The 57,671-nt window shown below is 66.8% G+C and carries 50 protein-coding genes and 4 pseudogenes (1 of these 54 running past the window's edge); 34 read left to right on the top strand and 20 right to left on the bottom strand.

Features of this window, described 5'->3' with window-relative positions; all coding sequences use genetic code 11:
- Positions 1–764: the 3' portion of a phosphate ABC transporter substrate-binding protein PstS gene (pstS, locus tag BST40_RS06050; protein WP_089025024.1), read on the top strand. 337 nt of this gene lie to the left of the window's left edge; 764 of the gene's 1,101 nt are visible here — the last part of the coding sequence; its start codon lies off the left edge, out of view; its stop codon occupies positions 762–764.
- A 21-nt stretch (positions 765–785) separates the two neighbouring features.
- Positions 786–2,774, top strand: a complete 1,989-nt coding sequence (locus tag BST40_RS06045; protein WP_083153778.1) for a serine/threonine-protein kinase PknD — start codon at positions 786–788, stop codon at positions 2,772–2,774.
- Positions 2,775–2,779: 5 nt separating this feature from the next.
- On the opposite strand, the gene BST40_RS06040 is transcribed toward BST40_RS06045, so the two are convergent.
- From BST40_RS06040 to BST40_RS06030, 3 genes and pseudogenes are all read right to left on the bottom strand, one after another.
- Positions 2,780–5,020: a SulP family inorganic anion transporter gene (locus BST40_RS06040; RefSeq protein ID WP_083153776.1), complete on the bottom strand. Its 2,241-nt coding sequence runs from the start codon at positions 5,018–5,020 to the stop codon at positions 2,780–2,782.
- 233 nt (positions 5,021–5,253) lie between these two features.
- Positions 5,254–6,438: a CoA transferase gene (locus tag BST40_RS06035; protein WP_089025023.1), complete on the bottom strand. Its 1,185-nt coding sequence runs from the start codon at positions 6,436–6,438 to the stop codon at positions 5,254–5,256.
- A 70-nt stretch (positions 6,439–6,508) separates the two neighbouring features.
- Positions 6,509–6,949: pseudogene (locus BST40_RS06030) on the bottom strand (class I SAM-dependent methyltransferase); the annotation flags it as partial.
- 111 nt (positions 6,950–7,060) lie between these two features.
- On the opposite strand from BST40_RS06030, the gene BST40_RS06025 reads away from it, so the two are divergent.
- Complete coding sequence (locus BST40_RS06025) at positions 7,061–7,735, top strand: cation efflux transmembrane domain-containing protein (protein ID WP_075547771.1); 675 nt, start codon at positions 7,061–7,063, stop codon at positions 7,733–7,735.
- Between the two features lie 86 nt (positions 7,736–7,821).
- On the opposite strand, the gene ctpC is transcribed toward BST40_RS06025, so the two are convergent.
- The gene (ctpC, locus tag BST40_RS06020; protein ID WP_075547772.1) at positions 7,822–9,978 is read right to left on the bottom strand and encodes a manganese-exporting P-type ATPase CtpC; all 2,157 of its coding nucleotides are present in this window, start codon (positions 9,976–9,978) and stop codon (positions 7,822–7,824) included.
- Positions 9,979–9,988: 10 nt separating this feature from the next.
- A complete protein-coding gene (locus BST40_RS06015; protein ID WP_075547773.1) occupies positions 9,989–10,270 on the bottom strand; it encodes a DUF1490 family protein in 282 nt (93 codons plus the stop codon).
- A 293-nt stretch (positions 10,271–10,563) separates the two neighbouring features.
- On the opposite strand from BST40_RS06015, the gene BST40_RS06010 reads away from it, so the two are divergent.
- Positions 10,564–10,851 (top strand): hypothetical protein, encoded by a 288-nt coding sequence (locus tag BST40_RS06010; protein WP_241780270.1) that lies wholly within the window; start codon positions 10,564–10,566, stop codon positions 10,849–10,851.
- A gap of 92 nt (positions 10,852–10,943) precedes the next feature.
- Here the strand turns inward: BST40_RS06010 and BST40_RS06005 are convergent, their stop codons facing one another.
- Both BST40_RS06005 and BST40_RS06000 read right to left on the bottom strand, forming a co-directional pair.
- The gene (locus BST40_RS06005) at positions 10,944–11,660 is read right to left on the bottom strand and encodes a TIGR03089 family protein (protein WP_198929534.1); all 717 of its coding nucleotides are present in this window, start codon (positions 11,658–11,660) and stop codon (positions 10,944–10,946) included.
- Positions 11,648–13,129: an LCP family protein gene (locus BST40_RS06000; protein ID WP_425270692.1), complete on the bottom strand. Its 1,482-nt coding sequence runs from the start codon at positions 13,127–13,129 to the stop codon at positions 11,648–11,650. The genes BST40_RS06005 and BST40_RS06000 overlap by 13 nt, the downstream gene beginning before the upstream one ends.
- Before the next feature lie 64 nt (positions 13,130–13,193).
- Here BST40_RS06000 and rfbD point away from each other — a divergent pair, with 64 nt between their 5' ends.
- The 3 genes from rfbD to manB are packed head-to-tail and all read left to right on the top strand — an operon-like array spanning position 13,194 to position 16,072.
- Complete coding sequence (gene rfbD, locus BST40_RS05995) at positions 13,194–14,084, top strand: dTDP-4-dehydrorhamnose reductase (protein WP_083153770.1); 891 nt, start codon at positions 13,194–13,196, stop codon at positions 14,082–14,084.
- 16 nt (positions 14,085–14,100) lie between these two features.
- The gene (locus BST40_RS05990; protein ID WP_075547776.1) at positions 14,101–14,991 is read left to right on the top strand and encodes a glycosyltransferase family 2 protein; all 891 of its coding nucleotides are present in this window, start codon (positions 14,101–14,103) and stop codon (positions 14,989–14,991) included.
- A gap of 1 nt (position 14,992) precedes the next feature.
- Positions 14,993–16,072 (top strand): mannose-1-phosphate guanylyltransferase, encoded by a 1,080-nt coding sequence (gene manB / locus BST40_RS05985; protein WP_075547777.1) that lies wholly within the window; start codon positions 14,993–14,995, stop codon positions 16,070–16,072.
- Between the two features lie 60 nt (positions 16,073–16,132).
- Here manB and BST40_RS05980 read toward each other — a convergent pair whose 3' ends face one another.
- The 4 genes from BST40_RS05980 to cofD are packed head-to-tail and all read right to left on the bottom strand — an operon-like array spanning position 16,133 to position 20,578.
- Positions 16,133–16,681 carry an NUDIX hydrolase gene (locus BST40_RS05980; RefSeq protein ID WP_075547778.1) on the bottom strand — a complete coding sequence of 183 codons (549 nt, stop codon included), beginning with the start codon at positions 16,679–16,681 and terminating at the stop codon, positions 16,133–16,135.
- On the bottom strand, positions 16,678–18,249 hold the full coding sequence (locus tag BST40_RS05975) for an Eco57I restriction-modification methylase domain-containing protein (RefSeq protein ID WP_075547779.1): 1,572 nt from the start codon (positions 18,247–18,249) through the stop codon (positions 16,678–16,680). Before BST40_RS05975 ends, BST40_RS05980 begins: the two co-directional genes overlap by 4 nt.
- 2 nt (positions 18,250–18,251) lie before the next feature.
- On the bottom strand, positions 18,252–19,592 hold the full coding sequence (locus BST40_RS05970; protein WP_083153768.1) for a coenzyme F420-0:L-glutamate ligase: 1,341 nt from the start codon (positions 19,590–19,592) through the stop codon (positions 18,252–18,254).
- Positions 19,589–20,578 carry a 2-phospho-L-lactate transferase gene (gene cofD, locus BST40_RS05965; RefSeq protein ID WP_075547781.1) on the bottom strand — a complete coding sequence of 330 codons (990 nt, stop codon included), beginning with the start codon at positions 20,576–20,578 and terminating at the stop codon, positions 19,589–19,591. Before cofD ends, BST40_RS05970 begins: the two co-directional genes overlap by 4 nt.
- 409 nt (positions 20,579–20,987) lie before the next feature.
- Here cofD and BST40_RS05955 point away from each other — a divergent pair, with 409 nt between their 5' ends.
- Positions 20,988–21,335 (top strand): WhiB family transcriptional regulator, encoded by a 348-nt coding sequence (locus BST40_RS05955; RefSeq protein ID WP_036391130.1) that lies wholly within the window; start codon positions 20,988–20,990, stop codon positions 21,333–21,335.
- Between the two features lie 36 nt (positions 21,336–21,371).
- Here BST40_RS05955 and BST40_RS05950 read toward each other — a convergent pair whose 3' ends face one another.
- Entirely contained in the window at positions 21,372–21,905 is a 534-nt protein-coding gene (locus BST40_RS05950; RefSeq protein ID WP_371686920.1) for a metallopeptidase family protein, read from the bottom strand.
- 65 nt (positions 21,906–21,970) lie between these two features.
- Here BST40_RS05950 and BST40_RS05945 point away from each other — a divergent pair, with 65 nt between their 5' ends.
- The 4 genes from BST40_RS05945 (at position 21,971) to manA (ending at position 26,297) form a co-directional block, all read left to right on the top strand.
- Positions 21,971–22,441: a DUF3499 domain-containing protein gene (locus tag BST40_RS05945; RefSeq protein WP_205411747.1), complete on the top strand. Its 471-nt coding sequence runs from the start codon at positions 21,971–21,973 to the stop codon at positions 22,439–22,441.
- A 130-nt stretch (positions 22,442–22,571) separates the two neighbouring features.
- Positions 22,572–23,966, top strand: a complete 1,395-nt coding sequence (locus tag BST40_RS05940; protein ID WP_075547783.1) for a phosphomannomutase/phosphoglucomutase — start codon at positions 22,572–22,574, stop codon at positions 23,964–23,966.
- The gene (locus tag BST40_RS05935; RefSeq protein WP_083153764.1) at positions 23,963–25,063 is read left to right on the top strand and encodes a TobH protein; all 1,101 of its coding nucleotides are present in this window, start codon (positions 23,963–23,965) and stop codon (positions 25,061–25,063) included. Before BST40_RS05940 ends, BST40_RS05935 begins: the two co-directional genes overlap by 4 nt.
- A 7-nt stretch (positions 25,064–25,070) precedes the next feature.
- Positions 25,071–26,297: a mannose-6-phosphate isomerase, class I gene (gene manA, locus BST40_RS05930; protein WP_083153762.1), complete on the top strand. Its 1,227-nt coding sequence runs from the start codon at positions 25,071–25,073 to the stop codon at positions 26,295–26,297.
- Here manA and BST40_RS05925 read toward each other — a convergent pair.
- Positions 26,281–27,651 (bottom strand): FAD-dependent oxidoreductase, encoded by a 1,371-nt coding sequence (locus tag BST40_RS05925; RefSeq protein ID WP_089025026.1) that lies wholly within the window; start codon positions 27,649–27,651, stop codon positions 26,281–26,283. The genes manA and BST40_RS05925 overlap by 17 nt on opposite strands.
- Before the next feature lie 61 nt (positions 27,652–27,712).
- Positions 27,713–29,095: an FAD-dependent monooxygenase family protein gene (locus BST40_RS05920; protein ID WP_083153758.1), complete on the bottom strand. Its 1,383-nt coding sequence runs from the start codon at positions 29,093–29,095 to the stop codon at positions 27,713–27,715.
- 54 nt (positions 29,096–29,149) lie between these two features.
- Here BST40_RS05920 and BST40_RS05915 point away from each other — a divergent pair, with 54 nt between their 5' ends.
- The 12 genes from BST40_RS05915 to BST40_RS29995 all read left to right on the top strand — a co-directional run bounded on the left by BST40_RS05915 (position 29,150) and on the right by BST40_RS29995 (position 41,438).
- Positions 29,150–30,634 carry an amino acid permease gene (locus tag BST40_RS05915; RefSeq protein WP_083153756.1) on the top strand — a complete coding sequence of 495 codons (1,485 nt, stop codon included), beginning with the start codon at positions 29,150–29,152 and terminating at the stop codon, positions 30,632–30,634.
- 112 nt (positions 30,635–30,746) lie between these two features.
- Positions 30,747–32,021, top strand: a complete 1,275-nt coding sequence (locus BST40_RS05910) for an alkane 1-monooxygenase (RefSeq protein ID WP_075547789.1) — start codon at positions 30,747–30,749, stop codon at positions 32,019–32,021.
- Positions 32,021–32,182, top strand: a complete 162-nt coding sequence (locus BST40_RS05905) for a rubredoxin (protein WP_075547790.1) — start codon at positions 32,021–32,023, stop codon at positions 32,180–32,182. Before BST40_RS05910 ends, BST40_RS05905 begins: the two co-directional genes overlap by 1 nt.
- 22 nt (positions 32,183–32,204) lie before the next feature.
- Positions 32,205–32,387, top strand: coding sequence for a rubredoxin (locus BST40_RS05900; RefSeq protein WP_023371557.1), 183 nt, complete (start codon positions 32,205–32,207; stop codon positions 32,385–32,387).
- Positions 32,387–33,034: a TetR family transcriptional regulator AlkX gene (gene alkX / locus BST40_RS05895; RefSeq protein ID WP_075547791.1), complete on the top strand. Its 648-nt coding sequence runs from the start codon at positions 32,387–32,389 to the stop codon at positions 33,032–33,034. The genes BST40_RS05900 and alkX overlap by 1 nt, the downstream gene beginning before the upstream one ends.
- Positions 33,035–33,137: 103 nt before the next feature.
- Positions 33,138–34,616, top strand: coding sequence for an adenosylhomocysteinase (ahcY, locus tag BST40_RS05890; RefSeq protein ID WP_075547792.1), 1,479 nt, complete (start codon positions 33,138–33,140; stop codon positions 34,614–34,616).
- Positions 34,617–34,710: 94 nt separating this feature from the next.
- A complete protein-coding gene (locus tag BST40_RS05885) occupies positions 34,711–35,355 on the top strand; it encodes a dTMP kinase (RefSeq protein WP_083153754.1) in 645 nt (214 codons plus the stop codon).
- 69 nt (positions 35,356–35,424) lie between these two features.
- On the top strand, positions 35,425–36,111 hold the full coding sequence (gene mtrA / locus BST40_RS05880; RefSeq protein ID WP_036417860.1) for a two-component system response regulator MtrA: 687 nt from the start codon (positions 35,425–35,427) through the stop codon (positions 36,109–36,111).
- Positions 36,112–36,175: 64 nt separating this feature from the next.
- Complete coding sequence (gene mtrB, locus BST40_RS05875; protein ID WP_075547794.1) at positions 36,176–37,855, top strand: MtrAB system histidine kinase MtrB; 1,680 nt, start codon at positions 36,176–36,178, stop codon at positions 37,853–37,855.
- Positions 37,855–39,630 carry an MtrAB system accessory lipoprotein LpqB gene (gene lpqB, locus BST40_RS05870; protein ID WP_075547874.1) on the top strand — a complete coding sequence of 592 codons (1,776 nt, stop codon included), beginning with the start codon at positions 37,855–37,857 and terminating at the stop codon, positions 39,628–39,630. Before mtrB ends, lpqB begins: the two co-directional genes overlap by 1 nt.
- A 55-nt stretch (positions 39,631–39,685) precedes the next feature.
- A complete protein-coding gene (locus tag BST40_RS05865) occupies positions 39,686–40,516 on the top strand; it encodes a hypothetical protein (RefSeq protein WP_075547795.1) in 831 nt (276 codons plus the stop codon).
- Positions 40,517–41,048: 532 nt separating this feature from the next.
- On the top strand, positions 41,049–41,438 hold the full coding sequence (locus tag BST40_RS29995) for a hypothetical protein (protein WP_158083993.1): 390 nt from the start codon (positions 41,049–41,051) through the stop codon (positions 41,436–41,438).
- Positions 41,439–41,467: 29 nt separating this feature from the next.
- Here the strand turns inward: BST40_RS29995 and BST40_RS05855 are convergent, their stop codons facing one another.
- Positions 41,468–42,343 (bottom strand): L,D-transpeptidase, encoded by an 876-nt coding sequence (locus BST40_RS05855; RefSeq protein ID WP_075547797.1) that lies wholly within the window; start codon positions 42,341–42,343, stop codon positions 41,468–41,470.
- A 171-nt stretch (positions 42,344–42,514) separates the two neighbouring features.
- Here BST40_RS05855 and BST40_RS05850 point away from each other — a divergent pair, with 171 nt between their 5' ends.
- From BST40_RS05850 to secA, 3 genes are all read left to right on the top strand, one after another.
- The gene (locus BST40_RS05850; RefSeq protein WP_075547798.1) at positions 42,515–43,147 is read left to right on the top strand and encodes a ComF family protein; all 633 of its coding nucleotides are present in this window, start codon (positions 42,515–42,517) and stop codon (positions 43,145–43,147) included.
- 336 nt (positions 43,148–43,483) lie between these two features.
- Positions 43,484–44,173, top strand: coding sequence for a ribosome hibernation-promoting factor, HPF/YfiA family (hpf, locus tag BST40_RS05845; RefSeq protein WP_075547799.1), 690 nt, complete (start codon positions 43,484–43,486; stop codon positions 44,171–44,173).
- Between the two features lie 96 nt (positions 44,174–44,269).
- Positions 44,270–47,122 (top strand): preprotein translocase subunit SecA, encoded by a 2,853-nt coding sequence (gene secA / locus BST40_RS05840; RefSeq protein ID WP_075547800.1) that lies wholly within the window; start codon positions 44,270–44,272, stop codon positions 47,120–47,122.
- Here the strand turns inward: secA and BST40_RS05835 are convergent.
- Together BST40_RS05835 and BST40_RS05830 are read right to left on the bottom strand one after the other, a co-directional pair.
- On the bottom strand, positions 47,119–48,021 hold the full coding sequence (locus tag BST40_RS05835; protein WP_075547875.1) for an alpha/beta hydrolase: 903 nt from the start codon (positions 48,019–48,021) through the stop codon (positions 47,119–47,121). The genes secA and BST40_RS05835 overlap by 4 nt on opposite strands.
- 14 nt (positions 48,022–48,035) lie before the next feature.
- Positions 48,036–48,704 (bottom strand): annotated as a pseudogene (locus tag BST40_RS05830) (NAD(P)/FAD-dependent oxidoreductase); the annotation flags it as partial.
- Here BST40_RS05830 and BST40_RS05825 point away from each other — a divergent pair.
- The 7 genes and pseudogenes from BST40_RS05825 to BST40_RS29290 all read left to right on the top strand — a co-directional run.
- Positions 48,695–49,135: pseudogene (locus BST40_RS05825) on the top strand (PucR family transcriptional regulator); the annotation flags it as partial. The pseudogenes BST40_RS05830 and BST40_RS05825 sit on opposite strands and share 10 nt — an antisense overlap.
- A gap of 379 nt (positions 49,136–49,514) precedes the next feature.
- Positions 49,515–50,126, top strand: coding sequence for a hypothetical protein (locus tag BST40_RS05820; protein WP_131808316.1), 612 nt, complete (start codon positions 49,515–49,517; stop codon positions 50,124–50,126).
- 101 nt (positions 50,127–50,227) lie between these two features.
- Entirely contained in the window at positions 50,228–50,974 is a 747-nt protein-coding gene (locus tag BST40_RS05815; protein ID WP_075547876.1) for a hypothetical protein, read from the top strand.
- 18 nt (positions 50,975–50,992) lie between these two features.
- Positions 50,993–52,579, top strand: coding sequence for an HD domain-containing phosphohydrolase (locus BST40_RS05810; protein ID WP_075547802.1), 1,587 nt, complete (start codon positions 50,993–50,995; stop codon positions 52,577–52,579).
- Between the two features lie 68 nt (positions 52,580–52,647).
- Complete coding sequence (mddA, locus tag BST40_RS05805) at positions 52,648–53,403, top strand: methanethiol S-methyltransferase (RefSeq protein WP_075547803.1); 756 nt, start codon at positions 52,648–52,650, stop codon at positions 53,401–53,403.
- Positions 53,404–54,274: 871 nt separating this feature from the next.
- Positions 54,275–55,267 carry a tryptophan 2,3-dioxygenase gene (locus BST40_RS05800; protein WP_083153805.1) on the top strand — a complete coding sequence of 331 codons (993 nt, stop codon included), beginning with the start codon at positions 54,275–54,277 and terminating at the stop codon, positions 55,265–55,267.
- 236 nt (positions 55,268–55,503) lie between these two features.
- Positions 55,504–56,127, top strand: a complete 624-nt coding sequence (locus BST40_RS29290) for an alpha/beta hydrolase (RefSeq protein ID WP_158006356.1) — start codon at positions 55,504–55,506, stop codon at positions 56,125–56,127.
- Between the two features lie 189 nt (positions 56,128–56,316).
- Here BST40_RS29290 and BST40_RS05790 read toward each other — a convergent pair whose 3' ends face one another.
- The 3 genes and pseudogenes from BST40_RS05790 to BST40_RS05780 all read right to left on the bottom strand — a co-directional run.
- Positions 56,317–56,757 carry a hypothetical protein gene (locus BST40_RS05790; protein WP_240316592.1) on the bottom strand — a complete coding sequence of 147 codons (441 nt, stop codon included), beginning with the start codon at positions 56,755–56,757 and terminating at the stop codon, positions 56,317–56,319.
- Between the two features lie 145 nt (positions 56,758–56,902).
- Positions 56,903–57,400, bottom strand: a complete 498-nt coding sequence (locus BST40_RS05785) for a barstar family protein (protein WP_075547806.1) — start codon at positions 57,398–57,400, stop codon at positions 56,903–56,905.
- A 15-nt stretch (positions 57,401–57,415) separates the two neighbouring features.
- Positions 57,416–57,529, bottom strand: a pseudogene (locus BST40_RS05780) (ribonuclease domain-containing protein); the annotation flags it as partial.
- Positions 57,530–57,671: the final 142 nt, after the last annotated feature.

Here is a 57,671-nt window from a genome sequence, read left to right as displayed (position 1 = left end):
CCCGGTGCGGTTCGCCGGCGTGGGATCTGCCGACGGTTTTCGGCCCGATCGCGGTGACCTACAACGTCAACGGAGTGAGCAGGCTGAATCTGGACGGGCCCACGACCGCAAAGATCTTCAACGGCACCATCACCCGATGGGACGACCCCGCGATCAAGGCCCTCAACGCCGACACCGGCCTGCCGCCGACGCCCATCCACGTGATCTTCCGCAGCGACAAATCGGGGACCACGGCCAACTTCCAGAAGTACCTCGACGGCGCGTCCGACGGCGCCTGGGGCAAAGGCGTCGGCGAGACGTTCCACGGAGGTGTCGGTGACGGCGCCGCGGGCAACAACGGCACGTCGGCGCTGCTGGAGACGACCGACGGGTCGATCACCTACAACGAGTGGTCATTCGCCGTGGGCAAGCAGCTGCACATGGCCGGCATCATCACCTCGGCAGGCCCGGACCCGGTGTTGATCACCACCGATTCCGTTGGCAAGACGATCGCCGGCGCACGTTTCCAGGGGCAAGGCAACGACCTGGTGCTGGATACGTCGTCGTTCTACAAGCCGACACAGTCCGGCGCCTACCCGATTGTGCTGGCGACCTATGAGATCGTGTGCTCCAAATACCCGGACGCGGCAACGGGTAAGGCGGTAAAGGCGTTTATGCAGGCCGCGATCGGCCCCGGCCAGGAGGGTCTGGAGCAGTATGGATCCATTCCACTGCCGAGCTCGTTTCAGGCAAAGCTGGCGAAGGCGGTCAATGCTATCTCGTGATCGGGTGAAGGGAGCGCGGCCGTGACCGATGCGCAGGCGGGGGCGCGGTTCGGGCCCTATGAGTTGCGGCGATTGCTGGGCCGCGGCGGTATGGGCGAGGTCTATGAGGCCGAGGACACCCGTAAGCGCCGGGTGGTCGCGCTGAAGTTGATCTCGCCGGAGTTCTCCGGTGACCCGGTGTTTCGTGCCCGGATGCAACGTGAGGCCGACGCCGCCGGACGGCTAACCGAGCCACACGTGGTGCCCATCCACGACTACGGCGAGATCGACGGCAAGCTGTTCCTGGAGATGCGGCTGGTCAACGGCACCGACCTGGCCACGCTGTTGAAGCGGTCCGGGCCGTTCAGCCCGGCACGCGCGGTGGCCATCGTGCGCCAGATCGCCGCCGCGCTGGACGCCGCCCACACCACCGGCGTGACGCACCGCGACGTCAAACCGGAGAACATCCTGATCACCGACGACGACTTCGCCTATCTCGTGGACTTCGGTATCGCCCGCGCGGCCACCGATCCGGGGCTGACCCGGGCCGGGATCGCCATGGGCACCTACAGCTACATGGCTCCGGAGCGATTCACCGGCGACGAGGTCACCTATCGCGCCGACATCTATTCACTGGCCTGTGTGCTCAACGAATGCTTGACCGGGTCACCTCCGTATCCGACCGACAGCATCGAACGGGCCGTCGGCGCACATCTGACCCAGCCCGCCCCGCAACCCAGCCGGTTGCGACCCGGGCAGGTCCCGCAGGCGTTCGACGGGGTGATCGCCAAAGGCATGGCCAAGGATCCCGGGGAGCGCTACCGCAGCGCCGGTGAACTGGCCGCCGCCGCCCACCAGGCGCTGAGCGGACCCGAGCAGGATCAGGCCACCACAATTTTGCGGCGGTTGGACCCCGACGCGCCCACGCCGGTCGGACCGGGATCCGTATCGGGCTACCCCGCACCCGGCTCCGCGGATATCCCGCTGGGTCCGGCCCAGCCGTCGCCTCGCGCTGAGACGATGGCTGCGCCGGTGCCACCGCGCGCCGGCAGCTGGCGGGACCGGCCCGGACCCGAGCCGCCCGCGGGTCCGGCCGGGCCACCCGGGTTCGGCCAGCCACCGGGCGCGCCGGCGCCCGACTTCGCACCGGGTGCGCCGCGACCCCGTTCCAAGCGCAAGCTGTGGATCCTGCTGGGCGCCGCGGCACTGCTCGTCGTCGCCGCCGTCGGGTATGTGGTAACCCGGCCGTCGCACCCCTCGACACCGGTGTCCGGGCAGACGGTACTGCCGTTCAAGGGCATCGACTTCCGGCTCTCGCCCGGCGGGGTGGCCGTGGACAGCGCCGGCAACGTCTACGTCACCAGCGAGGGCATGTACGGCCGGGTGGTGAAGTTGGCCAACGGGTCGAGCACCGCGACGGTGCTGCCGTTCAACGGGCTTTACCAGCCTCAGGGCTTGGCGGTTGACGGCGCCGGCGCGATCTACGTCACCGATTTCAACAACCGGGTTGTGATGCTGCCTGCCGGCTCGAACAGCCAGACGGTGCTGCCGTTCGACGGCCTCGATTACCCCGAAGGGGTCGCCGTCGATGCGCAGGGAAGTGTGTATGTCGCCGACCGCGGCAACAGCAGGGTGGTGAAGCTGGCGGCGGGTGCCAAGACCCAGACCGTGCTGCCGTTCGACGGCCTCAAGAATCCCGATGGTGTGGCGGTGGACGGCGCCGGCAACATCTATGTCGCCGACACCGACAACAACCGGGTGGTCAAGCTGGACGCCGGATCCAACAACCAAACCGTGCTGCCCTTCCGCGAACTCTCCGTGCCGTGGGGTACCGCCGTGGACTCGGTCGGCAATGTCTATGTCACCGAGCACAACAAGAACGATGTGGTGAAGCTGGCGGCCGGCTCGAACACCGCGACCGTGCTCCCGTTCACCGGGCTCAACACCCCGTTGGCGGTGGCGGTCGACGGCTCGGGGAATGTGTACGTCGCCGACCGCGGCAACGACCGGGCGGTCAAGCTGACGCTCTGATGCCGCTACTGCGCGCCGGCCGGCTCTTCCAGGCACACGATGCCGCTGCGGTCCACCTCGTGCACCCGGCCCGTGGAGAGGTCGAAGAACATCCCGACGATTCGTACCGCGCCGGACGCCAATGCCGGGGCCAGGATCGGGTTTCGGGCAAGTCTTTCCACCTGCACTGCCACGTTGACGATGGCGAGCTGGTCAGCTTCGGTGAAGCCGTTGGACACCGCGCTCAGCCGCGCGGGATGGTTGTCGCGGAATGCGGCCAGGCTCTCGTGTGCATGTTGCAGCCAGTGACCCATGGGACCCGGCGGACTGGTCGGCTGCAGCAACACGTTCAACGCGTGGCATGACGAATGTCCGCACACCGCAACTGAACTCACGTCGAGTTCGTTGATCGCGAAGTCGAGGGCGGCGTCCACCGAGCACTCGGCGGGATCGGTCGGTACCAGGTTGCCGACGTTGCGGATGATGTAGAGGTCACCAGGACGGCTGGCGGTGATGACGTCCGGCATGATCCGGGAGTCGGCGCAGGTGAGAAACAACGTGTCCGGGTTCGGCGGATCCGTCAGGGCGTGCACCTGGTGGTGCAGTGCTCGGGCGCCGTTGCGGTGGTACTCCTCGACGCCGTGCAGGATGGAAGCACGCTCGGGATGCTTGTCGCGCCGCGACGGCCAGGCAACATCCCGCAATGACTTGGGCGCGAAGTGACGTTTCGGCGGACTGCTGTGCGCGCTGATCATATTCGCCGGCGACGTCTCGATGATGGCGACCGATCCGCCGGTCGCCTCGTGCGCGGTTTTCCAATCCGAAATCGCCTCGGACACCGCGTGATCGATGTAGTCCGCGTTCAGGTGTAGCGTCACGTCGGTTCCCCGCGGCAGCGTCGAGAGTACGTGGGTCAGCCGGGGCAGGAGCAAGAAGCTCAGCGTGCCGTCCATGTCGACCCGCCAGTGCTTGGCCTCTGCCCCCACCGGCTTGGCCTCGATGGGCGCACGCACCACCCGGACCAGCAAGAACAGGATCGCGACCGCAAGCCCGATAGCCACACCCTCGAGCAGGTTGAGAAATACGACACACACGATGGTGATCGTGTAGATGACGAAATTGCCGGTGCGCAAGGCCATTCGGATGTGAGCCAACTTGACCAGCTGGGCGCCGATCACGATCAGCAAACCGGCCAGCGCCGCTTTGGGGATGAGTTCCACCAGGTTGGTGAACAGCGACGCGAACAGCAGGATCCATACCCCGTGCAATATCCCCGACATCCGGGTTCGGGCGCCGGCGGCCACATTGGCCGAACTGCGCACGATGACCCCGGTGACGGGCAGCCCGCCGAGGAATCCGGACACCATATTCGCGCTGCCCTGCCCGATCATTTCCCGGTTGAAGTTGGTGCGCGGCCCCTTGTGCAGCTTGTCGACACCGACCGCGCACAGCAGCGATTCGACGCTGGCGATCAGGGCGATGGTGAGGATACCCACGGTGATCGCGCCGATCTCCTGGGTCCACGGTCGGCCGTCGGGTGACATGTCGGGGAGATTCGGCAAGCTGATAGCCTCGAAAAAGTTGCCGGACAAGGTAACTCGCTCGACGTCTAGTCCAGTGACCTGTGCGAGCGCGGTTGCCGCCACGATGGCCGCCAGGGCCCCCGGAACCATCCGCGCCTTGGCCGGAAGCTTCGACCACAACAGCAAGATGGCGATGACGGTGCCGCCGACGATCACCTCGTGCAGTTCGTGATGCAGGATGCCGTTGGGCAGTGCCACGATGTTCTGCCACGCCGAACTCCGGGACGACCCACCCACCAGCACGTGAATCTGCTGCAACGCGATGGTGATGCCGATGCCGGCCAGCATGGCGTGCACCACCACCGGAGCAATGGCAAGCGCGGCGCGGGCCATCCGGCTCACGCCGAAGGCGATCTGCAGCGCACCTGCGCCGATGGTCATCAGGCATAACATCGGCCAGCCGACCTGTTCGATCAGGCCGGCGACCACCACGGTCAGACCCGCAGCCGGTCCGCTCACCTGAACCGACGACCCGCCAATGGCCCCGGCGACAATGCCACCTACCACCGCGGCGATTAATCCGGCCGCCAGCGGAGCGCCCGAGGCGATCGCGATCCCCAGCGACAGCGGCAACGCGACCAGAAAGACGACGAGCGACGCCGGAACGTCGTGCCGCAGGTTGACCAAGATCGACCGTGATCGAGTTTCGGTACGTAAGGCGGAGTCCTGGACAGCGGCGCTCATATCGTGGCTCCTCGAAGCGATCAAAAGGTCGGCGGCGGCAGAACCGCTTTCCCTCGTGCCGACGCCCCTGCTGCCCACCGGCTTGAAAGAGAGTTCATATTGGGTAAATGGCGAATATGTGAAGTGACGGAATACGACCATGTAATCCTCTACGCGGCTCTCTACGAGGTCAGCGCGGGGCAGGTCAATTCATCGGTAACTCAAAGAAAGCTGTGGACCGTGACACCTGGACTTTAGGGTTCGGTCAGAAACATGTCGTTGTGCTCGCCGGGGGCCGGCGGGGGGTCGGTGACCACCGCGTTGAAGCTCGAATAGCGCGCCGGCGTTCGGATCACGGTGACGGCGTCGTCCCCGCGGCCGACTTCGACGGCTAGCTGGTTCTCGGCGAACAGCGGGGTGTCGACGACCTGTTTCCAGGTATAGGGCAGGCAGGCCATCAGACCGCCCTCTTGCAGCAGCTCAACCCATTCGGCGGCGGTCTTGGCGGCCAGTGCCGAGTGAAGTTCGTCGGTCAACTCGTGGTAGTGGATCGCCCGCGCGCGCTGGTCGATGAACCGCTCGTCGTCCAGGAGATCGGGCCGGCCGATGAGCTGGCACAGCTTGTTCCAATGCTTGGGCACATAGGCGCTGATCAACAGGTATCCGTCGGCGGCGCGGAACGCGTCGGACGGCTGGGTGGCAAAGCCGACCCCTTTACGCCGCTTGGCTTGCGGCGCGGAATCGGGCTTGGGCCGGTCGCCGCTGGTCTTGTTCAGATGCATGGTGAGCTGGTTGGCCTGCAGGCCCACCGCGACGTCGTACATGGCCACCCGGACGGTGTCGGCCACCCCGTGGCGCTCGCGGTTGAGCAGCGCGGCCAACACCGCCTGGGCCAGCACGTGGCCGCTGGCGTTGTCGACCAGTTGGAACGGGATGATCTGCGGTTTGCCGTCCGGTGTGGGCATCCCGGTGGTCATGCCGGCTTCGGCGGCGACCATCAGGTCGACACCGGGCCGGTTGCCATGCGGGCCGTTGCCGCCGAACGCCGACAGGCGCGCATAGATCAGTTTCGGGTTGCGGGCTCGCAAGTCCTCGGGCCCCAGGCCCATGCGTTCCATGACGCCCGGGCGAAAGCCTTCCAGCAGCACGTCGGCGGTGTCGGCGAGCCGCAGTATCTGCTGCCTGGCCGCGCCGGTGGTCAGGTCCACCGTCACCGATTTCTTGCCCCGGTTGTTGGGCAAGAAATACGTGGGCAGCGGCGGACGTCCGGGAAGGACCGCGGTGATGTGGCGAGCCGCCTCACCGCCGGGCGCCTCGATCTTGATCACCTCGGCGCCCAAATCGGCCAGCACCTGTCCGGCCAGCGGACCGGCGACGTTCTGGGTGAAATCGAGGACCCGAAACCCGTCGAGTGGCTTGGCAGGTATGTCGTTCCGCATCGGCGAACCCTTCCCTGTTTCCCTCACGTGTGGCCGCCTGCCGGCGCAGCGCCGCCGTGCAGTAGTAGTTCTCGGCAAGTGCGGTGGTCTTGAAAGCGAAGACTTGCGCCACGTCGATCTCGAAGACCGTCGTTCCCCTCGCCCAGGGCGGCCGGTATCCGCGGGTGTCCAGCCCGGAGGTCAGGATGACGACCTGGCGGATGCCCGCGGGCATCCCGTCGTGTTGGGCCGCGACGAAAAACGCGTCGATGTAGCGGGTGCGCGCCGCCTGCTGGTCGGTCATCCGCTGCATGCCCCACGGGGCATCGGGCAGGTCGACGTCCTCGGGCCGGAGTTCGTCGCTGGCCCACCGGATGAAGAAGTCGATGCCGACAGCGCGCACCAGCGGTTCGGCCAACGGGTCGTCGATCAGGGCGGCCCGGGTGGCGCGGGCGCGGCTGGCCGCCACCATGGTCGCCGTGGCACCCACGCTGGAAGCCAGGTCCCAGGTGTCGTTCTCGGTGCGCCCCATCTGCGATCTCCTCGACGGCCTATTGGTCAGTCAGACTAATTGCCATCACTTCGGTCACAGTGGGCCGGTCGAAGCGGGCGTCGGGCAAGGGTTGCCCCTAACATCGTCGGGATGGACACCGGGATCTCGCAGACCGACCACTGCCACGGGGTGACGCCCGCGACGCCGACGACCGGGCGGGACTCCGAATGGCAGCACAACGCGGTGTGGGCGCGCCGGCTGGCGTGGGTCAGCCTGGCCGTGCTGCTCGTCGAGGGCGGCATCGGGCTGTGGCAGGGCCTGGCGGTGCGATCCGTGGCCTTGACCGGGTGGGCTCTGGCCGGCGGCTCCGAGGGCCTGGCCAGCGCCATGGTGCTGTGGCGCTTCACCGGCGACCGCACCCTGTCCCAGACCGCCGAGCGGCGCGCGCAACGCGGAGTCGCGGTGTCGTTCTGGCTGACCGCCCCCTATATCGCCGCCGAGTCCCTGCACCACCTGGCCGGCCGCCAGCACGCCGAAACCTCGGTGCTGGGCATCGCGTTGACGGCCATCGCGCTGGTGCTGATGCCGATTCTCGGCTGGGCCAACCACAAATTGGGCGCCCGTCTGAAATCGGGGGCCACCGAAGGCGAAGGCACCCAGAACTATCTGTGCGCCGCGCAGGCCGCCGGGGTGCTGCTGGGCCTGGCGATTACGGCCGGCTGGCCCGGCGGCTGGTGGGTCGACCCGGTCATCGGGCTCGCCATTTCCGGTGTGGCGGTGTGGCAGGGTGTCCGGTCCTGGCGGGGTCACGACTGCGGCTGCTAACGCGCTCGGCGTGACGCGAGATTGCCGCCAGGGTTGTGGTAGGCGGCTCATCCACAGCCATGACGGCAATCTCGGCGTAACCGGTTTCAATCCAGGCGGTAGCGGATCAACCGAGAGCTGTTGGCCACCACCGCCACCGACGACGCGTTGTGCAGGATGGCGGCCAGCACCGGGGACAGCGCGCCGCCGGCCCCGATCAGCAGTCCGGCCGCATTGACGGCGATGGACATGCCGTAGTTCTGCCGGATCACTTCCACTGCCCGACCACCCAGGTCTCGCACGTCGAGCAGCCGATGCAGATCGTCGTTGGCCAGCGCCACATCAGCGGTCTCGACGGCGACGTCGGTTCCGGCCAGCCCCATGGCGATCCCGATGTCGGCGGCGGCCAGCGCAGGGGCGTCGTTGACGCCGTCGCCGACCATCCCGACGACGTAGCCGTCGTCCTGCAGTTCGCGCACCACCTCGAGCTTGTCCTCCGGCATCACCTCGGCGCGCCACTCGTCGATGCCCAACTCCTCGGCGACCACCTTGGCGATGTCGGGATGGTCACCGGTGAGCATGACGATGCGGCGAACACCGTTGTCCCGCAACTCCTTCAGCACCTCGGCCGCCTCGGGCCGTACCTCGTCGCGCAGGCTGATCAGCCCCACCAGCGTGCCGTCCACGGCCAGCAGCAGCGGAGTCTCGGCCTGGCGTCGCAGGGTGTCGACCCATTCCGATGCCTTCTTGGAGACCTTGACGTTCTCCGACCGCAACAGCGACGGGCTTCCCAGTAACAGGGTCCGACCGTCGGCCCAGGTTCGCATGCCCAGGCCGACCAGCACCTCACACTCCTCGTGCGGCGGGATGCTGATCCGGCGTTCCTCGGTCGAGCGGATCACCGCTTCGGCCAGCGGGTGCCGGGAGTGGATTTCCGAGCTGGCGGCATAGGCCAGCACCTGTTCGGGCTCCCAATCCTTATGCATGGCAATGATATTGGTGACCACCGGCCGTCCTACGGTCAGCGTCCCGGTCTTGTCGAACACGATCGCGTCGACCCGGCCGGCCTGTTCCAGGTGCGAGCCGCCCTTGATCAGGATGCCGCGGCGCGCCCCGTTGCCGATCGCCGCGCTGATCGCCGTCGGGGTGGACAGGCCCACCGCACAGGGGCAGGCGATCAGCAGCATGGTCATGGCCCGCCGGACGTCCCCGGTGATCAGCAAGGTGATCGCGGACACGATGAACGAGGTGGGCACGAAGCGGCGGGAGAAGTTCTCCCCGACGGTTTGGATCGGAGCGCGATCCTGTTGCGCCTCTTCGACTCTGCTGATAATGCGGCCGATCGTGGTTTGGTTGCCCACGGCCTGGGCGCGCACCACCAGGCGCCCGCGCACCACCACCGAACCCGCGTGCACGTGCGTCCCGACCACGACGCTGACCGGGAGGTTCTCCCCGGTGATCGCCGACTGGTTGACGATGGCCTCGCCGTTGACCACCTCACCGTCGACGGGGATGGCGACATGGTCGTGCACCACCACCTCGTCGCCGATCTGCACGGTGTCGATCGGCACCTGGACTTCAGCGCCGTCCTGCAACCGGATCCAGGCGGTGTCCTGGTTGCCGCGCAGCAGCTCAGAAATCGCCCGCCGGGTCCGTCGCAGCGTCAGATCCTGCAGGTACTCACCGATATTGAGCAGCCACAGCACGGTGAGCGCGACGACGTTTTCCCGCAGGATGAGGCTGGCGACGGTGGCCGCCGAGACCAGCGCGTCGGTACCCGCCTTGCCGGAGCGCAGCGAGCGCAGTGCGCCGCGTAGGAACGGGTAGCCGGTGAAAATGGTGACGCCGGTGGCGACCATCCGGCCGCTGGGGCCCAACAGCGGCGGCTGCTTGAACACATAGCGGCGCACCCCGAGCAGGGCCAGCGCCGCCCCGCCGATGACCATGCGCAGCACGTCGGCGTTGCGGATTTCCGAGGAATGCGGGGCCCGCGCCGGAATGAACTCGGCCGCGACCTGCTGCGCGTCGTTGATCGCCTGCAACACCGCCGAGCGGTCGCAACGCCGCGGCGAGTACCACACCACGACCGACCCGGTGCGCGGGTAGGCGTGCACCACCCGCACTCCGTTCTGCTTGGCGACGGCCTCTTCGACCGCAACCGCCCGGCGGGAATTACCGCGCACCCAGCCGACGTGGACCCGCATGCGCCCGGCCGCATCGGAAACCACTTGGTGAGGAACGGATTGAGGAATTGCCAGCGTCATCTCGAGTGGCTCAGTGGTCGTGGTCGTGGGCGTGAGCAACGGCAGGAGTGGGCGCCTCCTCGCCGATGCGCTCCCGGGCCTCGGCCATCACGTCGGAAATCTTGAGCCTGGCCGATTCCGCGGCCTCCTCGGCCTTACGAGTGCCACGCAGACCAAGCTCTGCGGCCGACACGGCGGTCTGGTGCAACGGGGCCTTGGCCGCCATCTTCTTCAACACCTCATAGGCGGTGACCCCGGCCAGACCGGTGATCACCGTAGTTGCTGCCTTCGCAAAGATCGCCTGCACTGCCATTGCTTGAACCTCTCTATTGGTCGTGTCGTCACCCTGTGGGCTAGGTTGCGGTGCCGAAATTAACATAGAAATATGGCAATATCAATATGTATTGCCGTTCGGGTGTCGAGTCTGCGAACGTCGGTGTCGGTCGCCGACACCTTCGCACGCGGCGCAGGAAATCGGCGTCTGTCGGTAACCGGTACGAGTCCGCGTTCCCTCCGGCATAGTTGGGATCGGTAGCAATCCGGCCGCACTGGAATGGCTTCAGGCAGGCGCGTCATCGGGTCGCGCCGGGCGCAAGGGAGACACCCATGAACGGACTGCGGGGACTAGCGGGCACAGTGGCCGCCAGTTTTGCCGTGGCGGTATTCGCATCGGGCACTGCCCAGGCGGACGGCCCTAGCTACCAGGGTGGGAACTGCCCGCCGGGAATGACCTGCACGCACTGGTTCCCCGGTGACCCCCCTCCCCCGGGAAGTCAGGTGCTCAGCTGGGACTGGAATGTTCCCCACGACTGGTACTGGAATTCCGAAGGCATTGTCGACGTGATGACCAAGACCATGTACCCGTGGAGGGGCAGCCCGCACCCGACGCCTTAGCTTTAGCCCTGCTTTCGCCGGGTGCAGCGTCCGGCGCTCCGCCCGGTTGGTTGCGGCAGATCTTGTCCGCCATGCCACCGGTTGGTGGGTGGTTACAGGACACGGGTGACCTTTTCGGTCTCAATCCGGCGTTGCAGCACCCCGGCGTCGGGATTGGTCACCTGTACCAACGAGGCGCCGACGACGAAAACCGCGAGCAAGCCGTCCACCAGCTCATCGGGTGTGGACCAGGACGCGCTGGAAAGCACCCGATCGTTTGCCGTCAAACCTCTTGCCGTCGCGGAGTTTTCGCAGTCGGCCAGCACCTGGGCCACCGATCGGCCGGCCAGCGCCGGCCCGGGGTGGCGCTCGGCAATGATCTGGTCGCCGTGGACCCGTACCGCCGTGGCGTAGTCGGTGACCCCGATCGGGAGGTCGGGCGCCGGCCGGCCGAACGGATCCATCGACAACACCGCCACCTCGCCGCCGGCAACCGCCGCATCGGCCTCGTCGAGCCGCGGCGCGGTGCACAGAGCCAGATCGGCCGGGCCGTCGAGCACTACCTCGGCGCCGATCCACCACACCCCGAACAGCACGGCCGCCGTTTGCCAATGTGCCGGCAGCAACACCGCGACCCGGCTGGCTGGCCCGGCGGCCAGCTCGTCGCGCAGCAGGTTCCCGGTCTTGGCTGCCCAATTCGCCAGGGTCGCCGCTGACAGCTCGATGCGCTCGCCGGTCATGTCGTCGTAGTAGGTGATACGGGGGCCGACCGGATCGGCTCGCAGCATCGGGTCGAGGATCGCTGCCGACAGCGTGGTCAGTTGATGCACTCCGGATTATCTGAGCCCGCGGTCAGGATCGGCGAGGGCGGGGGAGCGGTGTCCGAGGTGCCGGCATTCCCGGAATTCGAAGCGCGGGCAGGCGTCATGGTGCCGCTCGAGTTAGCCCCAAGGCCCGAGCCCGGTCCGGTGTAGTCGTTGGCCAGTACCACCCGGACCGTTCCCGGTGGTACGGACGAGTCGGCGACGATCGGTAGCCCGCCCAGTTCCTTGGCCACCTGCTGCGCGCCCAGGTCGTCGGTCTTGGGGGCCCGCACCTGGCTGCCCTTCACGTGGCCGCTGTCGTTGTTGCCCACCGAACCCGTGCCGAATCCCTTGGCGCTCAATACTTCCGAAACAGCTGCGGCCAGTCCGTTGATGTCGGTGTCGTTGGCCACGTCCGCGGTGGTCTTGGCCGGGGTGTAGGCCAGCTGCTCGGTCTTGCCCTCGTCCTGCTCGTGCAGCAGCCCACCCACCCAGTCGGCCACCTGGTGCGGGTCCACCCGCACCACGCTCTGCATCCCGTCGTCGCTCCAGCCGGCGCCGTCGAGCACCGGGATGGTGGCAAAGGCGACGTTGCCGCCGGACAGGCTCTGCATCTGCTTGACGAAATCCATGATGTCCCAGCCCGACGACAACACCACCGAGCGCTGCACGGCCTGCTCCAGCCGCTTGAGCGTGGCCGGGCTGGACAGCGTCTTGCCGGAGATGACCCGGTGGGCGAGCGAGGCCATCACCGCCTGCTGGCGCACCACCCGGTCTAGGTCGCCGCGCGGCAACTCGTGGCGCTGGCGGACGAAGCTCAGCGCCTGCGGACCGTTGAGCTTCTGCCGCCCGGCCGGGAAGTCGGCGCCCGAAAGCGGTTCGTAGACAGGTTCTTTGAGGCACACGTCGACGCCGCCGAGCGCGTCGGCGATCAACGCGAAACCGAGCAGGCCGATCTCGGCGTAGTGGTCGACCGTGACGCCGGTGAGTTCGGCCACCGTCTTGATCAGCGCCTCGCGACCGGCTTCGGTGCCCGCCGCCGCCGCCTCGGCTGCAGAAGCGCCGGCTTGGACCAGTCCGGCCCGCTTGGCCTCCCGGGTCTGGCCGTAGACGCCGTTGATCTTGGTCTTGCCCAGGCCGGGGGCCTGGACGTAGGAGTCGCGCGGGATGGATATCGCGGTGGCCGACTTCCCGTTGTTGGGGATGCGGATCAGGATGATCGTGTCGGTGTTGGTGGCTTCCTCGTCGCCGGCGCGCAATGTCGCCAGTTCCTCGGCGGACAGCGGGTTGCCGTGGGCATCGGTGCGGCTATCCAGGCCGACCAACAAGATGTCGATCGCCCCGTCGTCGCCGCCGTGGCCCAGCGAGGGCGCGGACATGTGGAAGATGCCGTCTTCGAACGACCGGACGTTGGTCCATGCCAATCCGGTGCCGAGGACGACCGCGACGGCCGATGCGGTGCACACCGCACGAACCACACGTTGCACAGGCATCACTGTAGGCTACTTGCGTCACAGCTACTTTCCGGGTAGCACGGGTCGGCGTGCCAGACTCAAACGCATGTCGGGCAGGATCGTGATCAGCGGTGCGGGCGGGCAGCTGGGCCGCGTTGTGGCTGCGCAGGCGGGCCTCGCGGGCCGCGAGGTGCTGGCGCGGACGTCGTCGCAATGGGACATCACCGACCCGGGCGCGGCCGACCTGATCATCCGAAACGGCGACATCGTGCTCAATTGCGCCGCCTACACCGACGTCGACGCCGCCGAAAGCGACGAGGCCCGCGCCTACGCCGTCAATGCCATCGGGCCGGAAAACCTCGCGCGTGCCTGCGCGCGTGTCGACGCCCGGCTGATCCACGTCTCGACCGACTACGTGTTCAACGGCGACTTCGGCGGCGCGCCGCCACATCCCTACGAGCCCGGCGACGCAACCGCGCCGCAGAGTGTGTATGCCCGCAGCAAGCTCGCCGGTGAACAAGCGGTGCTGGCGGCGTTGCCGGAAGCCGTCGTGGTGCGCACCGCGTGGGTCTACACCGGCGGGGACGGCACGGACTTCGTGGCCGTCATGCGCCGGCTGGCCACCGGTGACGGCCCGGTAGACGTGGTCAGCGACCAGACCGGATCACCGACCTATGTGGCCGACCTGACCGCCGCGCTGCTGGAAGTGGCCGGCGCCGGCGTACCCGGCGGGGTGTTACATGCCGCCAACGAGGGTGCGGTCTCCCGGTTCGCCCAAGCTCGCGCGGTGTTCGAAGAATGCGGCGCCGACCCGGGGCGGGTGCGCCCGGTCAGCAGTGACCGGTTCCCGCGGCCCGCGCCGCGGCCGAGCTACTCGGCGTTGGGTGGGCTGGCCTGGGCCGCGGCCGGCTTGACCCCGCTGCGGCCCTGGCGCAGCGCGCTGGCGGCGGCCCTGGCGGCAGCTTGCGGCGCAGCCCCGGGACATCCCACGCCATGACCGTTACCCTCTACGCGTGACTGACGTCTTGCCGGTCGTCGCGGTGACCTATTCGCCGGGCCCGCACCTGGAGCGGTTCCTGGCGTCGTTGTCGCTGGCCACCGAGCGTCCGGTCGGTGTGTTGCTGGCCGACAACGGCTCCACCGACGGAACACCGCAGGCGGCGGTCGAGCGCTATCCCAACGTGCGGCTGCTGCCGACGGGAGCCAACCTCGGCTACGGAACCGCGGTGAACTTCACCGTTTCCCAGCTCGACCGGCTCGGTGAGGACTGGCTGCCCGACTGGGTGATCGTGGCCAACCCGGATGTGCAATGGGGGCCGGGCAGCATCGATGCCCTGCTGGGCGCCGCCGAGCGCTGGCCCAATGCGGGTGCGCTGGGTCCGCTGATCCGCGACCCCGACGGCTCGGTGTACCCGTCGGCACGCCACCTGCCGAGCCTGATCCGCGGCGGCATGCACGCGCTGCTCGGACCGGTATGGCCGGGTAATCGGTGGACGAAGGCCTACCGCCAGGAGCATCTGGAGCCCAGTGAGCGGGCGGTCGGTTGGCTGTCGGGGTCGTGTCTGTTGCTACGACGCTCTGCCTTCACCCAGGTGGGCGGGTTCGACGAGCGCTACTTCATGTACATGGAGGACGTCGACCTGGGCGATCGGCTCGGCAAGGCCGGCTGGCTCAGCGTCTATGTGCCGTCGGCCGAGGTCCTGCATCACAAGGGGCACTCGACCGGACGCGACCCGGCGACGCATCTGGCGGCGCATCACCAAAGCACCTACATATTCCTGGCGGATCGCCATGGCGGCTGGTGGCGTGCGCCGCTGCGCTGGACGCTGCGGGGATCACTGGCGGTGCGTTCTCGTCTCATGGTGCGCAGTTCGCGCCGGAAACTAGTAGAAGGGCGGCACTGAGTTGGCAGGTCGGCAAGTCGATGCGGTGATCCTGGTCGGCGGCAAGGGCACCAGGCTGCGGCCGCTGACGTTGTCCGCGCCCAAACCCATGCTCCCGACCGCCGGGCTGCCGTTTCTGACCCATCTGCTGTCGCGCATCGCGGCGGCAGGGATCGAACACGTCATCCTGAGCACGTCATACCGGGCCGAGGTGTTCGAAGCCGAATTCGGCGACGGGTCCAAGCTGGGTCTGCAGATCGACTACGTGACCGAAGAGCATCCGTTGGGCACCGGCGGCGGCATCGCCAATGTGGCTGACAAGTTGCGCTACGACACCGTGATGGTGTTCAACGGCGACGTCCTCTCCGGGGCCGACCTGAACCAACTGCTGGAATTCCACGACACCAACCAGGCTGACGTCACCCTGCACCTGGTCCGGGTGGGTGACCCGAGGGCCTTCGGCTGTGTACCCACCGACGCCGACGGCCGGGTCACCGCCTTTCTGGAGAAGACCGAGGATCCGCCCACCGACCAGATCAACGCCGGATGCTATGTGTTCAAGCGCGAGATCATCGACCGGATTCCCCGGGGCCGCGAAGTCTCGGTGGAACGCGTGGTCTTTCCGGCATTGCTCGCCGACCCCGACGTCCGGATCTGCGGCTATGTCGATGCCACGTACTGGCGGGACATGGGGACACCGGAAGACTTCGTGCGCGGGTCGGCTGACCTGGTTCGCGGCATCGCTCCGTCGCCGGCCCTGCACGGCCATCGCGGTGAGCAGCTGGTGCACGACGGCGCGGCGATCTCGCCCGGGGCGCTGCTGATCGGCGGCACGGTCGTCGGGCGGGGCGCCGAGATCGGTCCCGGCGCCCGGCTGGACGGCGCGGTCATCTTCGACGGCGTCAAGGTGGAGGCCGGCAGCGTGATCGAGCGATCGATCATCGGCTTCGGCGCCCGCATCGGGCCCCGGGCGCTGATCCGCGACGGCGTGATCGGCGACGGCGCCGACATCGGCGCGCGCTGCGAACTGCTGCGTGGCGCCCGGGTGTGGCCCGGGGTCTCCATTCCCGACGGCGGCATCCGCTACTCGTCCGACGTCTGAGCTTGTTCGCCGTCGGGCGTGACGCTGGCGTCACGCCCGACGCCGAACGTGACGCTGGCGTCACGCCCGGCGTGTCGCCCGAGTTGCTTGAGTCACCAGGTACGCCAGCGCGTGGTCGGCTCCGGGCGGTAACTCCTCGGCCGGCCACCACCGCAGGTCCTCGGACTCGTCGCTGATCGCGATCTGCGCCCCGGCCGGCGCATGCGCCACGAACTGCAGATCCAGGTGACGCGTCGGCACTCCCAACGAGCAGGTGACCGGGTGCACGTGCACCGCGACCAGTTCGGGCGCCAGTCGCAAACCCGCGATGCCGGATTCCTCGGTCGCCTCGCGCAGCGCCGCGGCGACCACGTCGCGGTCATCGTCCTCGCAGTGGCCGCCCAGCTGCACCCAACGACCGAAGCGGCGATGCAGACACAGCAGCACCTGGGTGCCGCTGTCGTCCAGCACCAGCGTGGAGGCGGTGATGTGGCCGGCTTCGCAGTCGCGCCGGCACGCGTCGGCGCGGGCATGCACGAACGCCAGCACGGCATGCCGCAGCGAGTCCTGGCCCGGATCGGGAGCCTGCCAATCGGTCAGGGTGGCGATCACCGAATCCCGGATGCTCAACGCGACCCCCGGTTGCGTCGGCGATCGCGAAGGGTGGACCACGCCGCCCGGCAGCTCGTGACCAGGTCCGGCGACAGACCGAGCCGCTCGATCAGGACCTGGCGATCCACAATGTCGAGGGCCTTCTCCGTCTCGTTCGCCTTCAGCAGCAGATCGACGTCGCGGGCAAGTTCGATGCTCGCGGACGCCGGCGGCGGGACCGGCAACAGCTCGGCCTCACCCGGCTCGAGCTCCAGGACGCCACCGCCGTAACTGCGGCCCATGATCTCGGCGAACGCGAACGTCGCGCTGTTGTGGAAGACGGCGGCGAGCCTTGCCGGATCGACGGCGGGGCCCACCCGTACCCGATGCACGGTGTCGGTGCTCGTCGCCGCGGCCGCATTGACCGTCAGGCGCGGCGCGCAGTGGATTTGGCGCAGCATGAAAAGGTCCGGAATCCACAGCGACGGCGTGCGCCACCACGGTTTGCGGATCGAGCACTTATAACCCAGGTGAACCCCGGCGGCCTCGCCGGCGGCAAGGTGTGCGGCCAAAGCGGGATCTGTGCGGGTGATGGGGGCGTCCAGCAGCCAGGTTCGGTGCCCGGCGGCGACATCGCTTGCCCGGCAATCGTCGTCGTAGACCAGACCGCTGAGTTGGGCGCTGCGAGAGACCAGCGGAACGCAGTGCCGCCGCAGCCCCCGCGCGGCCGCCTCGACGTCGGTGAAGGTGAAGAAGCTGTTGCGGCCGGTCACGATGCCCACGTCCACCTCCGCCAGGTCGCCGAGCCTGACCATGGCCCCGGACCGGCGCAGTGCGCGTAACAGCTCGACCTGACCCGGCTCGAGGAAATAGGTGGTCCACTTCTCTTTTTCGTGAAGCAGTGCCGGAGCGGTCTCGCCGGTGAGGTTCGCGCGCTCGAGTCCACCGGCGCCGGCGAGGTTGACCGTGCGTATCCGCGCCGGGCCCGCGCCGACCACTCCGCAGAACAACACGACTTCTTGCAGGATCGCGTCGAATACCAATCGCTCGAAAGTCACCAGCGTGATTTCGCGATAACTGCTCAGCAGAAATTCCCGCAGTTGCGCCGCGTAGCCGACCTGCAACAATTCCGCCGGAACCACCAGGCCCACTCGTCCGCCGTCGCGCACCAGGTTTGTGCTGGCCACGACGAACGGGACCCAGGCATTGGTCAGCTTCGTCGGGCGCAGGCCCGCGCTTCGCATCAGCTCCAGGGCCGGTGCCCGCTGATCGGGCGCCCAGTTGCCGAAGCGGATATAGGGCGGGTTGCCGGCGATACCGTCCCAGCTGCCGGGTCGGGTCGTATGCAGCCAGCTGAAAAAGTTGTCGACGTCGACGGCTGCGAATTCTCGCGACTTTTTCGCTTCCCGCTCAACGAGTTCCACACCGTGCGCCCGGCACGTCAGCGCAGCCAGTTCCCGCAGAATCCGGCCATCCCCGCAGGAGGGCTCCAGGATCCGTGGGCCGGCCTCGCAGACCCACCGGGCAAGGAACCGGGCCACCGCGGGCGGCGTGTAGTAGCCGCCGCGAACTTTGTCGGCGGACGCGGCGGCCTTACCGGCGAACATTGTCACTTGCGGATCAGCAGATCCCCGACGGGCGCCGGGTCGCGCACCCCCGTCGGCTCTTGGGGGTAGCCGATCGCGATGGCGCCCAACGGCTCCCAGTCGGCAGGCAACCGCAATTCGGCACGCACCAGATCGGCGGCGAAGATCGTCGAGCCGATCCAGCAACTGCCCAGTCCACGCACCGCCAGGGCGACCAGCAGAGCTTGCACCGCGGCTCCCACCGCGACGGTGAACATGGTGTGCTCGGCGTGGCCGCGGGCCGCGTCGGGGTAGGCGTGGGCGCCCTCGGGAACCAGCATCGGGATCACGACTTCGGGTGCGTCGTAAAGGATTTGGCCGCGCGCGACGCGGCGTTCGACGGCGTCGGCCGGCTTGCCGTCGCCGGCCAGATCGGAGCGCCACTTGTCTTTCATCCGGTCGAGCAGCCGGGTGCGCACCGCCGGCGTCTGTAACCATACGAAGCGCACCGGCCGGGTGTGGTGCGGGGCCGGCGCGGTGAGCGCCTCGGCGACCGCGGATTCGACGAACTCCGGCGGTACCGGCTCGGGGTTGAACCGGCGAACCGACCTGCGCAACAGCTGGGCCTGTCGACGCCCCAGCTCGATGGCTTCGGCGGTCCCGAGCCAGAACAGGTCCTCGGCGCCCGGCCGCACCAAGCGCCGCGCCGTGGAGCCGTCGTCGCGCACCGGCAGCCCGCGGACCACGGCCACCGGTAGCGCCGTCAACTTGCCCTTGACCAGATCGGCGGCGGCGGCGATCTCGTCGGCGACCGCGATCTCGGTGACGACCAACTCGTTGCCGTGCCGGTCCAGGGCGCCCGCATAGTTATGCAACACCGCCAGACCGGCGGCGCCGACCGCGGCGTCGATCTGGCCGCAGCGCCAGGCTCGTCCCATGGTGTCGGTGACCACCACAGCCACGGTGACACCGAGGCGTTCGCGCAGCCCGGCGCGCAGCGCCGCGGCGCTGGCGTCGGGATCGGCGGGCAGCAGCGCCAATTCATTCCGGTTGACGTTGGATCCGTCGACCCCGGCGGCGGCCTGCACCAGCCCGAGTCGGTTCTCGGTGATCAACGTCTTGCCCTTGCGGGCCAATATCCGTACCGCTTCGTCGTCGATCAGCTTGCGACGCAGCCGATCTCGCGCCTCCTCGGACTCCGGTGCCGGCACCAGCCGGCCCTCGCACTTGGACACCACCTTGCTGGTGACCACTACGACGTCGCCGTCGCACAGCCAGGGCGCGGCCGCGGCGATCGCCGCGCTCAGGTCATCGCCAGGGCGGAATTCGGGAAGCCCGGTGACAGGCAGGATTTCGACGGCCGATCCGGTGCCGTGCTCGCTCACGCCGCCACGCCCGCAAGCTCCAGCCCGGCGCTCACCATCTCCGCGGTTGCCTTCGGGTCGCTCATCAACAGCGGTATCGATCGCACCAGCACGCCGTCGATATCGGCCTGATCGCCCTCGGCGACCAGCCAGCAGTCGAGTATGCCGGTGCCGGTGCGCGCGCCGTAGTGCCGGCCCACCGCCGCCGCGGTGGAATCCACCCCGAGCACCGAAAGACACGCATCGGCCATGCCGCGCAACGGTTTTCCCCCGATGATCGGCGAGTAGCCGACGATCGGCGCTGAGGTGGCCCGCAGGGCGGCCCGGATTCCGGGGACCGCCAGGATGGCGCCGATGCTGACCACCGGGTTGGACGGAGCCAGCATGACGACGTCGGCCTCGGCGATGGCGGCCACCACTTCTGTTGTAGCACTAGCTGTTTCGGTGCCGATGAAGGCGAAGCTGTGGGTCGGCACCTGGGCGCGGTAACGCACCCACCACTCCTGGAAGTGGATGGCACGCCGGGATCGGGTCTCCGGGTCGGTGATCACCACGTGGGTTTCGCAACGGTCGTCGCTGACCGGGAGTAACGTCGCCCCCGGTTGCCAGCGGTCACACAGTGCCGCGGTGATCTGCGACAGTGGGTAGCCGGCCCGCAGCATCTGAGTGCGCACCAGGTGGGTCGCCAGATCCCGGTCGCCGAGCTGGAACCAGTCCGGCTGCACGCCGTAGCGCGCGAGTTCCTCTTTGACGTGCCAGGTTTCGTCGCGATGACCCCAACCGCGCTGCGGATCGACACCGCCGCCCAGGGTGTACATGCAGGTGTCCAGGTCCGGGCAGACGCGCAGCCCGTGGATCCAGGCATCGTCACCGATGTTGACCACCGCCGTCAATTCGTGACATGCGTCGTGTCCCGGTATGGCAAACTGTCCCAGGCCGAGCAACTGCTGGACCCCCAACAGAAAGCGGGCGCCGCCGACTCCCCCCACGAGAACGGTGACCTTCACACCGCAGGACAGTACCCGCCGGGGACGGGGGATCAGGGCGGGGTTGCCGCGCTTTCACGCCGGCCCCTGACCGGCCCCCCGAGGGGCCCCTGACGGGCCCCTGACGGGCCCCTGACGGTCATTGTGACGAAGTGCACTAGACACGCCGTACAACGAACCGAAACAGAATCGCGGAAATTTGATCACGAGATGGTATGGAAATGCGCCGGAATGCTTGACCCGGCTGCCCAATGCGTGTCTAATCACATCAGTGTCATTTCCCGGTTGGCCGGCCGGTTTCGGTGTCGCAGACCGAGATTCGATCACTAGTTCGAATTGGGTTAACCGCACATCAAAACAGTGGCAAACCATTTCACGATCTATTAGGTGAGGAGGCGGCGGCATGTCCTATGAGCACCTTAGGGGTGTGATGGCAGGCGCACCGCACACCGCTGCCGGCTCGGCGACAGTGCCATCGATGGAGATTGCCCGACCGCACTTGAGTTTGGTTCCCGACGCGTTCGAGCCTCAGCCGGCGCCGGCTCCCGTCGAGCCGCCCGCCGACCAGTGGCAGGACCGCGCCCTTTGTGCCCAAACGGATCCCGAGGCGTTCTTTCCGGAGAAGGGCGGCTCGACCCGCGAGGCAAAGAAGATCTGCCTCGGCTGCGAGGTGCGCCACGAGTGCCTGGAATACGCGCTGGCTCACGACGAGCGTTTCGGCATCTGGGGTGGCCTGTCGGAGCGCGAGCGTCGCCGCCTCAAGCGCGGAATCATCTGAGCGGGATCCTGTTCGGGATCTAGGGCAGCCCGGCGCTCAGTCGTCGTCGATCGTCGGGTCGACGACCGAGGGCTCGACATCCAGATAGCTGGCCACCTGGGCCACCAAGATTTCGTGCAACAACTCGCCAAGCTCCAGGGTGTCCTTCGCCCGTCGCTCAATTGGCTTGCGGAACAACACGATTCGTGCCCGCGTGGCATTGCCGCGGACGTCGACCCCTGCCGGTATCAGCCGGGCAAGCGGGATCGGCCCGTCGGCGATGACTTCGGGCGGCCACTGCACGCTCTCGGGATCCTTGGCCGAGATGCGCGGGATCTCGTCGACCGCGACGTCCAATTCCGACACCCGCTCCTGCCAGCGGCGCTCGATGGGTTCGTAGGCTTCCAGCACCGCCATGTCGAACCGCTCGGACCGGCTGCGCCACCCCGGCACCGTCGGCGGCAGCAGCGGGCCACGCCACTCGCGGCCCCGGCGCCGCACCCGACGCGCCGCCGCGGATCTGCCACCCGGCCGGCCGCTGCGCGGGTAGCCGCGGGAATCGGTCACGCGCCGATGGTAACGGTTGCACATCGCGGCTGGCACGGATGCGCGTGTCCGCCGCTCCGGCGGCGTTTCCGCACGATAGCCTTTCGGTCGTGAACGTACCCCGTCGCTGCTGCCGGCCCGGGTGTCCGCACTATGCAGTGGCAACGTTGACGTTCGTCTACTCGGACTCGACGGCGGTCGTGGGTCCGCTCGCCACCGCACGCGAACCGCACTCCTGGGATCTGTGCGTCAGCCACGCCGGCCGCATCACCGCGCCGCGCGGGTGGGAACTCGTGCGCCATGCCGGACCGCTACCCACCAATCCCGATGAGGACGATCTGGTTGCGCTGGCCGACGCGGTGCGCGAGGGCGGCCCCGTCGCTGCCGGGGCCTATTCGGTGGCCCATCCCGGCAGAAACGGCTCGCCGCACAACGGCTTCCCCGATCCCGTGGTCCACCACGCCGGTGTTCAGGCCGGTGTTCATGCTAAGGCTCCGAGTGGTGGGGTGTTCGCGCCGTCCGAACATCGCAATGGACGTCGCCGTGGACACCTTCGGGTGTTGCCCGATCCACCCGACTAGTCACGACTGGCCCGGCCGATTCCCGCAGCCGGTTCGGCTCCGGTCCGGACCGATGCCGTCGGCGACTTCGTCGGGCCGATAGGCTGGCGGCCAAGGGACGCAGAAAACCTCAGTCGTCAGGAGCCCCGCCATGTCTTGGCCCGCCGCGGTTATCAATCGTGTTATCAAGGCTTATGACGTGCGCGGGTTGGTCGGGGAAGAGATCGATGAGTCGCTGACCGCCGATATCGGCGCGGCCTTCGCCCGGTTGATGCACACCGAGGGTGCGCGGCAGGTGGTGATCGGCCACGACATGCGCGACAGTTCGCCGTCGTTGGCCGCCGCGTTTGCCGACGGGGTGACCGGACAGGGCCTCGACGTGGTGCGCATCGGTTTGGCGTCGACCGATCAGCTCTATTTCGCCTCGGGACTGCTGGACTGCCCCGGTGCGATGTTCACCGCCAGCCACAACCCCGCCGCATACAACGGCATCAAGCTGTGCCGGGCCGGCGCCAAACCGGTGGGCGCGGATACCGGGCTCATCGCCATCCGCGACGATCTCATCAATGGCGTGCCCGCCTACGACGGGCCGGCCGGAACGTGCACCGACCAGGATGTGCTGGACGACTACGGGAAATTCCTGCGATCGCTGGTCAACACCACCGGACTGCGGCCGCTGCGGGTGGCCGTGGACGCCGGCAACGGGATGGCCGGCCACACCGCGCCGGCCGTGCTCGGCCCCATCGGCTCGATTACCTTGCTGCCCTTGTACTTCGAACTCGACGGCTCGTTTCCCAATCACGAGGCCAACCCGCTCGATCCGGCCAACCTGGTGGACCTGCAGTCCTATGTGCGCGACACCGGCGCCGATATCGGCCTGGCCTTCGACGGAGACGCCGACCGCTGCTTCGTGGTCGACGAGACCGGCCACCCCGTGTCGCCGTCAACGGTGACCAGCCTGGTGGCAGCGCGCGAGCTCGGCCGGGAGATCGGCGCCACGGTGATCCACAACGTGATCACCTCGCGCGCGGTGCCCGAACTGGTCGTCGAGCGCGGCGGCACGCCGCTGCGCTCGCGAGTCGGACACTCCTATATCAAGGCGCTGATGGCCGACACCGGCGCGATCTTCGGCGGCGAACACTCGGCCCACTACTACTTCCGCGATTTCTGGGGCGCCGATTCGGGGATGCTGGCCGCACTGTATGTGCTGGCCGCCCTCGGTGAGCAGGACCGGCCGTTGTCCGAGCTGACCGCCGACTACCAGCGCTATGAATCGTCCGGTGAGATTAACTTCCGTGTGGCCGACGCCGAGGCGTGCGTGGAGGCGGTGCTGAAGTCGTTCGGCAGCCGGGTCCAGTCCATCGACCACCTCGACGGCGTAACGGTGGATCTGGGCGATGACAGCTGGTTCAACCTGCGCAGCTCCAACACCGAGCCGTTGCTGCGGCTCAACGTGGAGGCCCGCACCGCCGAGGAGGTCGATGCGGTGGTGCAGCAGGTCAGCGGCGAAATCGCGGCCCAGCTGCCGGCGGAGGCGGGACCGTGAGTGCCGTCCACTCGGTCGATCTCGAAGACGCCGCCGGCCTGATCGCCGCCGACCGCGACGGCCTGTTGCGCGCCGCGTCGACCGCCGGTGCGCAGGTGCGGGCGATTGCCGCCGCACACGACGAAGGCGAACTGGACTTGCTGCGCGGCGGCGACCGGCCCCGAACGGTGATCTGGGTGGGCGGGCGAGGTCCCGCCGAGACGGCCGGGGCGATGCTGGTATCGACGCTCGCGGCTGCGGCCGCGGAGCCGATCGCGCTCGCCAGGGAGGCACCGCCCTGGGTGGGTCCGCTTGACGTCCTCATTGTCGCCGGTGACGACCCCGGTGATCCCGCACTGGTCGCAGCGGCCGCGACCGGTGTGCGCCGAGGCGCGCGGGTCGTCGTCGTAGCCCCCTATGCGGGTCCGCTGCGCGACTCCACGGCCGGTCGAGTCGCGGTGCTGGAACCACGACTACGGGTTCCCGACGAGTTCGGGTTGTGCCGCTACCTGGCCGCGGGCTTGGCCGCGCTGAGCACCGTGGACCCCAGGCTGCAGATCGACCTGGCGTCGCTGGCCGACGAACTCGATGCCGAGGCGTTGCACAACAGTGCCGCCCGCGAGGTGTTCACCAACCCGGCTAAGACGCTTGCCGCGCGGGTATCGGGACGCCGGGTTGCGCTGACCGGTGACAACGCCGCCACCCTGGCCCTGGCGCGGCACGGCAGCTCGGTGCTGCTGCGGATCGCGCAGCAGGTGGCCGCGGCCGCCTGGCTGGCCGACGCGGTGGTGGCGCTGCGGGCCGGCGCGGCCTCCGGTGCCGCCGGTTATTCGGGGGATGCCCTGTTCCACGACGAGCAGATCGACGGCCCGCTGCCCGAGCGGATGCGGGTGCTGGCGCTGACGTTGGCCGGGGAGCGGACGGTGGTCGGCGCCCGGATCGCCGGGCTGGACGACATCAACCTGGTCACGGCCGAGGACGCGACGCAGGACCCCGGCGTGGCCGGGTCGGATGGCCCGCTCACAGCGGCCGCCGCTCAACGTCCCGAACAGCAACTGGCAATATTGGCCGTTCGGCTGGAGATGGCCGCGGTGTATTTGCGACTGGCGCGGGGATAGATACAAGGTGGAATTGCTACGCGGAGCGTTACGGACATACGCCTGGGGATCGCGTACCGCTATCGCCGAGTTCACCGGGCGGCCGGTGCCGGCCGCCCACCCCGAAGCCGAACTCTGGTTTGGTGCGCACCCTGGTGACCCCGCCTGGCTGGAAACCGACAAAGGCGAAACCTCGTTGCTGGAAGCGCTGAGCACCGATCCGGAGGGACAGCTCGGTCACGGGTTGCGCACCCGGTTCGGCGATGTGCTGCCGTTCCTGGTGAAGGTCCTGGCCGCCGACGAGCCGTTGTCGTTGCAGGCCCACCCCAGCGCCGAGCAGGCCATCGAGGGCTATCTACGGGAAGAGCGGCTCGGCATTCCGGTGGCGTCGCCGGTGCGCAACTATCGCGACACCAGCCACAAGCCCGAGTTGCTGGTGGCGTTGCAGCCGTTCGAGGCGCTGGCCGGCTTCCGTCAGGCCGCCCGCACCCGCGAGCTGCTGCAGGCGCTGGCGGTGTCGGACCTCGACCCGTTCATCGACTTGCTCAGCGACCAGTCCGACGCCGACGGCCTGCGTGCGCTGTTCACCACCTGGATCACCGCCCCCCAGCCCGACATCGACGTGCTGGTGCCCGCCGTGCTGGAGGGCGCCATTCACTACCTCAGCTCCGGTGCGACGGAATTCGCCGCGGAGGTCAAGACGGTGCTGGAGCTGGGCGAGCGTTATCCCGGCGACGCCGGGGTGCTCGCGGCGTTGTTGCTCAACCGGATCAGCCTGTGGCCGGGTGAGGCGATATTCCTGCCGGCCGGCAACTTGCACACCTATCTGCGGGGTTTCGCGCTGGAGGTAATGGCCAACTCCGACAACGTATTACGTGGCGGTCTGACTCCCAAGCACGTCGATGTGCCGGAGCTGCTGCGGGTGCTGGACTTCGCCCCGACCGCGGAGTCGCAACTGCGGCCGCCGATCCGGCGCGACGGGCTGGAGCTGGTTTACGACACTCCGGCCGAGGAGTTCGCGGTCGCGTTGCTCGCGCTCGGCGCGGATCAGCTGGGCCACGAGATCGATGCACCCTCCAGCCATGAGGGCCCACAGATCTTGTTGTGCACCGAGGGTTCGACCATGGTCCATGGCAAGTCGAAGTCGTTGACGCTCAAGCAGGGGATGGCTGCCTGGGTGGCCGCTGACGACGGCCCGATTCGGCTGCTCGCGCACGAGCCCACGAAACTGTTCCGGGCTACCGTGGGGCTGTGACGGCTTGCCGCCTACCGGCGACGGCTTGGCGGCGCTCGCCGAGCCATAGCCGCAGGTTGTGGGCCATGGCCCGGCCGACAATCCGCGGCGGCGGAATCATGTACAGGCTATCCAGCAGCGAGAACCGGCGTAAAAACCATTCGGCGAGAACGGGATTCGTTTCGGCGGCGCCGAGGAATTGGTCGAACAACGCACCGGATGGTCGCCACCACCACGGGACCGGCCCGGCGACGCCGTGGTGGAAGGTGATGTCGCCGATGGCGTTCATCATCCACACCGGATAGGTCGTCTTGCGGGTGAGCCGGTTGAATTCGGCCGCAAGGCTTTTCGTGGGAGATTGCAGCGCCCGGCGCAGATTGCCGGCCTGCAGCGACGTCATCGTCATGCCCTGCCCGAAGGTGGGGTTGAAGCTGGCCACGGCGTCGCCGAACGGGAGGATGCCCGCCGGGAACCGCTCCAGTTTGTCGTAGCGGCGCCACCGGCTGGCCGGAAAGGCATGCAGGACCGGGCTGCCCACCGGTTCGGCCTGTGCTAGCGCGTCGGCGAATCGGGCCGGCAGCAGCTGGTCGGCGAGCGCGCGCATCTCGGGGAAGGTCGACGGCGGCTTGGCATGGGCGACGCCGAAGGTGGTGATCACCCAGGTGCCGTCCTCGTAGCACAGCATGCCCAGGCCCAGCGACTGGTCATGTGAGGCGCCGGCGACCACCACCTTCTCCCGCAGCAGGCCGTCGGGGAGGCGGAACTGCTGGCTGGCGTAGTTGATGCCGATGTCCACGGTTTCCTCGGCCGGGCGCTGAAATCCCCACTGCGTCAACCACACTGGTAGCCGGGTGCCGCGCCCCGCCGCGTCGACGACGAGGTCGGCGGCCCGGAACTCGGGATCACCGTCTTCCTGGGGTGCGAGCAGCACCCCGGTCACCCGTTGCCGGGCGGGCGCGAACCGCGGTTCGAGAACGAGTCGCCGCACGATCTCGACGTTGTCGATGTCGAGGACCCGCCGGCGCAGCTGCCATTCCAGATGCGGCCGGCTGGGCACGTAGGCGGTGAACTCTTCGCGCAGCGTGTGTGCTGTCCCCAGGACGTGGCCCGCGGCCCCGAAGTAGATGCAGTCCGGGCGGTTCTCCAGCATGGGCACACCGGCGGCGACCATGTCTTTCAACAGGCCGGGGAAGAGGCTGTCGAATTCGTCTGCGCCACGGGCCATCAGCATGTGCAGGTGCCGGTCTTGGGGAACCGTGGCGCGGTTGGCCGGTGCGTCCGGCAGCTCGTCGCGCTCGAAAACCGTCACCCGGCCGAAAAAATCCGAGAGCACCCGCGCCGCGCACAGCCCCGCGATGCTGGCCCCGATGACGATCGCATGGTCCCTGGAATCCGTCGTGCTCGCCAAGCTCCCCCGCATTCCCGCAGCGTACCCGCTACTGTCGCGGCGACCGGCGCTCGCGCAGCCACAGCCGCATGTTGTGCGCCACGGCGCGGCCGATGATTGGCGCCGACGGCACCGTGTACAGGCTGTCGAGCAGCGAGATTCGGCGTAAAAACCATTCGGCCAGAACAGGATTGGTTTCAGCGGCACCGAGGAACTGGTCGTAGAGCGCGCCGACCGGCCGATACCAGCGCGGCATCGGCCCGTCGGCGTGTTGGAAGCAGTGGTCGGCGATCGCGTTCATCGTCCACACCGGTCTGGTGATCTTGGCGGCGGCCCGGTTGAATTCGACGGCCGGCTCGCCGGGTGCGGATTGCAGTGCCTGGCGCAGCCGGCCGGCCTGCAGGGACGCCATCGTCATGCCCTGCCCGAAGGTGGGATTGAAGCTGGCGACGGCGTCCCCGAACGGGATGATCCCGGCCGGGAAGCGACTCAGCTTGTCGTAGCGGCGCCATCTGCTGACCGGAAATGCGAGGAATGCCGGGGCGCCGACGGGTTCGGCCCGGGCCAACGCATCGGCGAAACGGCTGGGCAGCAGCCGGTAGCCGAGCTCACGCATCTCGTCGAAGGTCGCAGGCGGGGTGGCTTTGGCGACCCCGAACGTCGTCAAGATCCAGCTGCCGTCCTCGTAGCACAACATGCCCAGGCCCAGCGATTGCCCTGGGCCGACACCGGTGACCACGATCTTTTCCCGGATGAGTCCGTCCGGGATGGTGAGCCGGTGGCTGGCATAGCCGATGCCGACGTCGACGGTGTCCTCGGCCGGGCGCTGATATCCCCACTGCGCCAACCACACCGGCAGCCGACTGCCGCGACCGGCCGCATCGACGGCGAGATCGGCCGCGACGAACTCCGGATCATCGGCGCCGGTCTCCGCCAGCACACCGGTTACCCGGTCACGTGCGCCGTCGAACCGCGGCTGGTTGACGGTGCGCCGCCGGATCGCGACGTTGCCGAGGGCCAGCACCCGTCGTCGCAGCTGCCACTCCAGGTGGGGCCGGCTCGGCAGATAGGCGGTGAACTGCTTACGCAGTTGCCGGCCGGTGCCCAGGACGTGGCCTACCGCGCCGAGGTAGATGCACTCCGGGCGGTTGTCCAGCATCGGCACGCCGGCTGCCACCAGTTCCGCCAACAGACCGGGGAACAGCGCCTCGAATTCCAGCGCGCCGCGGGCCATCAGCAGGTGCAGATGACGGTCCTGGGGGACCGCGCCGCGATACGAGGGCGTGTCCGGCAGTTCGTCGCGCTCGAAGACGGTCACCGTGGCATAGAAGTCGGCGAGCGCCCGGGCTGCGCACAACCCGCCGATGCTGGCGCCGATGACGACCGCGTGGTCCTTGGGGTTTGCGGCGCTGTTTCGCAAGCTCGCCCTCATCCCCGGCAGCGTACCCAGTACTGTGCGGTCACAGCTGGAGGCGAGAGGACACGCATGGCCGATCGATGGCGCACGAAGTCGGTAGAGCAATCGATCGCTGACACCGACGAGCCGGACACTCGGCTGCGCAAGGACCTCACCTGGAGAGACCTGGTGGTGTTCGGTGTTTCGGTGGTGATCGGCGCCGGTATCTTCACGGTCACCGCCTCGACTGCCGGCGACATCACCGGCCCGGCCATCTGGGTGTCGTTTCTCATCGCCGCGGGCACCTGCGCGCTGGCGGCCCTGTGCTATGCCGAATTCGCCTCGACGCTTCCGGTGGCCGGCAGCGCATACACCTTCTCCTATGCGACTTTCGGTGAGTTCCTGGCGTGGGTGATCGGCTGGAACCTGGTCCTGGAATTGGCCGTCGGCGCCGCCGTCGTCGCCAAGGGCTGGTCCAGCTATCTGGGCACAGTGTTCGGATTTGCTGGTGGCACAATCCATTTCGGATCGGTCAACTTCGACTGGGGTGCATTGCTGATCGTCGCGGTGGTGGCGACCCTGGTCGCGCTGGGCACCAAGTTGTCGTCGAGGTTTTCTGCCGTGGTCACCACCATCAAGGTGTCGGTGGTCATCTTCGTCGTGATAGTCGGCGCGTTCTACATCAAGGCCGCCAATTACTCGCCCTTCATTCCCGAACCCGAACCCGAACATCAGGGCAAGGGCGCCGACCAGTCGGTGCTGTCGCTGCTGACCGGAGCCCACGGCAGCCACTACGGCTGGTACGGCGTCCTGGCCGGGGCGTCGATCGTGTTCTTCGCGTTCATCGGCTTCGACATCGTGGCCACGATGGCCGAGGAGACCAAGCATCCGCAGCGTGACGTCCCGCGGGGCATTCTGGCGTCGCTGGGCATCGTCACGCTGCTCTATGTCGCGGTGTCGGTGGTGCTGTCCGGCATGGTGTCCTACCGGCAGCTGCGCACCGTGCGGGGCGGCGGCCAGGCGAACCTGGCCACCGCCTTCACGGCCAACGGGGTGTACTGGGCCAGCGGCATCATCTCCGTCGGGGCGCTCGCCGGGCTGACCACCGTGGTGATGGTGCTGATGCTCGGACAGTGCCGGGTCCTGTTCGCGATGGCGCGCGACGGGCTGTTGCCGCGGCAGCTGGCCAAGACCGGGCCACGCGGCACGCCGGTGCGGATCACCGTGCTGGTCGCGGTGGTGGTGGCCGCGACGGCGTCGGTCTTTCCCATCACCAAGCTCGAAGAGATGGTCAACGTCGGCACCTTGTTCGCCTTCGTCCTGGTATCCGGCGGTGTGATCATTCTGCGCAGGAAGCGGCCCGACCTGAAGCGCGGCTTCCGGGCGCCGTTGGTGCCGTGGCTTCCGATCGCCTCGCTGTGCGCGTGTCTGTGGTTGATGGTGAATCTGACCGCGCTGACCTGGGTCCGGTTCGGCGTCTGGTTGGTGTTGGGCACCGCGATCTACGTGGGCTATGGGCACCGGCATTCGGTGCACGGAAACCGGGAGGTGGCCAATGCGGCGCCTGACAAGTAAGGCCATTTTGGAAACATAGTGTACAAATATACGTCTGATGTCTAGACAGCAGACGTATAAGGCAGTAATGTCCAACCTTAAGCGTGGTGTGACTCACGAGGAGGTTTGGCATATGACCACACAGTTCAGTTCCGAGTTGGCGCAAGCTCCCGAAACGGAGTGGCGCGATAAGAAGCGCCACCTGTGGCTGATGGGATTGATCGCCCCGACGGCGTTGTTCGTGATGCTGCCGATCGTGTGGGGGCTGAACCAGCTGGGCTGGCACGCCGCGGCCCAGGCGCCGCTGTGGATCGGACCGTTCCTGGTCTACATCCTGTTGCCGCTGCTGGACCTGCGCTTCGGGCCCGACGGTCAGAACCCGCCCGACGAGGTGATGGAGCGGCTGGAAAACGACAAGTACTACCGCTACTGCACCTACATCTACGTCCCGTTCCAATACCTCAGTGTGGTGCTGGGCGCCTATCTGTTTACCGCGTCCGACCTCGGTTGGCTCGGCTTCGAGGGCGGTTTGAGCTGGGCGGGCAAGATCGGGGTTGCCCTGTCGGTGGGTGTGCTTGGTGGCGTCGGCATCAACACAGCCCACGAGATGGGTCACAAGAAGGAGTCGCTGGAGCGCTGGTTGTCCAAGATCACGCTGGCCCAGACCTGCTACGGCCACTTCTACATCGAGCACAATCGTGGGCACCACGTGCGGGTGTCCACCCCGGAGGATCCGGCGTCGGCCCGCTTCGGGGAGACCTTCTGGGAATTCCTGCCGCGCAGCGTCATCGGCAGCCTGCGCTCCGCGATCGGGCTGGAAGCCCAACGGATTCGCCGGCTCGGTAAGAGCCCCTGGGACCCCCGGACCTACCTGTCCAACGACGTGCTCAACGCCTGGGCGATGTCGGTGGTGTTGTGGGGGGTGCTGATCGCGGTTTTCGGCGTGGGCCTGATCCCGTTCGTGATCATCCAGGCGGTGTTCGGCTTCAGCCTGCTGGAAGCGGTCAACTACCTCGAGCACTACGGACTGCTGCGGCAGAAGATCGGCACCGCTTCCGGGAAGGCCCGCTACGAGCGCTGCGCGCCGGTGCACAGCTGGAACTCCGACCACATCGTCACCAACCTGTTCCTGTATCACCTGCAGCGGCACAGCGACCACCACGCCAACCCCACCCGTCGTTACCAGACGTTGCGCAGCATGGACGGGGCGCCGAACCTGCCCAGTGGGTACGCGTCGATGATCTCGCTGACCTACTTCCCGCCGCTGTGGCGCAAGGTGATGGACCACCGGGTGCTCGAGCACTACGACGGCGACATCACCAGGGTCAACCTGCACCCCCGGGTGCGCGCCAAGATGCTGGCCCGGTACGGGGCCGTGCACGCAGCCCGGCACGGAGACGCGGCATGATGGCGGCCTATCGGTGCCCGGTCTGCGACTACGTCTACGACGAGGCCAAAGGTGAACCCCGGGAAGGGTTTTCAGCCGGCACCCGATGGGAGCAGATTCCCGACGAGTGGTGCTGCCCGGACTGCGCCGTCCGGGAGAAGGTCGATTTCGAAAAGGTGTGAAAGGTCTGAAAGGGAGACAACCATGAGCGACTACAAGCTGTTTCAGTGCGTCCAGTGCGGCTTCGAGTACGACGAGGCACTCGGCTGGCCGGACGAGGGCATCGCACCCGGCACTCGCTGGGAGGACATCCCGGAGGACTGGAGTTGCCCGGATTGCGGGGCGGCGAAGTCCGACTTCGTGATGGTGGAGGTGGCCCGATCGTGATGGAGGCCAAGGTGCTGGCGGAAACAGATATTGTCGCGCCTGTGAAGCGGATTCCTTACGCCGAGGCATCTCGGGCCCTGTTGCGCGATTCGGTGCTGGATGCGATGCGGGATCTGTTGCTGACTCGAGACTGGTCGGCGATCACCCTGTCTGACGTGGCTCGCGCCGCAGGTGTTAGCCGGCAGACCATCTACAACGAGTTCGGCTCTCGGCAGGGCCTGGCGCAGGGCTATGCGCTGCGCCTCACCGACCGCCTGGTGGACCGGGTGCATGCCTCGCTGGATGCCAACGTGGGCAACATCTTTGAGTCGTTCTTACAGGGTTTTCGCGCTTTCTTCGCCGAGTCCGCGGCCGATCCCCTGGTGATCTCGTTGCTGACCGGCGCCGCCAAGCCCGATTTGCTGCAGCTGATCACCACCGACAGCGCGCCCATCATCAACCGTGCGTCGGCCCGCCTGGCGAAGGCCTTCACCCAGACCTGGGTGGCCACCAGTGACGACGACGCCGGTGTGCTCTCGCGGGCGATCGTGCGGCTGTGCTTGAGCTATGTGCCGATGCCGCCGGAGGCCGACCACGACGTTGCCGCGGACCTGGCGAGGTTGATGACGCCGTTCGCGGAACGCCACGGGGTGATCAATATCCCCTGACCTGCGAGGCTGGGAGCCGGGGGCTACAGTGGCTGAAGAGCATACCTAGGCTATGTCGCCTCGCTCAGCTTCCCGCAGGCCCACAGTAAGGATCAAACACGCCATGACGACGACCGAAACTTCGCTGACCCCCGACGTTCGTAACGGCATCGACTTCAAGATTGCCGATCTGTCGCTGGCGGATTTCGGTCGTAAGGAACTGCGCATCGCCGAGCACGAGATGCCCGGCCTGATGTCTCTGCGTCGCGAATACGCCGAGGTGCAGCCCCTCAAAGGCGCTCGCATCTCGGGTTCGCTGCACATGACCGTGCAGACCGCGGTGCTGATCGAGACGTTGACCGCACTCGGCGCCGAAGTTCGGTGGGCGTCGTGCAACATCTTCTCGACCCAGGACCATGCGGCGGCCGCCGTCGTGGTCGGCCCGCATGGCACGCCCGAGGAGCCCAAGGGTGTCCCGGTATTCGCGTGGAAGGGCGAGACGCTCGAGGAGTACTGGTGGGCCGCCGAGCAGATGCTGACCTGGCCGGACCCGGACAAGCCTGCCAACATGATCCTCGACGACGGCGGCGATGCCACCATGCTGGTGCTGCGCGGCATGCAGTACGAGAAGGCCGGCGTGGTGCCGCCCGCCGAGGAAGACGATTCGGCGGAGTGGAAGGTGTTCCTGAACCTGCTGCGGAACCGGTTCGAGACCGACAAGGGCAAGTGGACCAAGATCGCCGAGTCGGTCCAGGGTGTCACCGAGGAGACCACCACCGGTGTGCTGCGGCTCTACCAATTCGCCGCCGCCGGCGACCTGGCCTTCCCGGCGATCAACGTCAACGACTCGGTGACCAAGTCCAAGTTCGACAACAAGTACGGCACCCGGCACTCGCTCATTGACGGCATCAACCGCGGCACCGACGCGCTGATCGGCGGCAAGAAGGTCCTGATCTGCGGCTACGGCGACGTCGGTAAGGGCTGTGCCGAGGCGATGAAGGGCCAGGGCGCGCGGGTCCAGGTCACCGAGATCGACCCGATCAATGCGCTGCAGGCGATGATGGAGGGCTTCGACGTCGTCACCGTCGAGGACGCCATCGCCGACGCCGACATCGTCGTCACCGCCACCGGCAACAAAGACATCATCATGCTCGAGCACATCAGGCAGATGAAAGACCACTCGATCCTGGGCAACATCGGCCACTTCGACAACGAGATCGACATGGCCGGTCTGGAGCGCTCCGGGGCGACCCGGGTCAACGTCAAGCCGCAGGTCGACCTGTGGACCTTCCCCGACACGGGCCGCTCGATCATCGTGCTGTCCGAGGGCCGACTGCTGAACCTGGGCAACGCCACCGGGCATCCGTCGTTCGTGATGAGCAACAGCTTCGCCAACCAGGTGATCGCCCAGATCGAGCTGTGGACCAAGAACGACGAATACGACAACGAGGTGTACCGACTGCCCAAGCACCTCGACGAAAAGGTGGCCCGCATCCACGTCGAGGCGCTCGGTGGTCACCTGACCAAGCTCACCAAGGAGCAGGCAGAGTACCTCGGCGTCGACGTCGAGGGCCCCTTCAAGCCGGATCACTACCGCTACTGAGTGCGGTGTCGGCGGCCGAGCGTGACGCCACAGTCACGTTCGGCGCCGAGTGTGACTGCCGCGTCACGCTCGAGGCAGGGACTAGGCTCGCGCCGTGCTGATCGCGATCGAAGGCGTTGATGGTGCCGGCAAACGGACGCTGACCGAGGGCCTGCGCGCGGCGTTCCAGGCGGTCGGGAAGTCGGTGGCCACGCTGGCGTTCCCGCGCTACGGGCGCTCGGTCACCGCCGACATCGCCGCGGAGGCCCTGCACGGGGGGCACGGTGATCTCGCCTCGTCGGTGTACGCGATGGCGACGCTGTTCGCGCTCGACCGCGCCGGCGCGGCGGCGGAGATCGCGGAGCTGCGGCGGAACTACGACGTGGTGATCCTGGATCGCTACGTAGCCTCCAACGCCGCCTATAGCGCGGCCCGGCTGCACGAGGACGCGCACGGGCAGGCGGTCGCCTGGGTGCGGCAACTCGAGTACCAGCGGCTGGAGCTGCCCGCACCCGACTGGCAGGTGCTGCTGGCGGTGTCCACCGATCTTGCCGCACAGCGGGCCCGCAGCCGGGCCGAAGCCGACCCCGTGCGAGCGCGCGACAGCTACGAGCGTGACGACAAGCTGCAACAGCGCACCGGCGCGGTGTATGCGCAATTGGCCGCCGCGGACTGGAACGGACGATGGTTGGTGGTCGACTCCGAGGTCGACGCGGACCGGCTGGCGGCGACCCTGATGGCCTCAAATGATCGATTTTGAGACTATTTGCCCATATCAAAGACGAAACGCCCGGGTGGAATCGCAGTTTTGTCCGGTTCTAGTGCCACCATGGACACCATGAGGCAAAGGATTCTCGTCGTCGATGATGACGCTTCGCTGGCAGAGATGCTGACCATCGTGCTGCGTGGGGAGGGCTTCGACACCGCGGTCATCGGTGACGGCACCCAGGCCCTGACCGCGGTGCGCGAGCTGCGCCCCGATCTGGTGCTGCTCGACCTGATGCTGCCCGGCATGAACGGCATAGACGTATGTCGTGTGCTCCGTTCGGACTCCGGCGTTCCGATCGTGATGCTGACCGCCAAGACCGACACCGTCGACGTGGTGCTTGGTCTCGAGTCGGGCGCCGACGACTACATCATGAAGCCGTTCAAGCCCAAGGAGCTGGTCGCACGGGTGCGGGCCCGGCTGCGCCGCAACGACGACGAGCCGGCCGAGATGTTGTCGATCGCCGACGTCGACATCGACGTGCCGGCGCACAAGGTCACCCGCAACGGCGAGCAGATCTCGCTGACGCCGCTGGAATTCGACCTGCTGGTCGCATTGGCACGCAAACCCCGCCAGGTGTTTACTCGTGATGTGCTGCTCGAACAGGTGTGGGGATATCGTCACCCGGCCGACACCCGGCTGGTGAACGTGCATGTCCAGCGTCTGCGGGCTAAGGTCGAGAAAGACCCGGAGAACCCGACAGTGGTGTTGACCGTTCGAGGAGTGGGATACAAGGCCGGACCCCCGTGATCCCCGGGGACGACCGCGACGCCCCGGGGGGACCGCCGTCCGCTGACAGGGGAGTGCGGCGCCAGTGATTTGGGGCTCTCGGCGACGTACGCGTGGTCGTTGGGGGCGCTCCGGCCCGATGGCTCGCGGCTTGAGTGCGCTGAGTCGAGCCGTCGCGGTGGCGTGGCGCCGATCGTTGCAACTGCGCGTCGTCGCGCTGACGCTCGGACTCTCGCTGGCCGTGATCCTGGCGCTTGGCTTCGTGCTGACCAGCCAGGTCACCAACCGGGTGCTCGACATCAAGCTCAAGGCCGCGATCGACCAGACCGAGCGGGCGCGAAACACCGTCAGCGGCATCGTCAACGGCGAAGAGACCCGCTCGCTGGACAGCAGCCTGCAGCTCGCGCGCAACACCCTGACCTCGAAAACCGATCCCGCCTCCGGTACCAGCCAGGCCGGTGCGTTCGATGCGGTGCTGATGGTCCCGGGTGACGGGCCGCGCGCCGCCTCCACGGCCGGGCCCGTCGACCAGGTGCCCGCCGCGTTGCGGGGCTTCGTCAAGGCCGGCCAGGCCGCGTATCAGTACGCCACCGTGCACACCGACGGCTTCTCCGGGCCGGCGCTCATCGTCGGTACGCCGACGTCGTCGCGGGTGGCCAACCTGGAGCTGTACCTGATCTTCCCGCTGGCCAACGAGCAGGCCACCATCGCGCTGGTGCGCGGCACCATGGCAACGGGCAGCCTGGTGCTGCTGGTTCTGCTGTCCGGCATCGCGCTGCTGGTGTCGCGCCAAGTCGTGGTGCCGGTCCGTTCGGCTTCGCGGATCGCCGAACGGTTCGCCGAGGGGCATCTGTCCGAGCGCATGCCGGTGCGCGGCGAAGACGACATGGCGCGATTGGCGGTGTCGTTCAATGACATGGCCGAGAGTCTGTCCCGACAGATCACCCAACTCGAGGAGTTCGGCAACCTGCAGCGCCGCTTCACCTCCGACGTCAGCCACGAACTGCGCACCCCGCTGACCACGGTGCGCATGGCGGCCGACTTGATCTACGACCACAGCGCCGACCTGGACCCGACGCTGCGGCGCTCCACGGAGCTGATGGTCAGCGAGTTGGACCGGTTCGAGTCACTGCTCAACGACCTGCTGGAGATCTCCCGGCACGACGCGGGGGTGGCGGAGCTGTCGGTGGAGGCAGTCGATCTGCGCACCACCGTCAAGAGTGCTCTGGGCAATGTGGGGCACCTGGCCGAGGAGACCGGTATCGAGTTGCTCGTGGAGTTGCCGGCCCATGAAGTGATCGCCGAGGTCGACGCCCGCCGGGTAGAACGGATACTGCGCAATCTGATCGCCAACGCCATCGACCACGCCGAGCACAAGCCGGTGCGGATCCGGATGGCCGCCGACGAGGACACGGTGGCGGTCACGGTGCGCGACTACGGGGTGGGGCTGCGGCCCGGTGAGGAGAAACTGGTGTTCAGCCGATTCTGGCGCGCCGATCCCTCGCGGGTGCGGCGCTCCGGCGGCACCGGGCTGGGTCTGGCGATCAGCATCGAGGACGCGCGACTGCACCAAGGCCGGCTGGAAGCCTGGGGGGAACCCGGCCAGGGCTCCTGCTTCCGGCTGACGCTTCCGCTGGTGCGCGGGCACAAGGTGACCACCAGCCCGTTGCCCATGAAGCCGATCCCGCAACCCGTCCCACAGCCGAACGCGCCAGAACAGAAAGATCGTCAGCACCAGCGCGAACCCGCGGAGTGGAGCGGCTGATGCAGCGGATCCGGGCGATCCGGGCCAGCACGGCCCTGTTGTTCGTGGCCGCGCTGCTCGGCGGCTGCGCGAGTGTGCCCAGTTCGTCGGCGCCGCAAGCCATCGGCACCGTCGAGCGTCCGGCGCCGTCGAACCTGCCCAAGCCGACCCCGGGCATGGATCCAGACGTGCTGCTGCGCGAATTCCTCAAGGCCACCGCCGACCCGGCCAACCGGCATCTGGCAGCACGTCAGTTCCTTACCCAGTCGGCATCCAACGCCTGGGACGATGCCGGCAGCGCCTTGCTGATCGACCACGTGGTATTCGTCGAAACCCGTGGCGCAGAACGGGTTTCGGCGACCATGCGGGCAGATATCCTGGGTTCGCTCTCCGACATCGGGGTCTTCGAGACGGCCGAGGGTCAGCTGCCGGATCCAGGCCCGATCGAATTGGTCAAGACGTCCGGTGGCTGGCGCATCGACCGGCTGCCCAACGGGGTTTTCCTGGACTGGCAGCAGTTCCAGGCGACCTACAAGCGCAACACCTTGTACTTCGCCGACCCGACCGGCAAGACCGTGGTTCCCGATCCGCGCTACGTCGCGGTGTCCGATCACGACCAGCTGGCCACCGAGTTGGTGTCCAAGCTGCTGTCGGGGCCGCGTCCGGAGATGGCCCACACGGTGCGCAACCTGCTGGCTCCGCCGCTGCGGCTGCGCGGTCCGGTAACCCGTGCCGACGGCGGCAAGAGCGGCATCGGCAAGGGGTACGGCGGGGCGCGCATCGACCTGGAGAAGCTGTCCACCACCGATCCGCACAGCAGGCAATTGCTTGCCGCCCAGATCATTTGGACGTTGGCCAGAGCCGACATCAGAGGGCCGTACGTGATCAACGCCGACGGCGCCCCGCTCGACGACAGGTTCGCGGAGGGATGGAACACCTCCGACGTCGCCGCCACCGACCCGGGGGTGGCCGATGGCGCCGGCGCGGGCCTGCACGCCCTGGTGGGCGGTTCACTGGTGGCGCTGGATGGACAGCGGATCATTACCGTGCCCGGTGCCTTCGGGCGGATGGGCGACCAGACCGGGGCAGCACTGTCCCGCAGTGGCCGGCAGGTGGCGTCGGTGGTGACGCTGCGGCGTGGCGCCCCCGATGTGGCGGCCTCCTTGTGGATCGGTGACCTCGGCGGCGAGGCGGTCCAGTCGGCCGACGGCCACAATCTTTCGCGGCCCAGCTGGTCGCTGGACGACGCGGTGTGGGTGGTCGTCGACACCAACATCGTGCTGCGGGCGATCCAGGAAACCGCGTCGGGACAACCGGCGCGGATACCGGTGGACTCCACCGCGGTGTCCAGTCGCTTTCCGGGCGCGATCACCGACCTGCAGCTCTCGCGCGACGGAACGCGGGCCGCGATGGTGATCGACGGGCAGGTGATCCTCGCCGGTGTCGAGCAGACCCAGGCTGGTCAGTTCGCCCTGACCTATCCGCGGCGGCTGGGTTTCGGGCTGGGTACCTCGGTGGTGTCGCTGTCCTGGCGAACCGGCGACGACATCGTGGTGACCCGCAATGATGCGACGCACCCGGTTTCGTATGTGAACCTCGACGGGGTCAACTCCGACGCCCCGGCCAGGGGTTTGCAGATACCGCTGTTCGCCATCGCCGCCAATCCCTCGACGGTGTACGTTGCCGCTCCGCAAGGGGTGCTGATGTATTCGGCGTCGGCCGCCGACGGTCAGCAGGGCTGGGCGGAAGTTGCGGGCCTGATGGTGGCGGGGGCGGCGCCGGTATTGCCGGGATGAGCGCTGGGCTGGGCTGATCTCACCGGCTACCCTCGCAGTGAGGAGGCGCTTGTCGATGTCGCCCAGAGTTCCTTTCCTGCGTTGGGACGATCCGTTCCGCGCCCTCGACATGCTGGCCTCGTTGTGGTCGTCGACCGGGTTGCCGTCGGTGAGCGCGGGAGCCGCCCAAGCGGTTGCCATGCCATACCGCACCTTGTTCATGACGCTGCAGCAGCTGCTCGTCGACAAGGAAGTCACGGTGCGCATCGGCGGCGACGATGTGGTGCTGACCGTGACCGAGCTGGACGCCGAGCTCGACCCGCAGGGGTTGCCCGTCGGTCAGCTCGGCGAGGTCCGCGTCGCCGCACGCGACATCAGGTGGGATCAGCACCACCTCCAAACCGCGGTCGCCGTCCTGCGCAACGTGCACATCCGTCCGGGCGTGCCCCCGCTGGTGGTCGCGGCTCCGGCCCGGTTGTCGTCGGTGCTGTCGGCGGACATCTTCGACGATGTGCTGCGGCAGGTGGCACCGCAGCTGCGCAGTGAACTCCGCGGGGACGGGACCGCCCGGCTGCGCTGGGCACGCCGGCCCGGTTGGGGCGGGGTGGAAGTGGACGCCGACGTGGTGGGCACGACGTTGTGGCTGCGCCCGCGCGCCGTGATCACCGGGCACCGCCGGTGGCCCCTGCCGATCCGGGTCCCCGCGTACCAGGTGCCGCTGCCCGCGCTGCCGCATGGGCTGCTGCTGACCGACGTCGACCTTGGCCCGGACTCGCTGCACCTGTCCGCGCTGCTGCCGGAGTGGCGCATGGAGTTGCCGCTGCGTCATCTCGAGGATCTGATCACCCGATTGAGCCAGGGGGCGCTCAGCTTCACCTGGCCCTCGTTGCTGCGGGGCTCGGACTGACCGGCGGCAGAGTGGCTCGGTCGTTCCAGGTCGTTCCAGGTCGTTCCAGATCTGCCGAATTTGCCGAAACGGCATCCCGATACCGCGCACCGGCGACTCACCGCGGGATCGCGGGTGGCCGAGCGTGCTTGTGCTCGGCGCGGCGACGGACGTGAAAAGCGTTCCCCAAGTCACTGTTTGGGCAATTCTGGATCACGACGCGGCTGGTGCGCCGTATCGGTTCGGCAACCAATACGTCTTGATCTAGGCAAGGATTCGGCGCACCGATACGGTTCCTCATTGCCGCCGTTTTCGCGGGCGGCTTGGGCAGGAATGAACGGAGTTGGCGTTGCGGCTTGTGGATCGATGCTGCGTTGCGGTAGCTGCCGGCGCGGGGTTGTGTGGCGCCGCGCTTACGTTCAGTGCTGGTGCGCCGGCCGCTCCATTGCCGACCGGCGGTCCGACGTGCCTGGAGCAACTTGGCGCGCTTGGTTCCGCACCGCCCATGGCAGCAGCGCCGGTGGTGCTGCCCGGTCCGCCAGTAGCAGGCGCTGTGCCTCTGGCGCCCGTGGTGCCGGTGGTGCCGGCCGCGCCCGTGGTGCCGGTGGTGCCGGCCGCGCCCGTGGTGCCGGCTGCGCCGGCCGCGCCCGTGGTGCCGGTGGTGCCGGCTGCGCCCGTGGTGCCGGTGGTGCCGGCCGGCGTGGCCGCCGCACCAGCCGACGCTGCCCCGGGTGCCGCTCCGATCGTGAAGGCGGCCGGCACGGGTAAGGGTGCGCCGACGGATCCGGCTGCGCCGGCACCCGGACCGGTGGTGCTGCCCGGCCCGCCGGCGCCGGCGGCAGCGGCGCTACCCCAGGCGCCCATCACCGCTGTGCTGGCTGGGTCGTCGACACCGCTTCCGGCTTGCGCGGCGGGCCCCGCACCAGGGCCGGCTGCGCAGTAACGTCGGCGGCTGCCCGCACCGGCCCCGGATCACGGCATCACCGGGTCTACTTCCTTTTCGTCTGCCGCAACCCCTTCCTGGACGATGACGGGGTCGCCGACGTTGACCGTGTTGAAGTACCACTCGGCGTCGGTGGGGCTCAGGCTGATGCAGCCATGGCTCACATTCTCAACCCCCATTGACCGGATCGCCCACGGGGCCGAATGCACATAGAGGCCGCGGCTGGTGATCCGGACGGCGTAGTCCACCGGGAGCCGGTAACCGTCGGGGTCGTCGACGGGGATGCCGACCGAGCTCGAATCCATAATCACCGTGCGATCTTTGGAGATCACGTGGTAGGTGCCGACGGGCGTCTCGAACTCGGGCCTGCCCATCGAGGCCGGCAGCACACCTTCTTCTCCCCAGTGCGGCCGGTGGTGCGGCGTTGGTAGTGGCGGCGCCCCCGTTGCAGCCGGGACTCCGTCGATGCTCACGGTGAAGGTGTGCTTCGCGATGTCGGCAACGCCGACGACCGCCGGACCCGTTTCGAAGTTCGTGCGCAACCCGCCCACCGAGAGCGCCACGGTGCTGTGCGCCGGCCAGAATCGGTCGGGAACCCATTGCACAACGTTGTCGTCCAGCCACTCGAACGTGCCGGTACGGGCGGGCGCCGATCTGACGTCGATCGCGCGCTGCACCGCCTGCCGATCGGCGACGGGGTAGCCGAACGTGATCACCACCGGATGCGCCACCCCCACCACCGCGCCGCGCATCGGCAAGATGGCAGTGATGCCGACGTTGCCGCTGGCGCTGTTCACCGCCATCAGCGTTACGCCGGTTCGCCCGGCGAATACCGTCACGGTGATGCTGATGACCACCAGAAGAGACCGTATTGCCGCCAGAAGAGACCGTATTGCCGCCCGCATCGTTCTCGCCGGACACCTTTCGCATCGGTAATCAGTCGTTGTCGCTGGTCGATGGTATGGCCGCGTCGACGGCTGAATGTGACAGCGCGCCTTGGCATGTCGGTCAGGTTTTGGTTACAGGTAGGTCTCCACTCGGCACGGGTTGTCGGTCCCCGACGCCACACTGACAACGTGCTCGACCTAGTCCTGCCGCTGCAGTGCGGCGGCTGCGGTGCCCCGGCGACCCGGTGGTGCCCCGGCTGCTCCGCGGAGCTCGGTGTGGCGGCCGATCAACCGCACGTCGTGAACCCGCGGGTGGACCCCCGGGTCCCGGTGTTCGCGCTCGGGCGCTACGCCGGCGCCCGTCGTCAAGCGATCCTGGCCATGAAGGAACACGGTCGCCGCGACCTTGTCGTACCGCTGGCGCGGGCACTGGCCGTCGGTATCCACCGCCTGCTGTCCTGGGGGGTTGTCGATGCCCCGCTGACCCTGGTGCCCGCGCCCACTCGTAGTTCGGCGGCGCGTCGGCGCGGGGGCGACCCGGTGACCCGCATCGCCGCCGCGGCGGTGGCCGGCCATCCCGGGATCACGGTCGTCCGGGCGTTACGACTCAAAGGGCTGGTCCGCGACTCGGTCGGTTTGGGCACGTCGGCGCGCGAGCGCAACATCGCCGGCCGAGTGCTGCTGCGCGGCCGGCGCCTGTGCGCCGAAGTCGTGATCGTCGACGATGTCGTCACCACCGGGGCGACGGCGCGGGAGTCGGTCCAGGCCCTGCAGGCCGCCGGGGTCCGGGTGGCCGCTGTGTTGGCAATCGCGGCGGCATGACGAGCTTTAGCCGGTCTCCTATCCCCCCCGAAACGTCCGGCATAAGAACTCGGCAAAAGGCTGGCCGATTCGCTGGCACCGCGGGGTGAACACAGGCTAACGTCGAGATCAGATTCAGACTTACCGGCAAGGCTTACGGTCGCGATACCCAGGTTTCCCAGGTCCAAGACAGGTCCAAGCACTAACCGCGGTAGGAGGTGAGTAATCGGCACCTTGCTCCGGCGGGCAGCATGCGGCGGTGACTTCACGAAATCCGCTCCAACCCCCGTCGGCGCGTAACCGAAGGCCCGGCACGCAGGGCGCGTGCGACGTGAAAAGAGAAACGAGTTGTCACGAATGTCAAGGCTCACCGTGGATTCCGACCAGATTGTGGATCAGCCGCCGGCCGAAACCGATGAACAGGCGGAACCGCAAGCGACCGCCGAGATTGTGTTCAAAGGCCGCAATGTCGAGATTCCCGACCACTTCCGCATCTACGTTTCGCAGAAGCTCGCTCGTTTGGAACGTTTCGACCGGACCATCTACCTGTTCGACGTCGAACTCGACCATGAACGCAACCGTCGCCAACGCAAATCCTGTCAGCGAGTGGAGGTCACCGCTCGCGGTCGGGGACCCGTCGTCCGCGGCGAGGCCTGCGCCGACAGCTTCTATGCCGCCCTCGAGTCCGCCGTCGGCAAGCTGGAAAACCGGCTGCGCCGCAGCAAAGACCGCCGCAAAGTCCACTACGGCGACAAGACGCCCGTGTCGCTGGCCGAGGCCACCGCGGCGGCCCCGCCACCGGAAAGGGCCTTCGACGCGGAGCCGGCCGAGCCACACGAGCATGACGGCGCCGAACTTGACCACGAACCGGGACGCATCGTCCGCGTCAAGGAACACCCGGCCAAGCCGATGTCGGTGGACGACGCGCTCTACGAGATGGAGCTTGTCGGACACGACTTCTTCTTGTTCTTCGACAAGGAGACCGAGCGGCCCACCGTCGTCTACCGCCGGCACGCCTACGACTATGGCTTGATCCGGCTGGCTTGATCAGGCTGGCTCGAGGATCGGCGGCTAATACCACGGCGTCACCTACGATGGGAGTCGCCTGATCGAAGAAGACTCCTACCCATAAGGGATATAGCTGTGCTGTCGAAGTTGCTGCGCCTTGGTGAAGGTCGCATGGTCAAGCGCCTCAGGAAGGTGGCCGACTACGTCAACACGTTGTCGGACGACGTCGAAAAGCTCACCGACGCCGAGCTGAGAGCCAAGACCGACGAGTTCAAGCGGCGCCTGGCCGACGAGAAAAACCCGGAAACCCTCGACGACCTGCTACCTGAAGCGTTCGCCGTCGCGCGCGAGGCAGCTTGGCGGGTGCTCGACCAGCGACCGTTCGACGTCCAGGTGATGGGTGCGGCCGCCCTGCACATGGGGTACGTCGCGGAGATGAAGACCGGTGAGGGTAAGACCCTGACCTGTGTGCTGCCCGCCTACCTCAACGCGCTGGCGGGCAAGGGCGTGCACATCGTGACCGTCAACGACTACCTGGCCAAACGCGACAGCGAGTGGATGGGTCGGGTGCACCGTTTCCTGGGCCTCGACGTCGGCGTCATCCTCGCCCAGATGACCCCCGACCAGCGTCGGGTGGCCTACAACGCCGACATCACCTACGGCACCAACAACGAGTTCGGCTTCGACTACCTGCGTGACAACATGGCGCACTCGCTCGACGACCTGGTGCAGCGCGGGCATAACTTCGCCATCGTCGACGAGGTCGACTCGATCCTGATCGACGAGGCCCGCACCCCGCTGATCATCTCCGGTCCCGCCGACGGCGCCTCCAACTGGTACGTCGAGTTCGCCCGGCTGGCGCCGCTGATGGAAAAGGACGTTCACTACGAAGTCGACCTGCGCAAACGCACTGTCGGTGTGCACGAGAAGGGCGTGGAGTTCGTCGAAGACCAGCTCGGCATCGACAACCTCTACGAGGCCGCCAACTCGCCGCTGGTCAGCTATCTCAACAATGCGCTGAAGGCTAAGGAGCTGTTCAACCGCGACAAGGACTACATCGTGCGCGACGGCGAGGTGCTCATCGTCGACGAGTTCACCGGCCGCGTGCTCTACGGACGCCGCTACAACGAGGGCATGCACCAGGCCATCGAGGCCAAGGAACACGTCGAGATCAAGGCCGAGAACCAGACGCTGGCCACCATCACGCTGCAGAACTACTTCCGGCTCTACGACAAGCTCGCCGGCATGACCGGCACCGCCCAGACCGAGGCGGCCGAGCTGCACGAGATCTACAAGCTCGGCGTGGCCAGCATCCCGACCAACAAGCCGATGATCCGCACCGACTGCTCCGACCTCATCTACAAGACCGAGGAAGCCAAGTACGTCGCGGTGGTCGACGACGTCGCGGAGCGGTACGAGAAGGGCCAACCGGTGTTGATCGGCACCACCAGCGTGGAGCGCTCGGAGTACCTGTCGCGGCAATTCACCAAGCGACGCATCCCGCACAACGTCCTCAACGCCAAGTACCACGAACAGGAGGCGGGCATCGTCGCCGTCGCGGGCCGCCGCGGCGGCATCACCGTCGCCACCAACATGGCCGGCCGTGGCACCGACATCGTGCTGGGCGGCAACGTCGACTTTCTCACCGACCAGCGGCTGCGCGAGCGCGGCCTGGACCCGGTGGAGACCCCCGACGAGTACGAGGCCGCCTGGCACGAGGAATTGCCCAAGGTCAAGAAGGAGGCCGGCAAGGAAGCCGCCGAAGTGATCGAGGCCGGCGGTCTGTATGTGCTGGGTACCGAACGCCACGAGTCGCGACGCATCGACAACCAGTTGCGCGGTCGTTCCGGGCGGCAGGGCGACCCGGGCGAGTCACGCTTCTACCTGTCGCTGGGCGACGAGCTGATGCGCCGGTTCAACGGCGCGGCCCTGGAAGCCTTGTTGACGAGGCTCAACCTGCCCGACGACGTGCCGATCGAGGCCAAAATGGTCACCCGGGCCATCAAGAGCGCCCAGACCCAGGTCGAGCAACAGAACTTCGAGATCAGAAAGAACGTCCTCAAGTACGACGAGGTGATGAACCAGCAGCGCAAGGTGGTCTACGCCGAGCGGCGCCGGATCCTCGAAGGCGAGAACCTCAAAGAGCAGGCGACGGATATGGTCCGCGACGTGATCACCGCCTACGTCAACGGCGCCACCGCCGAAGGCTACGCCGAGGATTGGGACTTGGATGCGCTGTGGACGGCACTCAAGACGCTGTACCCGGTGGGGATCGATCACGAGTCGCTGACCCACCATGACGCCGACTCCGAGCGTGACGACCTCACCCGCGAGGAGTTGCTCGAAGCGCTGCTGGCCGATGCCGAACGTGCTTACGCCGCAAGGGAAGCCGAGCTCGAGGAACTTGCCGGTGAGGGCGCGATGCGCCAACTGGAGCGCAACGTGCTGCTCAACGTGATCGACCGCAAGTGGCGCGAGCACCTCTACGAGATGGACTACCTCAAGGAGGGCATCGGGCTGCGGGCGATGGCCCAGCGCGACCCGTTGGTGGAGTACCAGCGCGAGGGCTACGACATGTTCATGGCCATGCTCGAAGGCATGAAAGAGGAATCGGTCGGGTTCCTGTTCAACGTCACGGTGGAGGCGGTCCCGGCGCCGCAGGTCGAGGTCGCACCGATCGAACAACCAGAAGACCTGGCGGAGTTCGCCACCGCGGCGGCGGCTGCCGCCCAGCAGCGTGGCAGTGGCGCAGCGGTGCCCGAGGAGGCTCCAAGTAAGTTGCGCGCCAAGGGTATTGAGGATGAATCACCCGCGCTGACGTATTCCGGCCCGTCCGAGGACGGCTCGGCGCAGGTGCAGCGCAACGGGGGCGGCGCGCAGAAGACGCCGGCCGGGGTGCCGGCCGGCGCCAGCCGGCGGGAACGGCGCGAAGCCGCGCGCCGCCAAGGTCGCGGCCCCAAGCCGCCGAAATCGGTGAAGAAGCGCTAGCCGGCCAGCGCGCTTTTCAGGAAGCCCAGCTGGTCGGCCAGCGCCCGCCGCTGCCAACGACCTTCGTAGACGTCGAAGTGATCGACCGGGTACTCGCGCAGTTGTGCCAGCGGTCCGGCTTTCTTGGCGGTGCGCCGGGCCGCGGCGGCGGGTGCGACCCGGTCGTTGGTACCCAGCTGCACCAGGATCGGTGACCGCAGCCGCCGCGCGAAACCGGTGGCCCGGTTGAATCCGATCTCCAGCGCTGTACGCGCACACACCTCGTTTCGCCAGGTCGGTCCGGCCATCGAGGTGTATGCCTCCGTGGCGCCGGGGGTGCTGATGATCGCGACCGATCCGGGTCGGGCCACCACCGGAATCCGGTGCGGCGCACGGTTGGTGAGGGCACGGGTGCCGTCACGCAAGCCGTGCGCGGCGGTGCGCGCCAGTTGAGCCGGGCCGGCGTAACGGACGAGCTGCACCAGGGCGGCCAGTCCGTCGGTGGCCGGGGTCATCGACACCGCTGCGGCGATGCGGGGGTCCTGCGCGGCGACCGCGACGACGTGGCCCCCGGAATACGACGTGCCCCACACCGCGATCCTGGCCGGGTCCACGCCGGGCAGCTGCCGGGCGGCCGCGATCGCCGCGTGGTAGTCCTGGCGTTGCCGCCGGAACGAAACATGTTGGCGGGGAGTGCCTTCCGAGTCACCGAAGCCGCGATAGTCGAACACCAGCGCGTCGATGCCGGCGTCGGCGAATGCCTCGGCGTAGTCGAGCAGGCCGGTGTCGCGGGTGCCGGCGAAACCGTGCGCCATGACGATGGCGGGCCGGCCGGCCGGGCCTGTCATCGTGTGCGAGCGGGCCGGAATATGCCAGGCAGCACAGCTGATGCCGTGGCTGGGGAAGGTGAGGTTCTTCATGTCGTGCTGCCCGATCACGAAGCAAGCCGGGCGGCCTGGTGGACGGAGAACTCGAGGGCCGGATCGGTCACCGGACCCCGGCGCAGCCGCTCGACATCCTTCTCGTAGGCCATCTGGACCGTCCAGGGACCGCTGGTGCCGCCGCGCGGGAAGTTCGCGATCGCACGTTGGACGTAACCCGAACTCATGTCCAGCAGCGGCACCCGCTGCATGTCAGGATCGCGCAGCACCGGTTCGACGGTGTGGTAGCCGTGCGCGTCCATGTGGTCGAGCAGTCGGCAGAAGTGCTCGCAGACCAGGTCCACCTTCAGCGTCCAGGAGATGTTGGTGTAGCCGAGTGCGAACACGAGGTTGGGCACCCCGCTGAGCATCATCGATTTGTAGACCGTGGTGTCGGGCAGGTTCACCGGTTGACCGTCGACGTCGAGGTGCACCTTCCCGAACGGCAGCATGTTGAGGCCGGTCGCGGTGACGATGATGTCTGCGGCCAACTCCTGACCCGATTCCAGCAGGATGCCGGTCTCGGTGAACCGGTCGATCCGGTCGGTGACCACCGAAGCCTGCCCGGCCGAGATCGCCTTGAACAGGTCGCCGTCCGGCACCATGCACAGCCGCTGATCCCACGGGTTGTAGCGCGGGCTGAAGTGGGTGTCGACGTCGAAGTTCTTGGGCAGTTGCCGTCGCGGTGGGCCCCACCCAACCCGGAATCACCGGCTTTCGCCGGTCGCACGCCGCCGCGTTGGTCATCCAGCGGTTGCTCAGCGGCCACCCCGGTGGCGAGCGCATCGCGTTCCACCGTGATCTCGAAGTCACCGCGTTGGCTGCCCAAAACCAGGACCAGGCAGCCGAATTCGTCGCCACCACGCTGGGCCCGCTCGCGGCGGACACCCCCGGTGCGGCTCGGTTGCGTGAGACCTTGCGGGTGTTCCTCGACGAAGCCGAGAACGCGCCGCGCGCCGGCATTCGTCTGCATACTCACCGCAATACGGTTCTGCAGCGGGTCGCGCGCGCGACCGAACTGCTCGGCCACCATCCCGGCGAGCGCCGGCTCGCCGTCGAACTCGCTCTCGAACTCGCCCACCACATCGGCCCGCGGGTACTGGCCAGGCCCTGATCGCGGTGAATGTCAGGTTGGATGTGGCCCGTGAGGCGGGCGCGCTGCCGCTCGCGAAGCACTGCCGCAGATCATGGCGCTGTTGAATCGCTAATCCGCAGCAGTGAAACTCGATCCGGGACAGCGGGTTGCGTTCGAACGGCGGTGGGCAACAGGTTCACCCGCAACTTGCCCCGATCGTGTTACGAATAGTGGGGTTCACTGAGAAATAATTCGGACCAGTCATCTGCGAATCCGGAGGTTAGCGATCGGCCAGTGGCTGGCAGCCTCCGCGAGCGAGACAGCGGACTCAGGAGGCGCCGGACACTCGGCAGAGATGTGACTCGACGCCGCGCGGCTGGGCCGTTGTGTGACCCAGCCGCTCACCGAGGAGGACGACATGGCGGAGCCCCTACTTCTGGACGAATTTCTGCCCACGTTCGACCACGTCGTCTCCGTCTCCCAGGTGCTCCGAGCCCCTCCCGAGAAGGTGTTCGAGGCCGCCACGAACCTGGACTTGTACCGGCTCCCGCTGGTGCATCTGCTGATCGCGGCCCGCGGCCTGCCCGCGCGGCTCGCCGATGCCCGTGCCCGGCGCCGCGGCGAGTCCGTGGCGGCGGAACCGCCGACGTTTCGGGTGCGGGACCTTCCAGCGCGCGGATGGATCCTGCTGGGTGAGTGGCCCGGCACCGAGCTGGTTCTCGGAACCGTCACCAAGCCGTGGCAGCCCCTCGGCGGTGAGCCCGAACGGCCGGTGACCGCGGACAGTTTCGCCGGTTTTGCCGAGCCCGGCTTCGCCAAACTTGCCGAGACCACCCGGGTGACTCCCTTTGGCGCCCAGGCGTGCATCCTCACCCTGGAGACCAGGGTGGTGTCGACCGACGAGGCCAGCCGGCGCCGGTTCCAGCGTTACTGGAGGGCAACCGGCCCGTTCATCGGGTTGATCCGGCCCGCCGTGATGCGTGCTCTGGACCGGCAGCTGGGGCGTTCGCCCTCGCCGAGCCCGGGGTGATCGGGTATCCGCTGCGGCGGAACCGCGGCTGCCTGCGGCCCTGGCCGAATTGAGGCACCCGCCTCATGCGCGGGCGCGGCCGCGGCGCGGACTATCCAGGTATGAACACATCGCTCACCCCCTTGGACGCCGCCGCGGCCGTCCTGCACGACCCGGTCCTGCCTGCCGGCGACGACGAACGATTCGTCGGGTTCGGTGTGATGGGCCTCCCGTTCACCAGCGGGCACTACCTTGCCTTGCGGCACTTTCCGGTGACGTCGTTTTCACCCGGCTACCGGTCGGTGTGGCACCGCGATCCGCAAGGCAGGTGGACGTTTTATGCGACGACGCCGGGTCCCCAGAGCTGCGCCCGCTACTTCAGCTCGGTGACCCGCAATGACGCGGTCCAGTGCGAGATCGACGTCGCGTGGGTCACGCCGTGGTCACTGGCCGTCGTGATTCCGGGATTGCTCGAGTGGCATATCGACATCGGCACCACCGTGGCGACGCGGCTGATGAGCACCGTCGGGGAGCGACTGCCGGCCGGAGTGTGGACCAACCGTGCGGCTCTGAGTGTGCTGGGCCAGGCTGCGGGGGCGCTGCTGCGGGCCGGGCAGGTCCGGCTCGCCGGGACCGCGCCGAACGGCCAGCGGTTCATGATTGCCCCCGCGCGGGTTTGGGCGGTGGCACAGTCGCGCGCCGTCTTGCGCGGCGTGGACCTCGGACCGGTGGGACCGCTGCGGCGTCAGCTGCGGCTCGCCGGTTTCCGGCCCCCGCAGCGGGGTCTGTTCGTCGTGGGCTCAGGGCATTTCGAAACGTTCGACCCGGGACGCCATGATGCGGTCAACGGCACCGTCCCGATCCGGTGACCAGTGCACAATGAGTCCATGACATCGCGGGCGTCGCAACCAGAACGTCCGAGACAGTCGGATGCGGAACTGCCGACCCGTGCGGAGCTGCTGGCGGCGTTGTCGGTCGCGATCGATCTCGGCTTGGGCCAGCCGGCCGAACACATGCTGCGGTCCGCGCTGATTGCGACCAGACTGGCCGATCGACTCGGGCTCAGCAGGCAGCAGCGGGATTCCACCTACTACGCGACCCTGATCATGTGGATCGGGTGCCACGCCGACTCGCATGAGTACGCACGGTGGTTCGGCGACGACATCGCCGTCCGCCACGACTCCTATCTGGTCGACTGGTCGGGGTTGCCGTATCTGCGTTTCCTGACCGGCAACGTGGGCCGCGGTCAGCCGCTGGTGCACCGGCTCAGCACCATGGCGACCCTCTTCATCAACGCGCGCGGCCACATATCCCAGTTGATCCACTCGCATTGCACATCTGCGGCTCTGCTGGCGGATCGAATCGGCCTGGATCCCACCGTGCAAGCCGCGGTAGCGTTCACGTTCGAACGCTACGACGGCGGAGGTTTGCCCACGGGTGTCTGCGGCGACGCCATCCCGATCCAGATGCGCGTCGCCCAGCTCGCCGACATGGTGGAGGTTCACCACCGCGCCTACGGTGTCGAGGGTGCCGTCGCCATGGCTCGCCGCAGGCGGGGCGGGCAATTCGATCCCGAGGTGGTCGACACGTTTGTCGACCATGCAGACGCGATCCTGGCCGGCCCGCCCACCGGTGATGCGTGGGCGGCGGCCCTGCGAGCCTCGCCAGATCACCAGCAGCCGCTGGACGACCAGTCCCTGGACGCGCTGCTCGTCGCACTGGGCGACTTCGTCGACTTGAAATGCCCATTCACGCTGGGACATTCGCGAACGGTGGCCCGGCTGGCGGGTGACGCCGCAATTGCCGCCGGGCTCGATGCGGACGCGGCGGTGCTGACCCGGCGTGCGGGCCACGTTCACGATCTGGGCCGCATCGGAGTTTCCAATCAGATCTGGTCCAAACAGGGTCCGCTGAGCGCGACGGAGTTCGAGCGAGTCCGGTTGCATCCGTACTTCACGGTGCGGATCCTCAACCAGGTTCCCGGGCTCCGGAAATTGGCCGAGGTCGCCGGCAATCACCACGAACGCATCGACGGCTCGGGATACCCGCGTGGGCTGGCCGAATCAGCGCTGAGCCTGCCGGACCGCGTTCTGGCAGCAGCGGTCAGCTACCAATGCGCTTGTGAGCCAAGGCCATATCGGGAACAGCTGACACCGGAGTCGGCAACCCGGCGGCTGCGGCGACAGGTGCAAGCCGGCGAGCTCGACGCCGTCGCCGTCGAGGCAGTGCTGCACGCCGCGGGACACCGTGCCGACCGGTCGAGTCTGCGCCCGCACGGGCTCACGCCCCGGGAGGTCGAAGTGCTCTGCCTGGTCGCCCGTGGCGCGTCGAACAAAGAGATCGCCGCGGCCCTGGTGATCAGCGAAAAAACCGCCCGCAACCACGTGGAGCGGACCTACGCCAAGATCGGGGTGACCAACCGCATCGGAGCCAGCATGTATGCGCTGCGGAATGGCCTAGTCAATAATGACTAGGGCCCCCTCAACGAACTTGAGGCAATAGACCTATAGGCGAAACCGCCTGTGCCGCGGACACTTAACCCATGAAGCGATCCCTGATCATCGGCTACGGCGCCGCCAGCTACCTGCTATTTGTGGTGGCTTTCTTGTATGCGATCGGTTTCGTCGGCAACTTCGTAATGCCACGCACCGTCGACCACGCGATCACCGCATCGATCGGCCAGGCCGTCGCGGTCAATGTGGTGCTGCTGGGTGTATTCGCCGTCCAGCACAGCGTGATGGCACGGCCGGCGTTCAAGCGGTGGTGGACGCGATTCGTGCCGCAGCCGATTGAGCGCAGCACCTACGTGTTGCTGTCGAGTGCCGTGCTGCTGTTGCTCTACTGGCAGTGGCGAACGATGCCCGCGGTCATCTGGGACGTGCGGCAGCCGGCCGCCCGGGTGGCGTTGTGGGCAGTGTTCTGGCTCGGGTGGGGGATCGTTTTCGCGTCGACGTTCATGATCAACCACTTCGACCTGGTTGGCCTTCGGCAGGTGTATTTGGCTTGGCGCGCAAAGCCATACACCGAGGTCGGCTTCCGCGCCCGGCTGCTCTACCGGGTGGTCCGTCACCCACTCATGCTCGGTTTCATCATCGCCTTCTGGGCGGCGCCCACCATGACAGCGGGCCATCTGCTTTTCTCGATCGCTACCACGGGCTACATCCTGATCGCGCTGCAGATGGAAGAGGGCGACCTGACGGCGGCGTTGGGTGACCGGTACCAGAGCTACCGACGCGCGGTGCCCATGTTGATTCCGCGGCATCGTCGGCTATCGACCAAAACGGCTGCCCAGCAGTAGCTTTGGCGCGGTATGACAACCATCCTGCCCGCCTCGGTTCTAGAGGCGCTGGTGCGGGTATTCCCGCGGGCCGCGGAAAAACGGTGCCGGGTCCAGGCCACCGGCCGCAGGGGATCGGCGGGGATGATTTCGCTGGCCTTCTCGAGCATGGCGACCCACTGGGCACCGAGCCACGGCACACCTCGATCCGGCATAGATCGGCACCGGCTAGGGCACGGTGGGCGGGTTTGGGGCTAGGTGGAGCGAGCGGAACTGGGGTGGTGAGCCACTCGAAGGGGCGGCATTGGCCGGGTGGCCGGGTTCGGTAAGTTCGGACGACTCGGTGTCGGTGTTGTGGTAGCGGGGCGATGAACGCGAACGCCATCCTTGTCGACTCCCTCGGTTAGACGGCCTGCATCCGGCGCCAAGATCTACGCCTTTTCGCTCATGCTTTTCACGTCGATATTTGATCAGCTGTGACAGGTTCTTGAATGTTGCGGTCGGGTGTGGCGGATCGCTGGGCGGCGCCGTCAACGAGAGGAGTGCACAGGCGGGATGGCAGCAGCAGAAGCCGGTGGCCGCGAGGACACGTGTTATGGGCTGGCTGATCCGGAGCGGTTTGTCGATTCGAGTTCCGCGGGGAGTTTTCGCCTCAACTCGCCGCCACGTTGCGAAGCGACTACGTGCGGAACGGATCAACCTTGGCCGGCGAAGGTCAGGGTCGCCGCGCGGCAGCGAAGGGTGATCGATTCTCCAGTGGACGTCACCGCCGTCAGGATTTCGGGAGGGCCGCGTTTCGGTTGGCGAAGGGCCTTGATCGATCACCTGAACGACAACGTGTTTGCGCGACACGGCACGAGCCCACGAGGATGAATGCGACGGTGGTGAGTCCATGCAACTGAAATCGATCTCATCAAATAGTAATGTCCAGATTGAAATTCAACGGGCTCTTGGCTGCCCAGCCGAAACCAGTTCAAATAGCCCTTCGCGGTCTAATAATTCAAAGCAGGTCGAAGAAGCCGAGGTGAGCGCAAGCGATTTCGCACCGGCTTCATACGTCGCTGCTTCAGACCACGACGACGGTCGATCGACGTTCGGTACACAACGGTCGTATGCAGAGTACTTGCAGCTCGAGAAGCTGTTGTCTGCTCAGCGACTGATCTCTGATGATCCCACTGAGATGCTATTTATCGTCCAACATCAAACCGCGGAGCTGTGGATGAAATTGCTTCTCCATGAACTCAAACTAGCCACCACGGCAATCTGTGCCGACATGTTGCAAGAGGCCTCTCGAAAGCTGACTCGAGTAAAGCTGATCATTCAACAGCTCGTATATTCCTGGGATCTTATCTCAACGATAAGACCAATCGAGTTCTCGGCGATTCGAAAATCACTCGGTACGGCCTCAGGCATGCATTCGTACCTATTTTGCGCTATCCAGTATCGCCTTGGAAACAAGGACCCGAAAATAATGGAACAATATCAAGACGGCAGGGCGATACATCACGAAGTCGCAGACGCCTACGTAGCACCTTCGTTGTATGCTGGAGTTATCGATCTGCTGGCGCAAAGAGGCTTTACCATTTCTCCATCGGTCTTATCGCGCGATCAGAAATTACCAACCTGCTGCGACACATCAGTTGAGGCAGCGTGGTTAACCATCAACCAGAACCCGAACCAATACGGAGATCTATTCGATCTCGGAGAAACGCTGGTTGATATCGAAGATGCAATGCGGCAATGGTCCTTTCGTCATCTGACCACAGCCGAGCGCATTATTGGCCGCAAAAAGGGAACAGGAGGCACTTCAGGCGTCGCATACCTTCGCAAGAAACTCGATGTCGTGCTCTTTCCGGAGCTGTGGCACCTTCGAACTGCAATGTAGAACTTCCAGCATTACCGGGTTGATCTTTGGCGTCGCAACCAATCCCAAAATACTATTGGGAGCAGCAATACAATCCGACGATTCAGATTCCTGACGCCGCCGAGCATTATGCTCGGTGGGCCCGGTGGGCGGATCTGACTCGCGCCGCTCTGCCCCATGCGCGAGAGTTTAAATACGGGCGACACCCACGTGAGATGATGGACCTCTTTAGAGCGCCGTGTCCACGTGGCGTCTTTATGTTCCTGCACGGCGGATATTGGCGGTCCTTCTCCAAGAACGAATTCTCCTGGGTCGCTGATGCGCTTGTCGCCAGTGGATTCTCTGTTGCGGTGCTCAATTATCCGCTATGCCCTCAAGTGAGCATCGAAGACATTTCGTGCAGTTGCCGACGAGCGGTCGTTTTTTTATGGCGGATTCTGGGTGACGCGGAACGAGCGAACTTTGTTATTTGCGGGCATTCTGCAGGTGCTTACCTCGTCGCTACGGCATTGACGACGGATTGGGCGTACCACGGGCTGCCGTCGGATCCCTTCCGAGGCGCGCTCGCAATATCAGGAATTTATGATCTCACGCCCATCGTCCACACCAGTATGAGTGCGGACATCAAATTGACGATGGAAAGCGCGCGGCTCTGGAGCATCGCTGTGCAACGACCGATGGTGACTGCACCGTTCTTACTGGCGGTTGGCGGCGACGAAACCGGCGAGTTTCATCGCCAGAGCATCAACCAGGCGGCCGCGTGGCGGCAGTTGACCCGTCCGCCATACGTCATCCCAGGTCGGAATCACTTTTCGGTGGTGGAGGATCTGCGGTGCCGCGAAACACGGCTATTCGAGCTCGCAGTTTCAATCCTCGACTAAAACCGTCAGGACGTACTGTTAGTATTTAGTTAAGGTAACTCTGAAAGTCAACAATTTCCTTTATCAATCTTCGGGCCAGTACCCCGACGCAAACATAAACAGCCCCCAGCTGAATGCCGCACCGTGGCGCTCTCCATTCCAGGGAAATTCGTACTCTTCGTGAGAGGGGAGAAGTTTGTCGAACAGGGTTCACTTGAGGCCATCCGTCAAGGGACCAAACTGTTTCGTGAACTCATCGATGTCCATGCTCCACGGGAGCAACTCGGTTGGCGAATCGACCCGGGATGAATCGCTCCTCGTGTGCCAGTACCGCGCCGACTCAAGCATTCCTTCTTCACTGGCGGTCGCGGTGAAGTCAAATCCAGGCCACACTACGCTGTTGTATCCCAGTGATTTCGAGGACAGGCCTCCCAGGCCCAGCAGCTGCTTCATGCTTTCGAAACGAGAGCCTTCGTCGCCAAGAGCTTCGGATACCCGCTCATGTATGCGTTGTGCGTCCGCTACGGAAAGCCCATGTTCGGCTAGCTTGTTTTCCAGCAGCTTCGCATTTTTGTTGACCATTCGTATCTTCATTGTCATGAGCAGGTGCACCTCGAAGTCGAGTATCTCAGAAACCGAAGATGTATTCATTGCTTATTCCTTCATTTGCCGAGGTAAGGCAAGAATTGGGTAAGGTAGCCCTTGAACACAGCAACCGAATCGTCAGGACGTACCGTTAGTGCTTCCCGAGACCTTTCTTCACCGGTATCGAGCTGGAGAGCTCGGCGTGTCGAGTTCAAACCGAAACTGTCACGACCGGGATGCCGGCGGTTAGCCAGCGTTTGCGAACTTCATTGACGTGATTGGTGGGGGCGGAAAGCAATAGGCCGAATGCCGCTGGCGGATCAGCTTCGTCACGGTAGTAATCCCGATAGAACGGTATTGACTTGGCAAACCAAGGAAAAATGTCGGGTTGTTCAACCAGCAGCAAGTGCGCATCGGTGATGTCAGTAAGGTACCCGGGAGCCGGTGGCTTACCCTCAGCTGTATTGATCATGTTGTCCAAGTCGCGCATAAAGTCATCGAATGCAGCCGCGTTGCGCCCGAACCACGGCGGGAAGTGCCACACTTCGGCGAAGGTGTTGAAGAGCGCATCGAGCGTTTTGACGTGCGATCCGTCGACTGTTCGGAGTTCGACACCGTCCGGAGGTGCCAAAGCCGATGCAGTCGCGGTGTGCACACCGACGCATGCCCCGTGGCCGGCGGCCCCTAAGACGAATTCGTCTAAATTCACAGTTCGTGTTCCTCGCTAACGAATCCGATGAAATGTGCCGTAATGGTCAGTGGTGTACCACGCGGATCCGTCACTTCCGGTGACTATTCGCTCACCGTCGCGGTCCTGGTCGGGCACCCTTGGGTTGACATGCCCTCACCCACCATGCCACCACCGAACTGCTGCACCGACAAACCGCCATGATTTTTTTTTTTATTGTTACGGGGTCCAACGTGATCTACACCGAACGCCGCCACAACCGCGCCACCCGCCTAAACCAGCGCGCCGAGTC

The sequence above is a fragment of the Mycobacterium persicum genome (genome assembly GCF_002086675.1).
GTDB classification, from domain to species: domain Bacteria; phylum Actinomycetota; class Actinomycetes; order Mycobacteriales; family Mycobacteriaceae; genus Mycobacterium; species Mycobacterium persicum.
Note: the sequence above shows the minus strand (reverse complement) of the source record. Positions and strands in the feature narration are given on the sequence as shown.

Excerpts from the sequence above, each read along its gene's own strand:
- BST40_RS05855 (WP_075547797.1), bottom strand. The coding sequence starts at position 42,343 with ATGCGGGCGGCAATACGGTCTCTTCTGGCGGCAATACGGTCTCTTCTG.
- BST40_RS06040 (WP_083153776.1), bottom strand. The coding sequence starts at position 5,020 with ATGAGCGCCGCTGTCCAGGACTCCGCCTTACGTACCGAAACTCGATCA.
- BST40_RS06035 (WP_089025023.1), bottom strand. The coding sequence starts at position 6,438 with ATGCGGAACGACATACCTGCCAAGCCACTCGACGGGTTTCGGGTCCTC.
- ahcY (WP_075547792.1), top strand. The coding sequence starts at position 33,138 with ATGACGACGACCGAAACTTCGCTGACCCCCGACGTTCGTAACGGCATC.
- rfbD (WP_083153770.1), top strand. The coding sequence starts at position 13,194 with ATGTCGGGCAGGATCGTGATCAGCGGTGCGGGCGGGCAGCTGGGCCGC.
- alkX (WP_075547791.1), top strand. The coding sequence starts at position 32,387 with ATGGAGGCCAAGGTGCTGGCGGAAACAGATATTGTCGCGCCTGTGAAG.
- BST40_RS05950 (WP_371686920.1), bottom strand. The coding sequence starts at position 21,905 with ATGTGCAACCGTTACCATCGGCGCGTGACCGATTCCCGCGGCTACCCG.
- BST40_RS05900 (WP_023371557.1), top strand. The coding sequence starts at position 32,205 with ATGAGCGACTACAAGCTGTTTCAGTGCGTCCAGTGCGGCTTCGAGTAC.
- hpf (WP_075547799.1), top strand. The coding sequence starts at position 43,484 with ATGTCAAGGCTCACCGTGGATTCCGACCAGATTGTGGATCAGCCGCCG.
- BST40_RS05940 (WP_075547783.1), top strand. The coding sequence starts at position 22,572 with ATGTCTTGGCCCGCCGCGGTTATCAATCGTGTTATCAAGGCTTATGAC.
- BST40_RS05920 (WP_083153758.1), bottom strand. The coding sequence starts at position 29,095 with ATGAGGGCGAGCTTGCGAAACAGCGCCGCAAACCCCAAGGACCACGCG.
- BST40_RS05810 (WP_075547802.1), top strand. The coding sequence starts at position 50,993 with ATGACATCGCGGGCGTCGCAACCAGAACGTCCGAGACAGTCGGATGCG.
- mddA (WP_075547803.1), top strand. The coding sequence starts at position 52,648 with ATGAAGCGATCCCTGATCATCGGCTACGGCGCCGCCAGCTACCTGCTA.
- ctpC (WP_075547772.1), bottom strand. The coding sequence starts at position 9,978 with ATGACGCTGGCAATTCCTCAATCCGTTCCTCACCAAGTGGTTTCCGAT.
- BST40_RS05975 (WP_075547779.1), bottom strand. The coding sequence starts at position 18,249 with ATGTTCGCCGGTAAGGCCGCCGCGTCCGCCGACAAAGTTCGCGGCGGC.
- BST40_RS05835 (WP_075547875.1), bottom strand. The coding sequence starts at position 48,021 with ATGAAGAACCTCACCTTCCCCAGCCACGGCATCAGCTGTGCTGCCTGG.
- BST40_RS05905 (WP_075547790.1), top strand. The coding sequence starts at position 32,021 with ATGGCGGCCTATCGGTGCCCGGTCTGCGACTACGTCTACGACGAGGCC.
- BST40_RS05915 (WP_083153756.1), top strand. The coding sequence starts at position 29,150 with ATGGCCGATCGATGGCGCACGAAGTCGGTAGAGCAATCGATCGCTGAC.
- lpqB (WP_075547874.1), top strand. The coding sequence starts at position 37,855 with ATGCAGCGGATCCGGGCGATCCGGGCCAGCACGGCCCTGTTGTTCGTG.
- BST40_RS05910 (WP_075547789.1), top strand. The coding sequence starts at position 30,747 with ATGACCACACAGTTCAGTTCCGAGTTGGCGCAAGCTCCCGAAACGGAG.
- BST40_RS05790 (WP_240316592.1), bottom strand. The coding sequence starts at position 56,757 with ATGAATACATCTTCGGTTTCTGAGATACTCGACTTCGAGGTGCACCTG.
- BST40_RS05820 (WP_131808316.1), top strand. The coding sequence starts at position 49,515 with ATGGCGGAGCCCCTACTTCTGGACGAATTTCTGCCCACGTTCGACCAC.
- BST40_RS06025 (WP_075547771.1), top strand. The coding sequence starts at position 7,061 with ATGGACACCGGGATCTCGCAGACCGACCACTGCCACGGGGTGACGCCC.
- BST40_RS05800 (WP_083153805.1), top strand. The coding sequence starts at position 54,275 with ATGCAACTGAAATCGATCTCATCAAATAGTAATGTCCAGATTGAAATT.
- mtrA (WP_036417860.1), top strand. The coding sequence starts at position 35,425 with ATGGACACCATGAGGCAAAGGATTCTCGTCGTCGATGATGACGCTTCG.
- BST40_RS06015 (WP_075547773.1), bottom strand. The coding sequence starts at position 10,270 with ATGGCAGTGCAGGCGATCTTTGCGAAGGCAGCAACTACGGTGATCACC.
- BST40_RS29290 (WP_158006356.1), top strand. The coding sequence starts at position 55,504 with ATGTTCCTGCACGGCGGATATTGGCGGTCCTTCTCCAAGAACGAATTC.
- BST40_RS06010 (WP_241780270.1), top strand. The coding sequence starts at position 10,564 with ATGAACGGACTGCGGGGACTAGCGGGCACAGTGGCCGCCAGTTTTGCC.
- BST40_RS05815 (WP_075547876.1), top strand. The coding sequence starts at position 50,228 with ATGAACACATCGCTCACCCCCTTGGACGCCGCCGCGGCCGTCCTGCAC.
- BST40_RS05865 (WP_075547795.1), top strand. The coding sequence starts at position 39,686 with ATGTCGCCCAGAGTTCCTTTCCTGCGTTGGGACGATCCGTTCCGCGCC.
- BST40_RS05955 (WP_036391130.1), top strand. The coding sequence starts at position 20,988 with ATGGCAGGCGCACCGCACACCGCTGCCGGCTCGGCGACAGTGCCATCG.